General features: G+C 42.1%; 51 protein-coding genes and 2 pseudogenes. 14 read left to right on the top strand and 39 right to left on the bottom strand.

What is annotated here, in order from left to right; genetic code table 11:
• Positions 1 to 58 precede the first annotated feature (58 nt).
• The 6 genes from WKT01_RS10420 to WKT01_RS10395 form a co-directional block, all read right to left on the bottom strand.
• Positions 59 to 1,399 (bottom strand): GntP family permease, encoded by a 1,341-nt coding sequence (locus WKT01_RS10420; RefSeq protein ID WP_340312299.1) that lies wholly within the window; start codon positions 1,397 to 1,399, stop codon positions 59 to 61.
• 48 nt (positions 1,400 to 1,447) lie between these two features.
• On the bottom strand, positions 1,448 to 2,434 hold the full coding sequence (ilvC, locus tag WKT01_RS10415; protein WP_340312297.1) for a ketol-acid reductoisomerase: 987 nt from the start codon (positions 2,432 to 2,434) through the stop codon (positions 1,448 to 1,450).
• Between the two features lie 230 nt (positions 2,435 to 2,664).
• Entirely contained in the window at positions 2,665 to 3,384 is a 720-nt protein-coding gene (locus tag WKT01_RS10410) for a FadR/GntR family transcriptional regulator (RefSeq protein WP_059066383.1), read from the bottom strand.
• A gap of 141 nt (positions 3,385 to 3,525) precedes the next feature.
• Entirely contained in the window at positions 3,526 to 6,066 is a 2,541-nt protein-coding gene (locus tag WKT01_RS10405) for a family 78 glycoside hydrolase catalytic domain (RefSeq protein ID WP_340312296.1), read from the bottom strand.
• Complete coding sequence (locus WKT01_RS10400; protein ID WP_340312295.1) at positions 6,060 to 8,384, bottom strand: family 78 glycoside hydrolase catalytic domain; 2,325 nt, start codon at positions 8,382 to 8,384, stop codon at positions 6,060 to 6,062. Before WKT01_RS10400 ends, WKT01_RS10405 begins: the two co-directional genes overlap by 7 nt.
• The gene (locus WKT01_RS10395; RefSeq protein WP_117974436.1) at positions 8,381 to 9,766 is read right to left on the bottom strand and encodes an MFS transporter; all 1,386 of its coding nucleotides are present in this window, start codon (positions 9,764 to 9,766) and stop codon (positions 8,381 to 8,383) included. The genes WKT01_RS10400 and WKT01_RS10395 overlap by 4 nt, the downstream gene beginning before the upstream one ends.
• A gap of 157 nt (positions 9,767 to 9,923) precedes the next feature.
• Between WKT01_RS10395 and WKT01_RS10390 the strand changes: the two genes are divergently transcribed.
• On the top strand, positions 9,924 to 10,910 hold the full coding sequence (locus WKT01_RS10390) for an AraC family transcriptional regulator (RefSeq protein WP_117974434.1): 987 nt from the start codon (positions 9,924 to 9,926) through the stop codon (positions 10,908 to 10,910).
• A gap of 16 nt (positions 10,911 to 10,926) precedes the next feature.
• On the opposite strand, the gene WKT01_RS10385 is transcribed toward WKT01_RS10390, so the two are convergent.
• From WKT01_RS10385 to WKT01_RS10325, 13 genes are all read right to left on the bottom strand, one after another.
• Positions 10,927 to 13,476: an ABC transporter permease gene (locus WKT01_RS10385; protein ID WP_117974432.1), complete on the bottom strand. Its 2,550-nt coding sequence runs from the start codon at positions 13,474 to 13,476 to the stop codon at positions 10,927 to 10,929.
• Between the two features lie 15 nt (positions 13,477 to 13,491).
• A complete protein-coding gene (locus tag WKT01_RS10380; protein WP_117974430.1) occupies positions 13,492 to 14,172 on the bottom strand; it encodes an ABC transporter ATP-binding protein in 681 nt (226 codons plus the stop codon).
• A gap of 232 nt (positions 14,173 to 14,404) precedes the next feature.
• Positions 14,405 to 15,301, bottom strand: coding sequence for a sensor histidine kinase (locus tag WKT01_RS10375; protein WP_117974428.1), 897 nt, complete (start codon positions 15,299 to 15,301; stop codon positions 14,405 to 14,407).
• Positions 15,298 to 15,981, bottom strand: coding sequence for a response regulator transcription factor (locus WKT01_RS10370; RefSeq protein ID WP_117974557.1), 684 nt, complete (start codon positions 15,979 to 15,981; stop codon positions 15,298 to 15,300). Before WKT01_RS10370 ends, WKT01_RS10375 begins: the two co-directional genes overlap by 4 nt.
• Positions 15,982 to 16,122: 141 nt before the next feature.
• On the bottom strand, positions 16,123 to 18,228 hold the full coding sequence (locus WKT01_RS10365) for a nuclease-related domain-containing protein (protein ID WP_117974426.1): 2,106 nt from the start codon (positions 18,226 to 18,228) through the stop codon (positions 16,123 to 16,125).
• 435 nt (positions 18,229 to 18,663) lie between these two features.
• Entirely contained in the window at positions 18,664 to 19,134 is a 471-nt protein-coding gene (locus WKT01_RS10360; RefSeq protein ID WP_270395071.1) for a hypothetical protein, read from the bottom strand.
• A 254-nt stretch (positions 19,135 to 19,388) separates the two neighbouring features.
• The gene (locus WKT01_RS10355; RefSeq protein WP_270395072.1) at positions 19,389 to 19,637 is read right to left on the bottom strand and encodes a hypothetical protein; all 249 of its coding nucleotides are present in this window, start codon (positions 19,635 to 19,637) and stop codon (positions 19,389 to 19,391) included.
• On the bottom strand, positions 19,638 to 21,101 hold the full coding sequence (locus WKT01_RS10350; protein WP_117974424.1) for a hypothetical protein: 1,464 nt from the start codon (positions 21,099 to 21,101) through the stop codon (positions 19,638 to 19,640).
• A gap of 236 nt (positions 21,102 to 21,337) precedes the next feature.
• A complete protein-coding gene (locus WKT01_RS10345; protein ID WP_270395073.1) occupies positions 21,338 to 21,463 on the bottom strand; it encodes a hypothetical protein in 126 nt (41 codons plus the stop codon).
• Positions 21,464 to 21,598: 135 nt separating this feature from the next.
• The gene (locus tag WKT01_RS10340) at positions 21,599 to 22,123 is read right to left on the bottom strand and encodes a hypothetical protein (RefSeq protein WP_117974422.1); all 525 of its coding nucleotides are present in this window, start codon (positions 22,121 to 22,123) and stop codon (positions 21,599 to 21,601) included.
• A 73-nt stretch (positions 22,124 to 22,196) separates the two neighbouring features.
• Positions 22,197 to 22,568 (bottom strand): hypothetical protein, encoded by a 372-nt coding sequence (locus tag WKT01_RS10335; RefSeq protein ID WP_117974420.1) that lies wholly within the window; start codon positions 22,566 to 22,568, stop codon positions 22,197 to 22,199.
• A gap of 52 nt (positions 22,569 to 22,620) precedes the next feature.
• Positions 22,621 to 23,667, bottom strand: a complete 1,047-nt coding sequence (locus WKT01_RS10330; protein WP_117974418.1) for a virulence RhuM family protein — start codon at positions 23,665 to 23,667, stop codon at positions 22,621 to 22,623.
• 282 nt (positions 23,668 to 23,949) lie between these two features.
• Positions 23,950 to 24,288: a winged helix-turn-helix transcriptional regulator gene (locus tag WKT01_RS10325; protein ID WP_117974416.1), complete on the bottom strand. Its 339-nt coding sequence runs from the start codon at positions 24,286 to 24,288 to the stop codon at positions 23,950 to 23,952.
• Positions 24,289 to 24,409: 121 nt separating this feature from the next.
• Between WKT01_RS10325 and WKT01_RS10320 the strand changes: the two genes are divergently transcribed.
• On the top strand, positions 24,410 to 24,976 hold the full coding sequence (locus tag WKT01_RS10320) for a flavin reductase family protein (RefSeq protein WP_117974414.1): 567 nt from the start codon (positions 24,410 to 24,412) through the stop codon (positions 24,974 to 24,976).
• Between the two features lie 109 nt (positions 24,977 to 25,085).
• A pseudogene (locus WKT01_RS10315) lies at positions 25,086 to 25,828 on the top strand (transposase); the annotation flags it as partial.
• On the opposite strand, the pseudogene WKT01_RS10310 reads toward WKT01_RS10315, so the two are convergent.
• From WKT01_RS10310 to WKT01_RS10295, 4 genes and pseudogenes are all read right to left on the bottom strand, one after another.
• A pseudogene (locus WKT01_RS10310) lies at positions 25,795 to 26,235 on the bottom strand (KilA-N domain-containing protein); the annotation flags it as partial. The pseudogenes WKT01_RS10315 and WKT01_RS10310 sit on opposite strands and share 34 nt — an antisense overlap.
• 43 nt (positions 26,236 to 26,278) lie before the next feature.
• The gene (locus WKT01_RS10305) at positions 26,279 to 26,593 is read right to left on the bottom strand and encodes a hypothetical protein (RefSeq protein WP_270395074.1); all 315 of its coding nucleotides are present in this window, start codon (positions 26,591 to 26,593) and stop codon (positions 26,279 to 26,281) included.
• On the bottom strand, positions 26,594 to 26,965 hold the full coding sequence (locus tag WKT01_RS10300; protein WP_117974412.1) for a hypothetical protein: 372 nt from the start codon (positions 26,963 to 26,965) through the stop codon (positions 26,594 to 26,596). It abuts the gene before it with no gap.
• A complete protein-coding gene (locus WKT01_RS10295) occupies positions 26,958 to 27,641 on the bottom strand; it encodes an ABC transporter permease (RefSeq protein WP_340312303.1) in 684 nt (227 codons plus the stop codon). The genes WKT01_RS10300 and WKT01_RS10295 overlap by 8 nt, the downstream gene beginning before the upstream one ends.
• 1,072 nt (positions 27,642 to 28,713) lie before the next feature.
• Between WKT01_RS10295 and WKT01_RS10290 the strand changes: the two genes are divergently transcribed.
• Positions 28,714 to 29,934, top strand: coding sequence for an MFS transporter (locus tag WKT01_RS10290; RefSeq protein WP_002584949.1), 1,221 nt, complete (start codon positions 28,714 to 28,716; stop codon positions 29,932 to 29,934).
• Between the two features lie 80 nt (positions 29,935 to 30,014).
• Here the strand turns inward: WKT01_RS10290 and WKT01_RS10285 are convergent, their stop codons facing one another.
• The gene (locus tag WKT01_RS10285) at positions 30,015 to 30,815 is read right to left on the bottom strand and encodes a helix-turn-helix domain-containing protein (protein WP_002575858.1); all 801 of its coding nucleotides are present in this window, start codon (positions 30,813 to 30,815) and stop codon (positions 30,015 to 30,017) included.
• A gap of 78 nt (positions 30,816 to 30,893) precedes the next feature.
• Positions 30,894 to 31,157, bottom strand: a complete 264-nt coding sequence (locus WKT01_RS10280) for a hypothetical protein (RefSeq protein ID WP_002575859.1) — start codon at positions 31,155 to 31,157, stop codon at positions 30,894 to 30,896.
• A gap of 228 nt (positions 31,158 to 31,385) precedes the next feature.
• Here WKT01_RS10280 and WKT01_RS10275 point away from each other — a divergent pair, with 228 nt between their 5' ends.
• The 5 genes from WKT01_RS10275 (at position 31,386) to WKT01_RS10255 (ending at position 35,226) form a co-directional block, all read left to right on the top strand.
• Positions 31,386 to 31,799: a cysteine-rich VLP domain-containing protein gene (locus tag WKT01_RS10275; RefSeq protein ID WP_002575860.1), complete on the top strand. Its 414-nt coding sequence runs from the start codon at positions 31,386 to 31,388 to the stop codon at positions 31,797 to 31,799.
• 111 nt (positions 31,800 to 31,910) lie between these two features.
• Positions 31,911 to 32,306 (top strand): replication initiator protein A, encoded by a 396-nt coding sequence (locus WKT01_RS10270; RefSeq protein WP_002575861.1) that lies wholly within the window; start codon positions 31,911 to 31,913, stop codon positions 32,304 to 32,306.
• 173 nt (positions 32,307 to 32,479) lie between these two features.
• Positions 32,480 to 33,424 carry a MobV family relaxase gene (gene mobV / locus WKT01_RS10265; RefSeq protein WP_002575862.1) on the top strand — a complete coding sequence of 315 codons (945 nt, stop codon included), beginning with the start codon at positions 32,480 to 32,482 and terminating at the stop codon, positions 33,422 to 33,424.
• Between the two features lie 40 nt (positions 33,425 to 33,464).
• Positions 33,465 to 33,620, top strand: a complete 156-nt coding sequence (locus WKT01_RS10260; protein ID WP_002575863.1) for a hypothetical protein — start codon at positions 33,465 to 33,467, stop codon at positions 33,618 to 33,620.
• Positions 33,621 to 33,714: 94 nt separating this feature from the next.
• The gene (locus WKT01_RS10255) at positions 33,715 to 35,226 is read left to right on the top strand and encodes a recombinase family protein (RefSeq protein ID WP_002575864.1); all 1,512 of its coding nucleotides are present in this window, start codon (positions 33,715 to 33,717) and stop codon (positions 35,224 to 35,226) included.
• An 80-nt stretch (positions 35,227 to 35,306) separates the two neighbouring features.
• Here the strand turns inward: WKT01_RS10255 and WKT01_RS10250 are convergent, their stop codons facing one another.
• The 7 genes from WKT01_RS10250 to WKT01_RS10220 all read right to left on the bottom strand — a co-directional run bounded on the left by WKT01_RS10250 (position 35,307) and on the right by WKT01_RS10220 (position 44,081).
• The gene (locus WKT01_RS10250; RefSeq protein ID WP_270395076.1) at positions 35,307 to 35,975 is read right to left on the bottom strand and encodes an ATP-binding cassette domain-containing protein; all 669 of its coding nucleotides are present in this window, start codon (positions 35,973 to 35,975) and stop codon (positions 35,307 to 35,309) included.
• A 28-nt stretch (positions 35,976 to 36,003) separates the two neighbouring features.
• Positions 36,004 to 36,705, bottom strand: a complete 702-nt coding sequence (locus WKT01_RS10245) for an AraC family transcriptional regulator (RefSeq protein WP_117974406.1) — start codon at positions 36,703 to 36,705, stop codon at positions 36,004 to 36,006.
• 914 nt (positions 36,706 to 37,619) lie between these two features.
• The gene (locus WKT01_RS10240; protein WP_117974404.1) at positions 37,620 to 38,639 is read right to left on the bottom strand and encodes a virulence RhuM family protein; all 1,020 of its coding nucleotides are present in this window, start codon (positions 38,637 to 38,639) and stop codon (positions 37,620 to 37,622) included.
• A 235-nt stretch (positions 38,640 to 38,874) separates the two neighbouring features.
• Entirely contained in the window at positions 38,875 to 39,912 is a 1,038-nt protein-coding gene (locus tag WKT01_RS10235) for a DUF2971 domain-containing protein (protein WP_117974401.1), read from the bottom strand.
• 233 nt (positions 39,913 to 40,145) lie between these two features.
• Positions 40,146 to 41,669, bottom strand: coding sequence for a 23S rRNA (uracil(1939)-C(5))-methyltransferase RlmD (gene rlmD / locus WKT01_RS10230; protein ID WP_330671060.1), 1,524 nt, complete (start codon positions 41,667 to 41,669; stop codon positions 40,146 to 40,148).
• Between the two features lie 87 nt (positions 41,670 to 41,756).
• Positions 41,757 to 42,698, bottom strand: a complete 942-nt coding sequence (locus tag WKT01_RS10225; RefSeq protein WP_117975669.1) for a 3'-5' exoribonuclease YhaM family protein — start codon at positions 42,696 to 42,698, stop codon at positions 41,757 to 41,759.
• A 90-nt stretch (positions 42,699 to 42,788) separates the two neighbouring features.
• Positions 42,789 to 44,081 carry a S1C family serine protease gene (locus WKT01_RS10220; protein WP_117975668.1) on the bottom strand — a complete coding sequence of 431 codons (1,293 nt, stop codon included), beginning with the start codon at positions 44,079 to 44,081 and terminating at the stop codon, positions 42,789 to 42,791.
• A gap of 184 nt (positions 44,082 to 44,265) precedes the next feature.
• On the opposite strand from WKT01_RS10220, the gene WKT01_RS10215 reads away from it, so the two are divergent.
• The 4 genes from WKT01_RS10215 to WKT01_RS10200 all read left to right on the top strand — a co-directional run bounded on the left by WKT01_RS10215 (position 44,266) and on the right by WKT01_RS10200 (position 49,799).
• Positions 44,266 to 46,641, top strand: coding sequence for an endonuclease MutS2 (locus WKT01_RS10215; RefSeq protein WP_117975667.1), 2,376 nt, complete (start codon positions 44,266 to 44,268; stop codon positions 46,639 to 46,641).
• Between the two features lie 36 nt (positions 46,642 to 46,677).
• On the top strand, positions 46,678 to 47,379 hold the full coding sequence (locus WKT01_RS10210; RefSeq protein ID WP_059066364.1) for a response regulator transcription factor: 702 nt from the start codon (positions 46,678 to 46,680) through the stop codon (positions 47,377 to 47,379).
• 27 nt (positions 47,380 to 47,406) lie between these two features.
• A complete protein-coding gene (locus WKT01_RS10205) occupies positions 47,407 to 48,810 on the top strand; it encodes a sensor histidine kinase (protein ID WP_117975666.1) in 1,404 nt (467 codons plus the stop codon).
• A gap of 98 nt (positions 48,811 to 48,908) precedes the next feature.
• Positions 48,909 to 49,799 carry a dihydrodipicolinate synthase family protein gene (locus WKT01_RS10200; RefSeq protein WP_117975665.1) on the top strand — a complete coding sequence of 297 codons (891 nt, stop codon included), beginning with the start codon at positions 48,909 to 48,911 and terminating at the stop codon, positions 49,797 to 49,799.
• Positions 49,800 to 49,886: 87 nt separating this feature from the next.
• Here the strand turns inward: WKT01_RS10200 and WKT01_RS10195 are convergent, their stop codons facing one another.
• Positions 49,887 to 51,050, bottom strand: coding sequence for a substrate-binding domain-containing protein (locus WKT01_RS10195; RefSeq protein ID WP_117975664.1), 1,164 nt, complete (start codon positions 51,048 to 51,050; stop codon positions 49,887 to 49,889).
• A 230-nt stretch (positions 51,051 to 51,280) separates the two neighbouring features.
• Here WKT01_RS10195 and WKT01_RS10190 point away from each other — a divergent pair, with 230 nt between their 5' ends.
• Positions 51,281 to 51,451, top strand: coding sequence for a DUF362 domain-containing protein (locus WKT01_RS10190; RefSeq protein ID WP_009244075.1), 171 nt, complete (start codon positions 51,281 to 51,283; stop codon positions 51,449 to 51,451).
• A 134-nt stretch (positions 51,452 to 51,585) separates the two neighbouring features.
• Here WKT01_RS10190 and WKT01_RS10185 read toward each other — a convergent pair whose 3' ends face one another.
• Genes WKT01_RS10185 through WKT01_RS10160 form a run of 6 tightly spaced genes read right to left on the bottom strand, consistent with a single transcriptional unit; the run spans position 51,586 to position 57,520 of the window.
• Positions 51,586 to 51,894, bottom strand: coding sequence for a PTS lactose/cellobiose transporter subunit IIA (locus tag WKT01_RS10185; protein WP_117975663.1), 309 nt, complete (start codon positions 51,892 to 51,894; stop codon positions 51,586 to 51,588).
• A 12-nt stretch (positions 51,895 to 51,906) separates the two neighbouring features.
• Positions 51,907 to 52,227: a PTS sugar transporter subunit IIB gene (locus WKT01_RS10180; protein ID WP_117975662.1), complete on the bottom strand. Its 321-nt coding sequence runs from the start codon at positions 52,225 to 52,227 to the stop codon at positions 51,907 to 51,909.
• A 26-nt stretch (positions 52,228 to 52,253) separates the two neighbouring features.
• Entirely contained in the window at positions 52,254 to 53,807 is a 1,554-nt protein-coding gene (locus WKT01_RS10175) for a sulfatase-like hydrolase/transferase (protein ID WP_340312278.1), read from the bottom strand.
• Between the two features lie 13 nt (positions 53,808 to 53,820).
• Entirely contained in the window at positions 53,821 to 55,167 is a 1,347-nt protein-coding gene (locus WKT01_RS10170) for a 6-phospho-beta-glucosidase (protein ID WP_340312276.1), read from the bottom strand.
• Positions 55,160 to 56,179: an SIS domain-containing protein gene (locus tag WKT01_RS10165; protein ID WP_340312274.1), complete on the bottom strand. Its 1,020-nt coding sequence runs from the start codon at positions 56,177 to 56,179 to the stop codon at positions 55,160 to 55,162. Before WKT01_RS10165 ends, WKT01_RS10170 begins: the two co-directional genes overlap by 8 nt.
• Positions 56,180 to 56,209: 30 nt before the next feature.
• Positions 56,210 to 57,520 (bottom strand): PTS sugar transporter subunit IIC, encoded by a 1,311-nt coding sequence (locus WKT01_RS10160; RefSeq protein ID WP_117975658.1) that lies wholly within the window; start codon positions 57,518 to 57,520, stop codon positions 56,210 to 56,212.
• Positions 57,521 to 57,671: the final 151 nt, after the last annotated feature.

The raw sequence follows: 57,671 nt of genomic DNA, 5'->3' as shown, positions 1-57,671 counted from the left end.
CATTGCTCCACAGGTAATTACTTACCCATTTTGCAACGCTCCTGTTTTTATTCTCTGTTTAGATAGGAAGTACCAGGCAGCCAATTACTGCAAACAACATTGCAAATACCGCTACAATGGCATTTCCCAGAGTATATGTTTTCAAGCCTCCTGTAATGGTAAATCCGGAAAGATTTGTACTAACCCAAAATCCACTGTCATTTACATGTCCGCAGCTCAGCGAACCGGATAAACATGCCATCGCCATCCATACAGGATGCATTCCGACTGCTGCCGGAACAGATGCCATGATCGTCATCGCTGTAATCGATGCAACGGTTCCCGATCCAAGCGCAACTCGAAACAGTGCAGCAATAACAAATGCGATAAACAGCGCAAGAATTGGTGAGGCTGAAATATTTTTGATTGTCTGTGCCAGCATGTCAGCTAAACCTGTCGCGCTGATCACTGCCCCAAACGATCCGCCGGCTCCCGTGATCAACAATACTATACCGCAGCTCTTTAATGCTTCTGTAGACGATTTCTCTCTTTCATCTTTATTCATTGTTTTTGCCGCAACAAGATATGCACTTAATGCTCCAAGAAGAAGCGCCATGTTCTTATTGCTCAAAAATGTAATGATTGATGGGACTTCTCCCAAAGCTCCCATAACCGTTCCGATCAGAATTAAGATAACCGGTAGAATAACTGGAAGCAATGCCATAAAGAAAGACAGTTCGCCTGTTGTTTCCGCACTCTTTCGTTCTTCGTATACTTCAACGCCAGTCTCGTCTTTCTGCGCCTTCCAGAAACCTTTATCAAAAAGAGTAAACAATATCTTCATCGCGATCAATGCTGAAACTAAGCCAAGTACTGTTCCCACTATCACCATAATTCCAAGATCAAAATGTAGGATCTCTGCTGCCGCCAACGGATTCGGTGTCGGCGGTACCAGTGTATGCGCTGCTCCGGCTCCGATAACCATCGCACCAACGGTGTACGGCAGCGGTTTCCGGATCTGTCTTCCGACTGCAATCGCAAGTGGGATCAAGATTACGAAAGTCACATCATAAAATACTGGGATCGATAACAAAAATGCCGTAACTCCAAGCGCATATAATGCGTATTTTTCAGATGTCTTTGAAATCATTGTTGTGGCGATCACCTTTGCTCCGCCTGAATCAGAAAGCAGCTGCCCAAGAATCACTCCAAAACCTACGGAAAGGCCAATTCCCGTCATCAAATTTCCAAATCCAGAGCCTACTGTTGTAATGGTTTCTGTCGTTCCAAGTCCGGATGCAATTCCCATAAAAAGACTTCCAAGAACTAGCGAAATCGCAGGGTTTAATTTCAGTTTTAAAATTGTAAATAATATAATCGCAATCGATATTGCCAACCATAAAAAAATCTTCACATCCATAAGAAACCCTCCTCTGTTATTATCATATAACCAAATATCTCTCAACCATTATTTTAATCTGGCTTTCAGCCGATCTTCTGCCTTTGTAAATTCACAGTTAAAAGCATCTTCTTCCAACTTATTTAGTGTCGATAGATGATTATCGTGCTGTTCTCTATCCCATTCTTCTGCAAATTCTCCGCCTTTAATTCTGTCGTAGCGATTTTTTAAGAATTTTCTGATCTCTGTTGTGTCAACATCTTGGAAGCCGACCAGCTGTCCATATTGGCTGGTATGTGAATGGAATGGAAGCTGGCGGAAGAAGCCTACCTCTGCTGCTTTTTCCATCATAACTGCCGGCTCTTTTGACAGATACATTTCCATAAGTACTGCTTCTTCCGGATGTCCCATCTCTACCTGTAATTTGAATGCCTCGACAAATACATTGTAAATAATCGGCCACGTTCCCTGCTCTGCCATAAGATCCAAACATGTCTCATCGTCAAATGTCACTTCTATCGCACCTTTTCTTGTTGCTCCGATCGCTTTACAAAGAGCTTTTCCATATTCCAAAGCCTTTCCGGATGCATCCTGATGAACTGCAACGAATGCCGGTGATCCTTCGCCGCTTTCATATAATTCACGAACACCTTTTCCGATCATACGGGGCGCTGCCATAACAACATCTAAGCCTTCTGCAGGTTTGATACGATGAAATGTAATATTATACCCTGATGCGAAATTCAAAACATTTCCCGGCTCCAGGTTCGGCGCTATCTGTTCTTCATAAATTTCCGGTGCAACCTCATCAGGTAATAGCAAGAAAATAATGTCTGCTTTTTTAGTTGCTTCTGCAATAGAATACACCATAAAACCATCTGCATTTGCCTGATCATAAGATTCATCATGCCGACTTCCTACTATCACATTCTTTACACCTGAATCCCTCATGTTTAACGCCTGGCTGCGTCCCTGATTTCCGTACCCAATAATTGCAACTGTTTTGTCAACTACTAATCCCAGATCTGCATCCCCGTCATAATAAATATTAGCCATAGTTCCTTCTCCTTTTCTTTTTGTTATGCCACCAGTCATCTGATGACTGCTATCTGATGTCATAATACCACCAGGCATATATGAAGTCAATGTTTTTGTTGTATTTCAACTATTTTCCCAATATATATAGTTTTTTTTATACATTTTGCACAAACAAAAAAAGATTCCTAGTCTCTTATTTTTGACCTAAGAATCTTTTTCATGATTTACAAGAAATATTTTGATTTACACTACTTGCTTAATGTAGCCGTCAACGCCAGACTGCTCCATGCGTCCAATGCATCACGTATTGCCGTCTCCATTGCTTTTTTATCGCGTTGTTCCAGTGCAGCCAAAATCTGTTCATGATTATCGGTAACAATTTTCGAATAATCTCGATTTGCAATCACAAGAGACGGATGGAACAGCTCCATAATGCAGACGCCAATACTCACTACAAATGGATTGTGTGTGCTCTCATAAATTACATTATGAAATTTCATATCTTTATCCACCGTTGCTTTTCCACGATTAAAATCCGACTTAAACTGTTCGTGTATTTCTCGTAATTTTGCAATATCCTCTTCTGTGGCATTATCAATCGCCAACAAGCTTGCTGAAATCTCAATCATCTTTCTAAATTCTACCAATTGTGCCTGACGTTCTTCATTACTATTCAATATCAGCTGAAAAATCAAAGGATTCAGCATAGACGCATGTACACAAGTTCTGACACGGCTTCCATTTCCTTTACAAATCTGCACAACGCCTAATGCCTCAAGCATCTTGATCGCCTCACGCACACTTGACTTTCCCACTCCCAAAGATTCAGCCAATTCTGTCTCAGAAGGCAGAAAATCTCCAGGCTTAATGTCCCCATTAATAAGTGCTTCTTTAATTTTTTCAACGACCATTTTCGATAAGGATTGTTTCGGAACCGGCGTTAACCATGTACTATTTTTTTCTCCCATATTCCACCTCCATGGTACGATCTGGATCACACATGTTCATTATAGCTTTGAGTCCGTCTTTCGTCAATATTGTGACTTTTCCCATTTAGGCCGCTGCTTTTTTGTTTTTCCATGTTCCGGAATTGCAATTTGTATTTATACCTAACAGACAAATACATATTCACCGCTTCTGGCTTCATATTTTGTTCCATCCGGCATTTCTACTTCACACACTGTAGAAACCGGAACTTTCACATAGAGTTTAAACTTTTTATCCGCTATTTTCCAGGAAGAAACGATCGTACCATATGGCGTCTTTATACTTCCTTCCGCTTCTGTCAATCCCCCTCCCGGTTTAGGCGCTATCCGGAATTTCTGGTATCCACTGCTGACCGCCTCTATCCCGATGATCCTTTTATAAAACCAATCTCCTACTGCGCCATAGGCATAATGATTAAAGCTTACCATCCCGCTGTTTTTCTCGTCAGCACCTTCTTTTCCATCTAATCTTCCCAGATTCACACTTCCATCCGGACGAAGCGCGTCCCATCTTTCCCAGATAGTCGTTGCTCCTGTTTTCACTTCATACATCCATCCTGGACATTCTTCCTGCAGCAAAAGCTTGTATGCCTCTTCTAAATATCCATAATCCGACAACGCAAATAATATGTAGGGTGTCGCCGGAAACCCCGTCGAAAGACGATTCCCATTCTCATGTATCAAGCGAACCAGATTTTTTGCCATGTTTTTTCCTTCTTCTTCCGATACCATTCCAAAATGCAGCGGAAGGATATAACCTGTCTGAAATTCCTCCAACAGCTTTCCATTTCCATCTGTAAAAACCTTTCGATACGCCTTCTCAATCCTATGATATAAACTTCTATACCGAAATGCTTCCTCCTTTTTTTCTAGAATTTCGGCAACCTGAGAAACAATTTTGCATGAATTGGCAAAATATGCTGTCGCAGTCCACTTTCCTTTTTTCATCCACTTCCTCATATCCCCTTCCGGAGCACACCAATCCCCAAAATGAAAACCTCTTTTCCATATATATCGGGCTTCCTTTCCCAAAGACATAAACCGACACCAGAACTCTGCTGCCTTTAAGTATTTTTTCATTGTAGGATACTGCCTTTTTAAAAGTCTTTTGTCTCCTCTCGCAAGATATTCTGCCCAGGGGACCAAGACACAGCAATCCCCCCAGCAAGATACCGCGATCGTGAAGTTCATTCCCTGCTTTGGAATCACGACCGGAAAGCCCCCTCCTTTTCCCTGCTGTGCTGAAACATCCAACAGCCACTTATCGAAAAATCTACTCATATCAAACATGCATACAGCGGTTGAAGAAAATACAGCTATATCACCCGTCCATCCCAGTCTCTCATCTCTTTGCGGACAATCTGTGGGGATATCAACAAAATTTGACTTCGCACTCCAGCGGATATTTTCATAAAGCCGTACAAGCCCTGCATGAGAACATGAAAATGTTCCTGTCTCAGGCATATTGGCATGTAAGACATAGGCAGATACTTCAATATCCTCCGGATGGATTCCCCTCATGCCTACATAACGGAAGCCCATATACGTAAAATGCGGAGAATACGTCTGCTCTCCTTCTTTGCAGATATATGTGACAGTCGCCTTTGCCGTACGCAGACTTTTAACAAAAAGCTCACCCTGCATCAGTATTTCAGCATGCCGAAATACCAATGTCTGACCTTTTTTTGCTTTTTTCACCCGAATCGCAATAACACCAGCAAAATTTTGCCCAAAATCATAGATCCATTCTCCGCCTGAAGACTTAAAAACGCTAACAGGAGTTTTTACCTCTATCACTCTTACTGGTTCTCCGTACTGTGCCAAAAGTTTAGGGGCTTTTCTGACACTTGTTATATCTGCTGCTTTCCATACGATATCCTCGTCTAATACCGTAGCGTCATATGTCTCCCCATCATACCACTCCGCCATTCTGACCGGACCATCCTCCGAAACCTGCCATGTAGAATCTGTCTTTATAATGTCTCTGGTCCCATCTGTATACTCCACGTAAATTTCAGCAAGAAAGGCTTGTCTGTCGCAGGAAATATGACTGATACGCCGATGCAGCATACTTCCCGCAGCCCACCCTCCTCCTACGATCGCTTTCAAGGAATTCTCTGTTCCCAGCATCGCTGTAATATCATATATTTGATATTGTATCTGGTCTTCATAACTGGTAAATCCCGGGGCAAAATAGTCTTTTCCCACCTTTTTCCCATTCAGATATATTTCATAAATACCCAATGCCGTACAGCAGATCCATGCATGTTTTACGGTTGTTTTACATACAAACTCCTTTTTGAAACACATTGGCGCCGGTGACGTACCTTTAGCAAAGATATATCCTTTATCTGTGATCCATCTGCCGATCCATGGTTGGTCCAGACGCCCCGTCATAAAGCAGGCGCTCGCTCTTGCCTGCTCGCCGCTTCTTCCTGTTGCCGTAACACAAACTCGATAATCTGTGAACGGGCGCATTGGTCCCGTATATATATTATTCAATTGTTCTGTCGTTTCCATTTTCCAGTCTTCTGTTGAGATCACGGCTTTTTCCAGTTCTTCGCCTTGTATGTCTGACTGCAGTACAAACCGGATTTCCGGTCTGCTGTCCGTAATACACCCATTACTTTGGTGCTGTATTTGAAGTTCTGCTATTTTTAACATGCGGCATTCCTTTCATCACCTCTTTGTTTGTGCAAGCATATAAAATCATGTATTCCTCCAATAACATGCTTTTCCTCGCCATTTGGCAAAATAATTTCAGCTTTTACTTTTTCCGGAATTTCTACATGCAGATGGAATTCTTTTTCGTCTTTTTCCCATGATGATAGAATCTCCCCTCTTACACTCTGATACTTCGCACGGGCAAATGTCAGACTGCCGCCGGGCAGCGGTCTGATCCGTATGCTCCTAAACCCCGGTTCTATTGGCACAATGCCTGCGCAGCGCGAAAACAGCCAAGCCACAACTGCGCCGGGTGCATAGTGGTTATGAGAATCTACCGGACTTCCGTCCTCCGTGATTCCATACCAATTCTCCCATGTCGTTGTCGCTCCTTTTGTTACCGCAAACAGCCATCCGGGTTGTTTAGTGTTTTCCAACATTCTATATGCCGTTTCGACATATCCTCCATCAGCCAGAACAGACAAAATCTGATAGGTTGTCAAAAAGCCGGTTCCGATTCTGTACTGATTCTGCACACACATTTCATTCAACCTTATCAGTGCTTCTTCTTTTTGTTTATCTGTCAGCAGTCCCATCGCTATCGGACGTACATATCTGCACTGTCTCTTGGAACGAACCGTCCCCCTTTTCAAAAATTCTTTCTGATATGCCTCTTGTATCTCTTTCTGTAAATTATGATATTTCTTCCAATCTTCTTTTTTATCCAGCAGCTCTGCCATGTCTGCCAGCTGTTTTACCGTCTCGTAAAACCACGCCGTCGTAACTTCTGTATCCGGGAACAGCAAATCTTTGAAAAAGTCTTTATACATAGCCGTTCCCGGCTCCAGCCACTCTCCGTAATGAAATCCTGTTTCAATGATATATTTCCGATGTTTTCCTCTCTTGAAGAGGAAAAATGGATTTGTTTCAGATGCTCTTTTTATATTAAACTCCACAAATCGCTTTACTGTATCATAGACTTCTTCCAGAATCTGCTTCTCTCCGTAAAAGCGATATAAGATCCATGCCAGATTTGAAACAGCATTCGACCATCCCATGCATCCTCTTTGCCTTCCCGGCTTTCCGCCTTCCGGTACCACATAGGGCAGATTCCCATCTTTTCCCTGTTCCAGTTGATAATCCACCAGCCATTTTTTCAGGAATTTTCTCGTGTCTGACAGATAGCAGGCTGTTTCTCCAAACACCGAAATATCCGCAGTCCATCCGCTTCTCTCCCGTGTGGGACAATCTGTCGGTATATCTACAAAATTTGATTTCTGACTCCAACGTACATTTTTGACTAATTGATTGATACACTCGTTAGAACAGGAAAAATCTCCGACAAACGGAAGATCTGAATACACGGCTCTCGCCTGAAAATTTTCCCCTCTGACCTCTTCAGGCCAGTTTTCCAGACGCACATACCGAAACCCGCTGATCAAAGAAAAGGGACGGTAAACCTGTCGCCCGTCTTTTAAAATATATTCCAAACGCTGTCCTACTTCCCCACTGATAAGTGACGCCCCTTCCGCGGCCAGATTCTCCATAGTAAAATTGCCGTTTTTATCCAACACCTCTCCCATCGTCAGACAGACTGTATGTCCTGCCTTTCCGGAAACTGTAAATTGTACGTATCCCGCCATATTTTGTCCGAAATCCAACACTGTACTTCCATCCGGCGTATGCAAGACCTGCGGTGTAAACCGTTCATGGGGCAATATCTTTTCCCCATGTGCTTCTTCCAGATTTCCATGATAAGCGCTCTTTTTGACACCGTGCCATCTGCTGTCGTCATATCCGGGGCGATTCCATCCCTCTAATTCTTTCCTTGCATCATACCGCTCGATCGTTTTTATATTATTTTCCCGGATAGGCCCCGTCTGCGCAGCGCGAAAACTTTCATCCGAATATATCTCTTCTTTGGTCCCATCTTCATACATAATAGCAAGATGACAAAAAAACTGCAGTTTTGTCCCATAATTGTTTCGCTTGCTGCCTATCCCAAGGCAGCCCCGGTACCATCCGTCGCCGACTGCTGCCGCCAGTACATTTTCTCCTCTCCGAAGCCGATCCGTCACAATATATTTCTGATATTGGACTCTGTATTTATAATCCGTGTATCCCGGCAGCAGCATCTGCTCATCCAATTCTTTTCCATTGAGATATCCTTTATATACTCCTAATGCCGTTATCTCCAACTGCGCCTGTTTAACCGGTTTTTCAATCACAAAAACCTTTCTGATATAGGAGGCAGGCTGTTCCTCTTCTGTACAGATGTCTAATTCCGGCTCTATAAACTTTTCTTTCCATATTTTCATGATCTGTCATTCTTTTCCTTTCGCAATGTCTTCTGAATTTCCGGCATGATCTTATCCAGATTGCACAGACTCAGACACAATAAAATAAGCAGATTACACACAAGCGGCGAAAATGCCATTGCCGCTTTTTCCACCGCGATCGTATGAGCGCTCTGCGCCACAAGCTGCCCGTCATACGCCGCAAACGCGAGCAGCCATCCTAAAATCGCCGACCCCAGTCCGGCTCCGGCTTTATTTCCTATACTGGTAGAACTGAAAATGATGCCCTCCATCTTCATACCCGTCTTCCATTCCCCATAATCACACACTTCTGCCAAAAGCGATTGAAAACATGCAGAAAATGCAGAACCCGCAACTCCGCATATCCCCATTCCGATCAAAAGCAGCGCTGCGCTTGGTCTGGGGATATATACACTCACTAGTACTACGACAGAACCTACTACCGTAAAACAGCTTCCCACGCATAACGTCTTATATTTTCCATATTTATTGCATAAAGAAACGGCTATCGGAAGCGCAAGTATTACCGGAAGCAGCATAACCAATGTCATAAAGGTAAATACATCGATATCCCCCAATACATCCCTGCAAAAATAAATGCCAATCCCACTGATGATACCATTTCGCAAATTCACCATCAGCCCTGCACCTGTAGCAAAAAAGAAGTATTTATTTTTACTTAACCCCACAAATGCGTCTTTTACAGACATTTTAGCCTGCAGTTTGCTTTCTGCTTCACAGTTGTCATGATTTTCTGTCCTCTCCTTTAATTTCCAGAAACTGTATCCTCCTGTGAGCAGGATCACCGCTGCATAGACAAGCATGGTATTCCGGTAGCCTTCTTGTGTATAGCCAAATTGCTTCAACAACACCGAAGTAACTGTCGTTGCCAGGATACCGCCGATCATCGTTCCCGCCATCTCCGCAGCGCCCAGGATATTTCGTTTTTTCCTGTCACTTTCTACCAACGGGAGCATCGTCGCCATTGAAACGCCGCTTATTGTAACAAATACTGTCATCAGGCTGAAATATGCGATCACAAAGTAGACGACTTTGGCACCCATAGACATATTTTGCGGAACCTGAAAGAGCAGAACCAACAAAACCGCTACGCCCAGAGCCCCTACTAAAAGCCAGGGTCTTGCCTTTCCCCACCTGCTCTTTGTGTGGTCGATCACATATCCCATGATAAAATCACTGATCCCATCCGTAATACGCAAAAGCAAGATTACGGTGCCTATCAGCGCAGCAGGCAGCCCTGCGATATCTGTCAGATAGATCGTCAAAAATGTCCCTAAAATCGTACTCGCCAAAATATTTGGTATGGCTCCGGCTCCAAATGCCGCGCCCTGACTGATCTTTACTTTTTCTTCTTTTCCCATAACTATCTCCTCATACTTTATAGCATAATTTATTACCCATATCTTTTTCTTGGCCAATTTATATGATATATTCTAATTATATTCGGATATTTTTTATATTGATATAGAGTAAAAACCCATAAAATATAATTTTTCACCCATTCAAAAGGAGCCTATTATGAATTATCAGTCACTTCCGCTTATCACCATACAAGGATCTGTATCCGAAAAAAACCGCCAGGATTACTACGCCCGCAATTCTAACCATCTGACATCCGACAGACTGGCACTGCTAAAAGAATTTCAGACAGATCACTTTCACATATCAGGAACAACACAGGTGTTATCTGATTTCATCATCAGCAGCAATGCTCGCGCCAATTTAATCTATCCGATCGCCTTCCTCATCCTGACAGAAGACGCCTCTTATTACACCGACCGTTCCGGTCTGCATGCTTATGAACTTCGATATACACTGGAAGGAGAAGGATACCTTGAATATAATGGGAAAAGCTATATTTTAAAAAAAGGTGACGGCTTTTTTATCGACTGCCATAAACATCACTATTACCGTACCAACAGTACCTATTGGAAAAGTACTGTACTGCATTTCCACGGGAATCCGGTTTCTCATCTATTCAAAAAATATTTAGAAAAAGGAAGTGTCAAATTCTCCGACACCTCCTGTCCTAATTTTGAAATGATGCAGTACGAAATCCTAAAGATCACACAGAAGCTTACGCCTTACGCAGAATATAAATTATCCTGCCTGTTCAACATCTTGTTGACAGATCTTCTCGTCGGCTCAGATTCCTCCCCGACATATTCCGGACAGCCTTCTGTGATCGAAGAGATCATACTCTTTATGAAGTCCTCTTTATCTGATTTTATTACGATCGGCCAATTGACCAGACAGTTCGGTATCAGCAGCACGCACTTGACAAGAGAATTCCGCAAATATACCGGTTCCTCCCCCAAAGAATACTTGATACAATTAAGGATCAATGAAGCCAAACGTCTTCTCAAAACAACAAACAACAGTATTGATACGATCGCCTCTCAGGTCGGTTTTTCTGACACGGCGCACTTTATCCAGATGTTTAAAAAAAGAGAAGGAGAAACTCCTCTGAAATACCGGAAGTTATCCCCTTCTGATCTTGCTTGATTTAGTCTGTCTGCACCTATTCTTTGCGGATCCTGTCAACAATACTTTCCCGGCTCATCTTTTCAAACTGAACCTTGGGCACCACATAGGCAATCCCTATTAAGATCGGAATCATAAGAATACATGGCATTATTGTAAGACGCATACGGAAGAAAAATGCCGCACCGAGCGTATTCGATAAGATCCTCTCGGCGCCAAACACAACCAACACGATCGCAGTTACAAATGCGCCGCCCAGATATATACACCCTTCAGCTACCAGCATTTTGGCAATCTGTTTTTTTGTCATTCCCACGACTTCCAAAAGCGCCAGCTCTTTTTTCCTGCTTATAACAGAAGTCGCCGTTGTATTATAGAAATTCATAATGCCGATAAACGCTAAGATTGCTACAAGAAATCCGCCGATCATATAATATTTGCTGACAAACCGCTGAAAGCTCTCCTTCATATCCAATACTGAAAAAACATTGATCATATCGTTTTCTTTCAAAACATTTTCGTCAATGTATGCTTTTATCTGCCTATCCGCCCCTTTCTTTGCGTCAATGGCAGCATACATGGCTGCTTCATTTCCCGTCCGGGCGATATACTCCGCTTCCGGAACCAATACCGTAATATAGATGAGATCAGTGTATGGATAATCCAATGCATATGGCATCAAAGCTTCACCGATGACTTCATACCCCTTGCTCTGTCCATTGGCATACTCCATTTGAAAAACATCCCCAGCTTGATAATAAGAAATCGGATGTTCCGCATATTTATCCCCATAATCTACGATCACGCAGTCACCATTCTTGAAGGCATCCCAAGAGCACTTTTCCCCTCTCCATTCCAATTTGTCAAACACCGCCTCACTGATTCCGAGAAAATGTACGTTTACTGTATTAGAAACTTTTGCCTCCTCCCAGATCTGCTTTTCATAATCGGTCCAATTTTCTTCATACTTATCTGCAAATGTTTCCCAAGTTTTCAGAAGTTCCGGTTCCATCCTATGTGTTTCTTCGGAGTAATATACATATCCTGTTTTCTCACTTCCGGGACATTTATGTAAAATTTCTTTGATCTCCGGCGTGATACCATGAAAATTCGTATTAGATAAACTGCCGGTCATCTGATCCAGCTGAAAGTCGGATGCCAAAAATACTTTCCTGTAAGAATCAAAATCATACCCCTGTACCAACATGACAATGCCGTTTACGACCGCCATAGAAAGAGCAATAGAAAGCATGACGATAAATCCCTTTTTCCAGTTTCTGCACACATTTTGGACTGCCATCCCCCACCAGGATACAGAAGTATTCTTTTTTATTTTGCGCTGCATCTGCTCTCCTTCCGCCAAATGCAGGGCTTCCACAGGGGAGACTCTTTCCACCATTTTGCACGCCTGCAGACTGGAGAGATAGACCGTCAAAAGTGTCAGGATCGCCGCAGCAAGAAAGAGCAATGGATTGGCTGCTATCACTGTCTGGGACGTCTTTCCCGCCTGTGCGCTGATCGCAGCGTCCGCCGTCAGCGATGGAGCCATACAGACGCCTGCAATATACCCACAAAGCAATCCGATCGGGATCCCGACTGCCGACAGCCTCCACGCCTGCATACGAACAATTCTTTTCAGCTGTTTTCCCGTTGTCCCTACATTCTTCAGCAGTCCATAGGCACGAATGTCTGTTTTCACAGAAATATGAAAGATATTATAAATGATCAGGTATCCCGCCAGTATCACAAACAAAATCATGACGATAAGTGAAAAAAACGAAAAGGAATCCTCCTCCAAAAGATTATATGCCGGATTGACTTCCATTCCTGTCCCGGCTTTCATAAACCCAGCCGCCTTAGACAGACTTTCAGTCTTTTTTTCTATATTCCAAAGATTCTTGTACCAGACACAATATTCCTTACCGCCGTTGTAGATACCGTTTTCCAATTCTTCTTGTGTCACAGGATAGCGTTCTTCTTGGGCATAGGTTTCTGATACCCAGATGATCTGTCCTAAAACCGCCTTATCCCCCTGCCAGAAACCACATACCCTGAACGTATCTGTCTGGTATTTCTTAAGCGCAGGATTCACTTCCCAGGTGATCGTTACTTCTTCACCGATCTTCGGCGTAACACCGAGCGATTCTAATATAATACTGCTGAGAGCAATTTCATTCTCTTCTTTCGGCAGTCTCCCTGTAGTTGGCAGGCAATTAAAGCTTTCTGCCATATTTTCATCCGCATATCTGACTTCTGCCGAAAAACCAAAACGCTCATCCACTCCTGCGCCCAGGAAAATCCCTGTTCCATATCGCTCTATCTGTTCACTTCGTTCTATTGTCTGCTGCAGCCGCTTTGCCTCTTCTTCCGACAGATCCTGCGCATTGGCATGCGCCGAATTCATAAACTGTTTGATCTCCGTTGCTCTTCTGGAAAGGATCATAGAGGCGCTTCCCATAAAAAGACTTGTAAATAAAAGTGAAGTCAGCACAATTGCAATGACAGCAATGACATTTCTGGCCCGATTCATTTTCATGAAACGCTTTGTCAGCAGCCGCAGCGTCTCTGTATTCTCTACTTTTACCATTTGACCGCCCTCCTGCTATACCAATCCGCTGTCTGAGACGATTTTTCCGTCTTCGATCTGCAAAATCCGGTCTGCCATCTGGGCAATCTCCTCGTTATGGGTGATCATCACGATCGTCTGGTGAAACTGCCGGCTGGTCACTTTCAGAAGCCCTAATACATCCTGACTGGTTCTGGAATCCAGATTTCCGGTCGGCTCATCAGCCAGCAAAATGGCTGGCTTTGCCGCCAGAGCCCTCGCAATCGCTACTCTCTGCTGCTGTCCTCCGGATAAAGTGCCTGGCAGATTTTCCAATTTTGTCCGGATTCCCAGTGTATCGATGATTTCATCCACATAGTTTTTCGCAATCTTTTTCCCGTCCAGTTTCACCGGAAGAATGATATTCTCCCATACATTCAGCATCGGAACCAGATTATACTGCTGAAATACAAAACCGATATTTCTGCGCCGGAAAATGGTAAGCTCTTCATCTGTCATATGGCTTAGCTCCTGTCCATCCACGATCACCTGCCCGGATGTCGGAGTATCCAATCCGCCAATGATATGGAGCATCGTAGACTTTCCACTCCCTGATGTTCCGACGATCGCTGCAAATTCCCCTTTTTCTATTTCCAAATTCACACCATCAAGCGCTCGAACTTCCGTTTCTCCCTGCCCGTATGTTTTTTGTAACTCCACTGCTTTTACTATATACATGTCTTCCTCCTTGTTTAACAAAATGCGCAGCCCCAGAAGGTTTTTTACATGGAAACAAAGTTTCCTATGAAATGAAGAAAATCTGTATTGCGCTTTACAATACAGACTTTAGCATAATAATGTCTCCAACTGGTTTCTGAAATATCACAATATTGATACCTTATCGTGCGCAGCACGCCCGCCTGTAAGGCATGTATTACGGGGTGCCCGGAGGGACATGTCTTTTCGGTCTTTATACAGGAAGGAATACAGAAAATGTGGATCCCTTTCCTATCTCTGATTTTACTTTCACATACCCCTTTTGGTTTTGAATGATCTCTCTTGCAAGAAACAGACCGATTCCTACTCCTGGCTGTTCCGCCACTGACAAACTCCGGTAAAACCGTCCGAATATCTTTGGTATCTCTTCCTTTTCCATCCCTAAGCCATTGTCGGTCACATCGATCCTGACAAAGAAAGAATATCGCTCCACTTTAATCTGCACCATACCTTCATCTGGCGTATATTTGATCGCATTGTCCACAATATTTCCCAACGCCTCTGCCGTCCATTTCAGATCGCAGACAACAGGCAGATCTGTGTCACATATTTTTAACACGATGTTCTTTTCCTTTGCTTTTGCTGCAAACTCTTGCCGAATTGCCTCCAGTAACTGTTTCGTACTCACCGCTTTTGGATGTACTGCTATGATCCCGCTTTCCATTCGCGATAATTTTACCAGCGATCGTATCAGAAAATCTAATTTTTCAGTCTGCTCCAAAATGGTAGCAATCTCCTCTTGCTTTTCTCCATTTGACTCCGAGAGCATTTCCCCATAGATTTTCAAATTTGAAATAGGTGTCAATGTCTGATGTGCAATATCGGAAATAAGTCTCTGTATAACTTCTTTTTGTTCTTCCTGATTTTTCCTCGCCAGGAGATGTGTATCTAAATATTGTTTCATGCTGTTTTCAAGAGCGGAATATTTTTCTTCGGATATTTCTGTACGTTCCAACTCTCCATCTATGGCATGATCCAGCATCTGCTGTAATCGCCCCAAAAGCCTTTTTTCTCTCTGATAGAAAACACTGTACCAAAAGATTCCTATTAGGATAAACATTCCGACAATGCATAAAATTTCCTCAGTCATCCTTTCACCGCCCATGTATAACCAATTCCGTAGACCGTCTTGATATATGCAGGCGCTTGCGCATCTTCTTCCAATTTATCCCTGAGCCGTTTTACCGCAACTGTCAAGGCATGATCATCCACATACTCTGTATCTCCCTGCCACACTGTATCGATCAGATATTCTCGTTTCAAGATCTTTCCTCTGTTTTCACACAGCACTCGCAGCAACTTTTGTTCTGTCTTGCTAAGCTCGATCGGTTCTCCGTCTTTAAAAAATTCCATTTTATCAAAATGAAATTCAAATGCATCCAGCACTATACGATCCTTATCTATTGTTTCTTTATTTCTCAGCTGTACAGCCACTCTCGCACGCAGTACCATCAAGCTAAATGGTTTCGTGATATAGTCATTTGCTCCGGCTTCCAATCCTGTTACGATATCTACTTCCATGTTGTTTACAGTAAGCAGGATGATCGGCACTTGACTGGTTTTCCGTATTTCCCGCACAAAATCGATCCCATTTCCATCCGGCAAATTCACATCTAATAAAATCAATGTCACACTATCCTTATTTAGAATCTGTCTCGCCTCCTGCAAGGTTCTGCACTGATAAAATATATACGAATCATTCTTTAAGGCGAGACGTATTCCCTCATTTAATTTTTTGTCATCTTCAACGATCAGTAACCTTTCTTCCATGATCTGCTCTACTTTCTTTTTTAATATTACAACTAGCTCAATCGTATTTTTTGTTCCTCTGTCCGGACTTTGCCGGCAATTTAGCAAAAGCTCAAGATTCAAAGATTCAGGCTGAGAATCTTGGGCTTTTACAATCATAGATTATTTCTTAGTATTGTTATTGCTGTCCTGATAATAGATATTGTGGGTCTCGCCTTTCATATAGGCGTCAAAGCTAAAGTAGCGCTCCTCCGGACTCATCTCATCATCATAAGCAGCCTGTGCCCGACGACTTTCCTCTATGCGCTGCGCCGCTTCGTGATCTCGCCGGATGGCTTCCTGCCGCCGCTCTTCTTCAGCTTTCTGCTCCATCGTGATTTCTTCTGCAGATTTTTGATATTCCTTCTCATCATCAGCAAGCGAAATACTCTCCTCAGCCACCTGATAATCGGGCAGAGATACGCCCAGATTCATCTTATAGTTGATAGCGGTCATAATGTCAATATAATCTTGCAGATACGGGTACAACTCCTGGGTGCGCTGTGCCAGTTCCAGATGAATCGGAACCAGTTTGGTCATCCAGTTTTCTATCTTGTACTTCTTTGCCGACAAGCTCTCTGCCTGAAGAATCTCTGCAATTTCAGCAATCTGCTGTTCATTTAAGCAGATTGGATGCTTTCGGATTTCTGTCATGATTTCGGAATCTCGGATAATCACATTGTCGGAGTAGTTTCTGATTCCAACCACAGCGTTGGCGAATACGATTAAAGATTTAGCGGAAATCCAATGTTCTGACGAATTGTTCAACTTGGAGTTGATGACCCGCTCAATGCCTATAAGATGTCTTTCATTCTGTCTGCTGATAGAATCCGGCATCTGCTTCCAGCGCCCATTTTTCATCACCTTTTTCCAAAGACCGTCTTTTTCTACGGTAATATTATAGGATCCTGTAGAGCCAAGATTCTTCACTTCCAACGCGAACACACCGTGCTGACAAATCACGATGAAATCACTTTCCAGGCTCATCCCGTCTAATTCCATGCGCACATTTGCAAGAACACGCATTTTGTCCGCACCTGCGAGCTTAGCAAAATCGTTGAGCGTCTCTGCAACTTCCCTCTCGCCGTCCGCGCCGATTAAGGTACTTTTTAAGTCAGCGTTAAAACCTTTCAACCTTTCTTCATAGATTTGATTTAATCTCTCGACAGTTTTAAATGCCGGCGACTGCAGAACCGGCAAGGCTGCCGCTCTCAGATTCGGAAATTCCAGCCAGTACTTTTCCTCATACATGTATTCTCCGACGAAAATCTTTTCACCCAGAGCCGCAACAGCGTTTACATTAAATTTTAGCTGCGGCATATTATCAAGCAGGCTACGAAGGATTTTAAGGTAAGCTTCCCGCTTATCGTTGTTCACGTACAAAGTTTCTTCTCGGCTTAAAAGCAACTGGCGCAAATGGATTCCGGCTTCCTGTTCCGCCTTACAGACAGACTCATCGAAAACAGAGGAAACAAGAAAATCTCCGTACAATTTTTCTCTGTTGACTTCTTTTTCTTCCGGAATCTGTGCCGCCGGATACTGAAGTTCCCTGTCGAAAGCCTTGACGAAAGCAATTCTGTCATTTCGTCTTCTTCGCTCAATATTCCAGACTGCACTCATACCATCTGCATAATATTCTGGGGATTTCGCTTTCATAAAACAGCCGTCCTCCCCGATAGCATCATTTAAATGTGCTATATGCAGATGGTATTCGATTTCCATCATCTGATGCAGCTTCTGGGTCAGCTTGTCCTCTTTTTCCTCTCTGGCTTGCACTTGTTTTTTCTGTGTCTTTCGCTTTTTACGCTTTACCGTGTTGCCGATGAGCGCAATGACAATGGCTATGACTGCAATGACTGCAATCTTCGGTGCGATCGGATCATAAAACCACAGATAAGCATCGTAGATACCAAGCGCCCATACGCTCAAAAGGGAAGAAAGAATGTATCTGATCGGGTTTCTGTAATTGCATACATACACGATTCCCACGAAAGCCAACGCCAGCTTGGTTCCGTCCAAAAGTCGAAGAGCTTCGTCAGCAAAATTCCGCACCGGAAAGAAAGAAATCGCGGCTACAATCAGCGCAGCGATGTACGGCACCCCTCCCCAATAATTTTTTGCACTCTGCTCTTTCTCCAGATTTCTCTTTCTGATAGACTCCAGAGACCGCGGATCGCCTTTGTCCAGATTGTCTTTTAAAAAAATAATATCTTCTGCAATTTTGTTCATCGTCTGCTTCTCCTTTTGCAAATGCTATAATAAATTCATTATACTATAGGCGGAAGGGGAATACAAATTATATGGGGGATAAGAAAAGAGAAGACGCTTATGGAGGAATTGGTTACAATATTGAAAGTCATTCAATAGTGTTATCATAAGCAAGTCTGTTTTTTTGATGTGATTCAGATTGTTGTACTTGCTCATGTCATTGAGATCGCTTGCAAGTAGCGTATCCTGCGTATGGCGGACAAAAATATAAGAGAGCTACCTATCTTTAAGAGTCCCTACCCCCACCACGTTCGTAATATCCGCATTGGGGTCTGTGAGAATCATATTGGGCACAAGCCTTTGCACATCATTATCGTTTTTAAGATAGACAAAGGGATGTAATAATGGCACTTGCGTTACATCTGTGTAAGCCACCTTGTTTCTATCGTTAAATGGTTATTTTACTTTTTTATACTTAAACTTCAATGCCTCAAGGATTGCATTCATAATGTCCATGTCAAATTCCTTCTTTGAGATATCCATCGATTTAAGCATCTTCTTATTCTTTCTAAGTGCTTTCCATAAAAGCTTCTTGTCTTTATCATCTAACTCTATCTTATAGAGCAGGCTTGCCAAAGAAGCAATGAAGTCTTTATATTCTTCACAGATACTCTTCTTTGCCTTCCTATCCTTCCAGGCTATGAATTCTTCAAAATCCTCCATAGAGAATTTTGGCATTAAGCCTTTGATTGGATTGATTAATAACTGCGTTGATGAAAGCATTAAATTCACATACGAACCAAGTGCGTACTGCTGTTCTCCTGTCATCAAATTGTAATCTAATCCAAAAGTCTGAATGTTCTCAATTGCCTCATTCAACTTTCCACTCTCATCGATAATACGAGTGACACTCCCGCAATAGCCCATCCAACCGGACCCGCCAAAGCCAAGAAAGCTTCACCAGCGGCCATGCCTCCACCGCCAGCAGCAAGAGCTCCTCCTCCGAGCCAAGCCAATGCAGCATTTGTAGCTGCTGCACCACTAAGAGCTGAAATGGCTGTTCCTGTTGATGCAACACCAAATGTAGTTGCAACTCCCATCGCCACAGTAGGTCCCATCGTTACAACCGCAACACCTAAGCCGGCTCCTGCCGCACCTGCATTTTTGATAGCGGCTTCCTGTTAATTTTTCTCAATCTTCTCCGCCTGCTGTTTCCAGTTTAATCTGATCTGTTTAAGTTCTTCATATTGAAGTTTCTTATCACTAGGAACATTTCGAATCTTATCAAATAATTCCTGAATACTTGTTAATGACTCGTATAATCCACTTGTATGGCTACCAAGCTCTTCAATCGTTTTATTGGTAAGATTAATTGCAGCTTGTGCTTTATCCTGGGCCTGTTGAAGCTTAGATTTCTTTTTGCCTTTCATCTATGCGTTCCCTCCTTTGAAGTAAGAATCGATATCAGCCTTATTACGCAATATCTGATCCTTTGGAACATTTCTTTTTTCTGCCAACAATGTAGACTTTCCAAAAGCCTTGATGTACATGTTACTTTCTTTTAATTTTTGTGTGAACAAAAGCAACTCTTTATCATCATACACTTCTGCAAGGAATTTTAATCCCTCAACATAATCGGCAACAATGACCTTCTCTCGTCTTAAAACTACGACTTCTTCTTTTAGTGAATGTCGTTTTATTCCTCTGCTAGCTTCTCCATATAATGAAATAGTGAATCTTCCCACGCCGACTATATTTAATCGCATGAAAAACTCAGCAACATTCAATGTGCCGCCACCAGTAATAAATCCACGTGCTACTGCATCACCCGCATCAACAAGGCAGAATGTACCATGAGCAACGGTAAGCATACGTTTTACCGTTGCATTGCTAAATGGCTCACACGCTTTCCACAACGACGAAAACGTCCTGTCCGTTTTTTCTGTTGTAGTAAAAAATCTTATCAAACGCCTAATTGAATACATCGATCTAGCCAGGACTTCATTTACAAATACTGGTATTGCCTGCGCCGCTTGAAATCTAGCATCATATCCCTGCTTATATATTTCAAGAGCAAGTTCATTAAATGATTTATCAAATTCTCTAACTGGAATATGCAATTTTCTCTTAATAGCGATTATGTCATTTGTCCAGCTCCAGAACGGTGACGGAATACCCATACCACGTCCTTTGCTACTTGAAGATCCAGACATATCTGAAATCAGATGTCCAAACCAGTTTGCAACCCCACAGAACAGTTTGCTCGGAACATTAGCCCCCTGTAGTTCAAACTTACCATCTGCTTCCTGTAATGCTATTAATTCACCACCGGATACAAAATGAGAAGTATTTGTAAACTGATCAAGAATAGAGAAAAACAACCCCAACAGTGTTGGATTGTGACCTAGGGATTTGAAGTGATGGTTTTTTAGGCTGAGATCAAATACCCAGCTGGCCACATCACCTGCGCCTCTCTGATCATATGGAATTTTGAATTTCTTTTCTAAATGTTTTATAGCAGCAGACAACGAATTATTATTCGAATCGTCCCATCCACACATCTTTGCAAAATCCATAGTGCGATTCTCAAACCACCTGTCAGTAACGTCACCAACAGGAGACTCTCCTGGTTTTCCCACAAGGAAAATATCCATCACGCCACAGATTGCTCCACTGCATGCTGCCAAAATATAATCCGTCTTGTCACACTCTTGAGTTAATTTCTTAAGGGTACTGGTACTTTCATTCAGTTTTGAAGTAATTACTGATAATTCAACTTTAGCACTGGCAAGCACAGTCTTTATATCAGAAGCAAATTCATAACCGTCTTCGCTTATGCCAAGCTCCGACAGTATTATTGCAGCTCTAGTATTTTCTTTGTTTGAGATACCCATTTGCTTCCCTCCATTCACTTATTCTTCAGTATCTATTGAACGTACAATTTTTCTAATTTTACCTATTCTATGAAATCATCTTAAAATGCCGTAGTGCTTCCTCAATCAACTTCTCTTTCTCCGGCAGACACTGTGGCTGTTTCGCATTTTCAGACTTTGCCGTATTGTAATTCTCTCTTTCGATAATTCCGTGCTTTTGCTTTATCTGAGCAATATACAGCGAAGACACTTTTACATCATACTTTTTCCTTAATGTACTCCTTAATTTCCTGATACGTTACCTTTGCTTCCGAAGCAGTCAAATCAAGTCCATCCATATCCACGGTAATTTCGATATATGCGTCGGAAGTTTTTCTAACCAACTTGACAACCGTCTCCACATGGCTCGATACGACAGTATAAATGTCTTGGCTATTTTATCGTTTATGGAAACAAGTCCATAGCCTTTTTCGTAGTTGAGCCGTTTGTGGGAATATGTCAGTGAAACTGAAATTTATTTAGTTCTTGTTATGCTGTTTTGCTATGCTTTTTTGAGTATTATTAACATCTGCGTTCAGTCGTTCTACATTATCGTATGCCAATCCAAATTTAAAAATCTTTTTCCCTTTTTTATCATAGAATACAGTTAATTTATCATAACTGTAGGTGGGTACAATATTTCCATAATCTAATCCTGTTCTATATGTTTCACTTTTTGTTTTTGATGTTTTAATATCAGACATACGATATTCCTTATTTTTAAAACCAATATGATAAATCACTTTTCCTTTATAAACTTCAACTCGTTTTGTAGCTGAGACAATACCTATAATTCCAAAAATAAAAAGAGGTAGGGGTATAATTATAAGGAATATTGCTAAAAATGTGTAATAAACAAATTCCTGCATAAAAATACAGCTAAAAACAGTTGTGGTTATGAAAATGATACTTATAAGAATCATTAAGCAGCCCACAATCAGATTTAATATTTTTCGACCTTTTTTCATAGCGATACAGTATCTATATGCACTTAAATTTTCCATATGGTTTCCTCCATAACTTCTAAATTTTTCTTTGCGTATAACTTCTTTTCAAACTGAAACCTGCTTGGCTTTATCATAAGGCTGAGTAGATCATAAAAACGCCAAATAAAAATACGAACAAAGCAACAATCTCTATACGAAAATCAAAGCATTTGAAAACCTCATTTCCATATTTTTCATTCTTAAATACGGAAATTTCTTTTCCAATATTTCTCTTTCCCAATGACAAAAAGATACAACCATGTGCAGTATGATATTTTTTGTTTTTAATCTTCACTATATAAGCATGCTTTTTGACATTAACACCACCTACTACATAACCTGCATTTTGTTCTACAATGTCGATTATGTTCCCTTTGCATTTTTCGCCAGTAAAAACAACCCTATATTTTATGTATAGAATTAATAGTGATGTGAATATAAAAATACTCCCTAAAAGCCACATTGAGTACACTCCTATAATTAAATCTTGTTCGTGTTAAATTCTAATTTTCCGTTTATTCTTCTTTCATTTTCTCTTCCAACTCAAGCAAGTATTTGTCATAGTCGGACATAAACAATCTGTCTTGAATTACACGATATTTCTCAAATTCCGTTTCAGCATGGAGTTTGGCAATTTCAGCGGAAACCTTTCCAACATCCTGCAAAATACCATAATCAAACATTTCTATAAAACTGTTAAGTCGTTTTTCCCAATCCTCCATAGTAAGAGGAATATGTCTTAACGTCATATTTTCAGCAAAATCCAGATATGCAGTTACCATACGATTCAATTGATGCAGTTCGTTCTCGCTCAAATAGTTTTTAGCAATCGTCACATCACTTTTTTTTATCTTACCATCTGGAGCATCTGCCCATGTAGTAAGCCCCATATATTCCTTTTGATGGTCGGCACGTTCCACTATCAATTCAGCAGCCGTATGACCATGAACTGCGAAGTGCATTTTATTCTGAACAGTGGAATAAAACTTTTTGGTTGTTGCGGATGTTTTGTCATAGTCTATCGCCGTGGCATATATATCTGTGATTTTCTGATAAAACTTTCTTTCACTTGCACGAATTTCTCTGATACGTTCAAGCTGTTCATCAAAATATTTATCTGTCAAATATGTGCCTCGTTTCAGACGCTCATCATCCATAACCCAGCCTTTGATGGTGTAGTCCTTCACAATGCTATTTGCCCATTTGCGAAACTGCACTGCTCGTTCATTATTCACTTTGAAGCCAACGGCAATAATCATCTGCAGGTTGTAATGGTTTGTTTCTCTCTGGACCTGGCGATTGCCCTCCGTTTGAACTATTCGGAATTTCCGAATAGTTGCCGACTCCTCCAATTCGCTGTCAGAATATATTTTTTTGATATGCTCATTGATTGTCGGCAGAGCAACATCATAGAGCGTAGCCATTATTTTCTGTGTAAGCCATATGTTTTCATCCTCATAGCGCATCTCAATACTATCTTCCTGTTCTCCCATAGAAGCAACATAGGTAAGATATTCTGCTGCACTTGAACGAATACTTATTTCATTTTTCCTTTTCGCCATTTTAAGCACCTCCATCAAAAATGTCACCAGTGGTGTCACTTTTTTTCACATAAGTCAGTTCAATATCATATGCACGAAAGTCTTATTTACAATCCCCTGCATTTCTGCAAGGGGTCCGTTATCTGTTTATTTATTTTTTCTTGACAGCAGACATACCGTCTCCACATGGATCGAGTTAATGGGGTTAATGTCATAAGTTCGTGGAAACATATCAACCCTATCTGTTGTCGGGAAATAATCAATGTTTTATGCTTGTAACTTTGCCCGATAAACTGCAAGTTGTCACTCTGTCAGTCGGTTCTCCTCGCCCCAGATGCAAAGCTGGTCTAGCACGGTCATTAATGATTTTCCACGCTCAGACAAGGAATACTCCACCTTTGGCGGAATCTGCGGATACTCGGTGCGGACAATCAGCCTGTCGGCTTCCAACTCCTTGAGATTTGTGCTAAGGGTCTTGTCGGAAATGGTTTTCAGATACCGTTTCAGCTCGTTGAAACGCACCGTTTCAAACTCCATCAGACAGTAGAGAATGACCATCTTATGTTTACCGGAAATCAGGGACAATGTGTAGGCAAAGCCAGTATCTTCAAAATTGGCATTTTCGATGTAATTCTGTATCATATCACTTTCTCCTTGGATAGTACCTATCTTTTTTATCAGTACTTGAATTGATGTTTTGGCTTAGATATAATTATAAGTAGGATGAATCATCCTGTCAAACTAATCGCAAGGAGATGTTATCATGAGAACAAAACTGAAAATCACCGAAGGCATTTTTCCTATGCCAGTTCTGATGGTTGCGACTTATAATGAGGATGGTAGCGTAAATGTAATGAACGCTGCTTGGGGTACGATGCAAGATCGAGGTACCGTTGCGCTGAATCTTACCGAAACCCATAAGACTGTGCAGAACATCAAGGCACGGGGATCATTTACCGTCAGCATTGCCGATGCCGCCCATATGGTGGAAGCAGATTATTTCGGAGTAGAGTCCGGCAACAAAGTTGCAGACAAATTTGCCCGCAGCGGTCTGACCGCAGGCAAAGCCGAAAGCGTCGATGCACCTGTCATCAACGAGTTCCCAATTTGCCTAGAATGCAAGTTCATCGAGTATCAGAGTAACGAATATGGTTGCGGTGTCATCGGAAAGGTGGTCAATGTCACCGCTGATGAGAGCGTTATGGTAGACGGAAAAATTGATATGTCCAAGGTCAATGCCATCGCTTTTGATCCCTACACCCACGGCTATTACAAGGTTACTGAACGTGTGGGAGAAGCGTTTCACGATGGTTTAAAACTGAAAAAGTAATGTGTATAAAGAAGGGGCTGTCGCACTAAGTAATTAGTGCGCGGCCTTTTTTTGCAAAAAAATAACAGCCAGGCTTCGAAAAGTCTGGCTGTTGGTGTAAAATATAGGTATGCGAACCCCTATATTATTACACAAGAATTATACTTTGAATGAAGAAGGATATCAACTAAAACTTTCTTTAAATTTAGAAACAATCATTCCAGCAGATGATTCTGTGCGGTTGCTGAGTCAGTTTGTGGAGGCTATGGATTTAACTGACTTATATTCTACTTATGAAAGAATAAATACAGTTTCCCCAAGAACTCTTCTGAAGATTGTTTTATATTCTTATATGAATGGTGATTACTCCTCCCGTTCTATGGAACTTAACTGTAAGAGGGATATTAATTTCATGTATCTTTTAGAAGGAAAGCCAGTTCCTGATCATGCTACTTTTGCGCGTTTCCGCAATATTCATTTTGCCCCGTATGCAAAACGGATTCTCGCTGAAATGTCTAATCTTCTTCAGGAACTTGGAGAAATTTCAGGGAAAACGATTTTTATAGACGGCACAAAAATCGAAGCCTGTGCCAATAAATATACATTTGTATGGAAAAAGCAGTCACAAAAAACCAGGAGAAGTTACTGATAAAAATCGCTGCTTTCCTTGCAGAATACGAGTAGCTTTACGGTATTCAGATTGTCTATGGTGATACAGTAAAAATGAAACATGTAAAACGATTACGCAAAAAGCTATATGCCCTGAAACAGGAAGAAAACATTGAATTTGTACATGGAATTGGAAGGAGAAAATCTCCCTTACAAAAGAGTATTGAAACATTAGAAGCGTATCTGGAACGTCTGAAATCTTTCATGATATATAACTGAAATTCAGGAGAAATCCATGTTGCGAAAGACATAGCAATATCGCTATGAGCATATGTTCCGCCATAACGTCCTGCTTTTGAGACAATACCGATAGCATTCATCTGCGTAATCCACTTTGTCGGTGTCATAACAAAACGATTTAATCCATCCTCATTTTTAACCGCCTCGAATTGCACACGGTTAAAATCTGGATTATGCAATTCTTCCCAAACACCTAAAAACTCAATCGTATTTCTATTTCGCATCCAGTTTTGAATCACAAATCGCGGGTCGTCCTCATTTCGATATTTTGCAATATCCGTTAATGAAATAAATTCATTTTCAAAATTTGTGGTATAGATTCCTATGTCAATACCTTTTGCATGGATAGTCTCCTTAACAATTTTCGCCATAAGTATCCTCCTCTCCCCAGCATAAACTTAAGCAACATATCTCTTAGAACATATATCCTCCACCCAATTCATAAATCATTTGCCAATTCACCTTCGTCTTCCCACATTTCCCGATATGCTTCAATATAATCCCCAATACAACTGGGATATACATCCAAATACTTTCTACATACCCTTTTGTACAATCCCAGGATTTTTCATCACACACAAAGTCCAGTAAATAATCTAACAAATGTGACAATTCATCTTCCGACACAGTTCTGCTGCACACATCTTCAACCAATGGCAAATAAACTTCATAGGCTTTCTGATGTAATTGGACTATCTGCTCCGCAATCTGATAAATATTTTCATCCATTTAGATTACCTCAAAATACTTAAGCGCCTCCATTATCGCTTCTGCCTTTTCTTTCGGCGGACGTTTCCTCGGCTGTTTCAATTCCTCTACTGCATTAGGCGCATCATACGTTGTCAGACCTAATGACTTCTTCACTTCCGCAATATAAGCAGTATGTACCTTAACTCCATACTTCTTCTCCACATATTCCTGTATCATTTTATATGTGATTTTCGGTTTCGGCTGATACTTCTTCGCCCGCTCTGCAATCGCATCCAGCGATATCTTATCATCGCCTTCTCCAAATTCTACCTTTACGTTGATAACACTATCTGGTGATTTGTGGGACAATAGAACTACCGTCTCCGCGTGAATATATCCAGCATTATCCAACCTCCCATTTGAAATACTTTATTCCTATTCCAAAACATATAACAATAACAACCATTGCATATATATATAAGATGCCTTTATGTACAATATCCCCTGTCAAATCGTGATACAAGATGCTGTTTATATGGGACAAAGGCAACACCATTACTATTTTCTGCATAAAATTTGGCATTTTACTTATTGGAAAAGCTGAACCACACAGCAACATCATGATAGTAAAAGTTAACGAAGTTATACCATGTAAATTTTTAAGAGTCTTTATAATCGAACTTAAACAGATTCCTATCGAAAAAAACAGAATTACAGATATAAAATAGTCCACAACAAATCCTGTTAAATTCGCACTGTATAATTTATCCATTCCATAAATCATTGCAACCAATAAAAATTGTAACAATGTGGAAATCAAAGTAAGAAACGTATGTACTATAAATATAGATAAAAATATCATATATTCTTTTATATTAGATATTCTATATCTTTTATAAATATTAGTTTCTCTATTTATACCAATTACTATCGCTACTCCCATAATTGAGGAGGACATTATAGCAAGCCCTATCGTTCCTGCAATCATTTCTATAAAATAGCTGCCCCCAGAATCAACAATAAAGCTTACCACCATCATCATTAATGGAAAAAAAATTATAAATGCTGCACCCATAGGTTCACGTATAAAAATTTTAAAATCACATTAGGTCAGTTTACAAGGAACTACACGCAGACCGTGAAACGGGCTGCTGACAACAAACGGCGCTATGCTCCCGGCTGGGTGCATAGCACCTGTTTGTTGCGGGGGTTTCCAAAGGGGGCAGCGCCCCATTTGGCACACGACTTTGCGGAGCAAAGTGTAGTGTGTTATACGCTCTGTCGGCGTTGCCCTGAAAATACCGTTGCCGCCGGGGAGGGCAAGGGCATTTGACGCGGCAGGAAAGCAGGGCTTTGTTTGGGGCTGGTAAGCCGGAAACAAAGGGCTGATTTCAGCAGCAGACAGGGCGTATTATGAAAGCCCCCGTCCCTCGTCCTCCGCCCCCGGCCTATGGGACAAAAAGTCCCAAAGCTCTGGACACCGTGACCAGATGTGTGGCCACACTCCGGGAAAAGTAGCAGGACGGCAGGAAACCGTCAAGGCTGAAATGAATGGGCTGACGCCCGGCCTTGACCGTTCCCCGCCGCCCCGCTGGATGGGTGGACAAGGTGGCCAATCCCTAAAAGTGTTTGGCCGCACTCGTTCATTTTGGGGCCTTTCTTCTCCCAAAATTGAAATGGGCGGGAAAGCCCTAAAATGGCTTTCCCGCCTTGATTACCCATTAGCAAAGACGGGCGAGACTGTCAACGGCGGCGCTGAAAGCGCCGTTCATCTTGACCGTTGACTGGCTCGCCTGGCTTTGCTACTGCCCGTAAGAGATGGAAAAACAAGATGGAAAACAAGGTTAAAAATGGTTGACAAGTCTATCGGATGTGTGTTATACTGTGCGACAGTTTGAGATTGGAAGGAGGCTTACGTGTGTTAATTTGTGTACGCTAATAAGCAATAAAAAGTAGAAGTACCTTTCCACATGATGGTGGGCTTTTTTTGCGTGCGTATGCAAAGGAACACGTAGGTTTGACACGAGCAGTCTTTGAACTGTATCGTGGTGTTTTTTCGTGCTTTGTTGTTATGCAGGCGTCTGCCCTCTCTGTGGGACAACGCCTGCTTTTTATTGCAGAAACAAAGGAACAATGCAATAAAAAAGGAGGTTCGCATTATGACCCAAAACAACAATTCATGGAGAAAAACTTATTTTACACTTCTTGCCGGACAAGCAATATCCTTTATTAGCAGCGGTATTTTGCAAATGGCCATTATCTTTTATTTGGTTGCGAAAACTAATTCTGCAATCATATTGACGGCGGCAACACTGATTGGATTTTTGCCGCAAGCCTGTTTAGGCCCGTTTGCAGGTGCTTTTGTTGACCGGCACAGCCGTAAAAGCGTAATGATTGGTGCGGATTTGATAATTGCCGCCGCTGGCGGTATTCTGGCGCTGGTGGCGTTTTACATGGAATTGCCCGTATGGTCTATTATGGTTGTCCTGTTAATCCGAAGTGCGGGAACTGCTTTTCATTCTCCAGCATTCAGCGCAGCAACACCTATGATTGTGCCAAAAGAGGAACTTACAAAATGCGCTGGTTACACGCAGACCATGCAAGCAGTAAGTGCGATTATCAGTCCAGCTGCCGCAGCGTTTTTATATGCTGTTTGGCCTCTTAATGCAATTATATTGTTAGATATTGTGGGTGCAATCCTTGCCTGTGTGACTGTTGCGATTTCGTCCATACCAACGCCTGAACTATGTCCAGAAACGAAAAGACAACAGTTTTTACAGGATATGAAAGAGGGGTATGTGGTATTAAAGCAAAACAGGGGCCTCTTTGCTCTGCTCTGGATTGGTGTAATTTATATGTTCTTTTATATGCCAATCAGTACGCTTTTTCCTCTCATCTGTATGTCATACTTCAAAGGAACACCGGCCCATGCCTCTGCCGCTGAAATTGCTTTTGCGGTTGGTATGCTGCTTGGCGGAGTCATTCTGAGCATTTGGGGCGGTTTTAAGAAACGGCGGTACACCATCGGTCTTTCCGTTCTCCTGATGGGCGTTAGCAATATGCTCTCCGGGCTTTTGCCGCCAGACGCATTTCTTGTCTTTGTTGTGTGCTGTACTGTTATGGGAATTTCCGCTCCATTTTACGGTGTGCAAAATGCGATTTTTCAAGAAACGGTCAAACCAGAATATCTGGGGAGAGTTTTTTCTCTACTGACAAGCGCCGCTTCCCTCGCCATGCCGTTTGGCCTTGTCATTTCCGGGCCTCTGGCGGAGCGGCTGGGAGTTGAGAAATGGTTTGTCATTTGCGGAATTGGCATTATCATCGTTGCGCTTGCCGTATTTTTACTACCCGGTTTGAGAGAGATTGACAATACGCAATAATCAACTGCACCTTTTTCTATTACTAAACAAAATGCCTGGATGGTGGTTCTGAAAAACCAGAACCGCCGTTCAGGCATTTTTTATCTTCGTCCTCTCTGCGGTTTTGGATTCTTCAGCAAGTCGGATTTTTCCGCAATCTTTTTCAGCCACTTCCGTTCTTCTACTGACAGCTTCCTAAAATTCAGCTTGAGCCGTTTGCAGATAAACGCCAAGTACGCTTGTTCCGTGTCGCTGTCCTGGCTGACGATTTCACCAGCAGTTTCCAGCATTTCTTTTAGCGGGTTATCCTCTGGGACGCTGAAAAAATCGTCCTTGTGTGTTTCCCGCAGAGCAAGGGCAATCCCGTTTATGTCCCGTTGTATCACATAGCGGCAAAACTCGTCCTCATCAATATGGGCGGTGATAAGCTGTCTTAACTGCGTATCACTCATGCCAGGATTATGCTTTTTTATAACAGTTGCGCTCATCGTGTCCACTATGGCGTTTGCACCCTGCGCCTGTTTCAGTGCCGTTCCGTTCACATAGATTTCAAGGTCAGCCATCAGCCGGGGGAAATCCGGGTGCGCCGCCAGCTCACACAGCAGGGTATTGTCTATCCTCCCGCTTTTCAGCAGGTCAATCATTTCATCACTCAAACGCAGGTCTGCAAGATCGGCGTTTGGGTGATTTTTCATTTCAGACAGCCCCAGCAGATAATCAGCGGTCACACCGTAAAACTTCGCCAGCCGGATAAGGGCATAGTGGCTGATGTCCTTGAAGTCTTCCGTTTCGTAACTGCCCAGCGCAGACTTGGAAAGCCCGGTCTGCTCCGCAAGCTGCCCCAGCGTCAAGCCACGCTCCACACGTAGGTCTTTTAATCGCTCTTGTATGGATAAAGACATATTCACCCTCCTTGCTAGCTCAACGAAAGAGAAGCCGTTATGCTATGTACTATGCTCATAGCATAACGGCATAGGCATTTACAGTTTTATTTTACCATTTGCTACATCTTCACGAAATTTATCAACAAGCTTCGCTGTCAGCTTGGATTTACCGTAGTGTTCAAGTACAAAAGTACGATAACTTTTTCCATCTACAAGCACATCACTTTTTCTGGTCAACAACCAATTTCCGTTACCTCCTCCCTGTTCTCTAATATTCCAGTCTTTCCCATATCTTTTATAGATTTCATCTTTTTTACCTTGAACAGACATTGATTCGCTTGGAATATAAACAATTTGCATAATAGCTCCTCCTTTATTTTGTGCAAGAAGACCAGAAACCTGAATTTGTCTTTTATCTTTTTTTGATTATATCACAAATCCGAGAGCGTGGAAATAGGGAGTTTTTCAGGCTGATTTCCTACCTCTTGGATATACGGCACAGGCGGTCAAAAAGGTGTAGACTTGGGATAGTTCATCGATGGACAAGCACCTTGGAAACAGAACACGCCAAAGAAAACGGAGGGACGCATGAGCAAAAGACCCTATCAACACCTGCCGCCGCTGGAACACAGGCCGGACGGCTCCCCCTACCGCATAACCCCGCCCCAGAAGAGACGAGCCAGCGGCCTGATACGCCGGGAGTGCTGCAACTGCGAGGACGGAAACTGCCTTGCGCTGGACGATGGCGACACCTGCGCCTGTCCGCAGATGATTTCGTTCTCCGTCTGCTGCAAGTGGTTCCGCTGGGCGGTCTTGCCGCTGGACAGGACGCTGGAAGCGGAGATTTACCGGGACAGGGACTTGAAACGCTGTGCGGAGTGCGGCGGTGTGTTCGTCCCGAAGTCCAACCGGGGCAAATACTGCCCGGACTGCGCCGCCAGAGTTCACAGGCGGCAGAAAACAGAAAGTGAACGGAAAAGGAGGTCTGCTGTGGACAGTTAAGAGCGGGAAAAGCCTTGATTTGCAAGGCTCCGCAAGCCCTCAACCGGGGCGGCTGGTATCATTTATCATTCGCCCCGGAAAACGGGCCTCTAACCGTCCACAAAACACGCTATGACAAACACGATTTATATTCACCAGCCGGAAAAGGCGTTCAGTTTCACCCGGCTCCCCAATTTCCTTTTTGAAGCACCCACATTCCAGCCCTTGAGCAACGAAGCGAAGGTGCTGTATGCCTTTGTCCTGCGCCGGGCGGAGTTGTCCCGGAAGAACGGCTGGGCGGACGAGTACGGGCGGGTCTACCTGTACTACCCCATCTGCGAGGTGGTCGCTTTGCTCCGCTGCGGGCGGCAGAAAGCGGTCAACACCCTGCGGGAGTTGCAGTATGCGGGGCTGGTGGAAATCCAGAAACAGGGCTGTGGAAAACCCAACCGCATTTACCCGAAATCCTATGAAGCGGTTCCAAACACCGACTTCAAGAAATCCGGTTATGGTACGCCGGAGGGCTGAAAACCGTACTTGGCGAGTACGAAAATCAATCCTCTTGAAGTACGGAAATCTGACGGTATATAGAAATACAGAGATTAAAACCATCTATTTACATTCATTCCATTCCAATCCTATCAGAGATATTTTCGGCGGGAAAACCCGCCGGAAAGGAATGGAATGGGGAAAGGAGTTCAATGGCACAACACGCAATTTTGCGATTTGAGAAGCACAAGGGCCACCCGGCGGGGCCGCTGGAAGCCCACCATGAACGGAAAAAGGAGCAGTACGCCAGCAACCCGGACATTGACACCAGCCGGAGCAAGTACAATTTCCACATCGTCAAGCCGGATGGCCGCTACTACCATTTCATTCAGAGCCGCATCGAGCAGGCCAGATGCCGCACCCGCAAGGACAGCACTCGGTTTGTGGACACGCTGATTACCGCCAGCCCGGAGTTTTTCAAGGGCAAGTCCCCAAAGGAGATAGCGGCCTACTTCCAGAGGGCGGCGGACTTCCTCATTGACCGGGTGGGCCGGGAGAACATCGTTTCGGCTATGGTACACATGGATGAAAAAACGCCCCATCTGCACTTGGTCTTTGTGCCGCTGACAAAGGACAACCGCCTGTGCGCCAAAGAAATTATCGGCAACCGGGCCAATCTGACGAAGTGGCAGGACGATTTTCACGCCTGTATGGTGGAGCAGTACCCCGACCTGGAGCGTGGGGAAAGCGCCAGCAAGACGGGCCGGAAGCATATCCCCACCCGGCTGTTCAAACAGGCGGTCAACCTCTCCAAACAGGCGAGGGCCATTGAAGCGGTTCTCTCCGGCATTACCCCGCTGAACGCCGGAAAGAAGAAAGAGGAAGCCCTCTCCATGCTGAAAAAGTGGTTTCCGCAGATGGAGAACTTCTCCGGGCAACTGAAAAAATACAAGGTCACAATCAATGACTTGTTAGCGGAAAATGAAAAGCTGGAAGTCAGGGCAAAGGCCAGCGAAAAAGGCAAGATGAATGACACGATGGAACGGGCGAAGTTAAAAAGCGAACTGGACGATATGCGGCGGCTGGTTGACCGTATCCCGCCGGAGATTTTAGCGGAACTGAAACGGCAACAGCGGCAGCATGGAAAGGAAAGGTGATCTTATAAGTAATATCAGATACAAAAAGGAAATCGAAATCGTGACTTTTCAGGGAAAGGAAATCACACTGGAAAATCTCTCCCCGGTGTTCACGCCGGAACAGGAAGCAGCCAAACGCCGGGAACTGGAACAGCAGCTTTATGAGGTGTTCCGCAAGTACGCCGACAAGCGGGAGAGTGAGGAAGCCGGGACATAAGGTTTTCCAAACCCATCATTGATTTGCGGGGCTGCTGGCGGTATAATAGAACTGTCAGCAGCTCCGTTTCTTTTTTAAGAAAAGGAGCGACAATATGAACAATCGGATAGACGCAATCTATGCAAGACAATCGGTAGACAAAAAGGACAGCATTTCCATTGAAAGCCAGATTGAATTTTGCAAATACGAGTTGAAAGGCGGTAACTGCAAGGAATACACAGACAAAGGGTACAGCGGCAAGAACACAGACCGTCCGAAGTTTCAAGAACTGGTGCGGGACATCAAGCGGGGCTTGATTGCAAAGGTCGTGGTTTACAAGCTCGACCGTATCAGCCGTTCCATTCTGGACTTTGCCAACATGATGGAGCTGTTCCAGCAGTACAATGTGGAGTTTGTGTCCTCTACGGAAAAGTTTGATACCTCCACGCCGATGGGACGGGCCATGCTGAATATCTGTATCGTGTTCGCCCAGCTTGAACGGGAAACGATACAGAAGCGGGTAACGGACGCTTACTACTCCCGCAGTCAGCGGGGCTTTAAGATGGGCGGGAAAGCCCCTTACGGCTTCCATACGGAGCCTATCAAGATGGACGGTATCAACACAAAGAAGCTGGTGGTAAACCCGGAGGAAGCGGCCAATATCCGGCTGATGTTTGAGATGTACGCCCAGCCCACAACTTCCTACGGGGACATTACCCGGTACTTTGCCGAACAGGGGATTTTGTTCCATGGCAAAGAGCTGATACGCCCCACGCTGGCGCAGATGTTACGCAATCCTGTCTATGTGCAGGCAGACCTTGATGTGTACGAATTTTTCAAAAGTCAAGGTACAGTCATTGTCAATGACGTTGCCGATTTTACGGGCATGAACGGCTGCTATCTGTATCAAGGGCGAGATGTAAAGGCCAGCAAGAAAAACGACTTAAAAGACCAAATGCTGGTACTGGCTCCCCATGAGGGTATCGTCCCCTCCGACACCTGGCTGACCTGCCGCAAGAAGCTGATGAACAACATGAAAATCCAGTCTGCCCGGAAAGCCACCCACACATGGCTGGCAGGAAAAATCAAGTGCGGGAATTGCGGGTATGCTCTTATGAGTATCTACAATCCCTCCGGCAAACAGTATCTCCGCTGCACGAAACGGCTGGACAATAAAAGCTGTCCTGGCTGTGGGAAAATCATCACTTCGGAACTGGAAGCGGTTGTTTATCAGCAGATGGTAAAGAAGCTGGCAAGCTACAAGACGCTGACAGGAAAAAAGAAAGCGGCAAAGGCAAACCCGAAAATCACCGCCCTGCAAGTGGAACTTGCCCATGTAGACAGCGAGATTGAAAAGCTGGTGGACAGTCTGACGGGGGCAAACAATGTCCTGTTCTCCTATGTGAATGTGAAGATAGCGGAACTGGACGGGCGCAAGCAGGAACTTCTGGCAAGGATAGCGGAGTTGACTGTGGAGGCCATCAGCCCGGAACAGGTCAGCCAGATTTCCGGCTACCTCGATACCTGGGAGAATGTATCTTTTGATGACAAGCGGCGTGTGGTGGATTTGATGATCACCACCATAGCCGCCACAAGCGACAGCTTGAACATCACATGGAAAATCTGACTGGCGGCACCCCTCCCGTCAGATACCTACCCTGTGTAGTCCCTTGTAAACTGTACTTTTTATAAGTTCAAAAATTTTTTTCATCGAAACACCTCATCATTTGTCTTACACAAGGCAAATCCATTATTGCCATCTATAAAGTAGTCATAAAAATCTTCTCCAACAAACTCCCCGTCATCTTCATGGCTCACTATTATTATTGTCCTGTCTGTATCTTTTGAACATCTCAGAAACTCTCCCAATTTTGTTTTCATCTCACCATCTAAACCAATAAAAGGTTCGTCTAGGATTAAAACTTTCCAATTACTTAGTAGCGTAGTTAGCAATAATACTATATTCTTCTCTCCAGTAGATAAATTCCCATATTTTTTATTTAATAACGGCTTAATTTTAAAAAAATCCGATAATTCGTTTTCATTACCATTATATTCATTGACTACTTTAAATAAATTAATGCACTCACGTACTTTCAAGTTTTTGGGTAACGCTGTGTCTACAAAATATACTGAGAAGTACTTAAACAATTCTTTTTGTCTGATTTCATAATTTTTTGTTCCAACGTACTTTTTAATAACTCCCGAATCATATTCCAAAATTCCCAAAATGCATTTTATTAAGGTTGTTTTCCCGCATCCATTTCCGCCCAGCAATTTATATGTGCATCCACTCTCTAAATTGAGATTTATGTTTTCTAATATTTTCTTTTCTTCAATTTTTTTGTTTAATGCCGTTATCTCAATCACATTCATAAAACTAAACTCCATTTTTTAATTATTTTCATTCTAAAACCGGTTTTACCGGTACCCATAATTCAACGTTATATCCTTTATCAGTATTTGAAAACACTTCAAAATCAATATCACCAGAATACGCCAAAGATTCTTCTGGCAAAAAAGATCCAACCAAATATTCCCATGCGCCATGTATCGCACTAGGCGTATTTCCTTTTATCTCTACAACTGCATATTCATTGGCATCAACTGATATTTTCGTGAGATGTTCATATTTTTTACTATTTTCTTCTAGTAAGTATCCAAGAGTATATCGAAAATCATTATCTTCCTTATCTATGTAAAACATTCCATAAATTTTCTTATTTTTACAGAATATAGGATCACACAGTCTTAACTCATTTAGCATTTCTTCCCAAATTTCTTGTTTCATCATTTCGGGCGAAATTTTTTTCGTAAGTCCAATAAAATCCATATGATTCATATTTCTTAGTGTAATTTTATATTCCTCACCGCCTTTAGCAGTAACAGAAAATTTCATCAATGGAAATATTTTCACCTCAAGATTTCTACCTTTAATAACATCTATTGGGCTCACACCATGAAACCTTTTGAACGCGTATGAAAAAGCTTCCGGTGAACTATATCCGTACTTAAAGAAAATATCTGTTACTGAATTTTTTTTGCTTTTCAGCTCAATAGCAGCTTTACTTAATCTTCTATTCCTGATATACTCTCCAAGTGGCAAGCCCTATAATACAGAAAAAACTCTAGCAAATACTCTATATGAATATGTCGTTATATTATATATTTCATTTTCATCTATCCTTGAATCTAAATTACTTTCAATATAATCCATGGCTAGATTAAATCTTTTTAGTATATTCATTGTCATTACTAATCCCTCCTTGTTTATTTAATTTTAAACTTTTTACTCATTATCCGCCCAATAAATTTCGTACCAAATTTATTAGGTTTTTATCAATTCACACAAAAATCTCGACACATTCTGAAATCAATATTATTTTTAAGCTAAAATTTGAAATGCTAGACTTTAGATGAGTTTCCTTGCAATTTGAATCTTTGTTTTTTATGAATAATTGCGGAATCTCTTCATATTGATATCATCAAGATTATTAAATTCACATATAATAGGCACTTTTTATATAATGATTCTATTTAATGTTTGTATATCTATATACGCATTATTTTCATGCTATAGCAAGTTCTATTTTCACCATCTTGCTCTATTATCTTAATTTGACATGTCCTAATTCCTCTTGCTTCTTTGTGATGAGTACATCATGATAATTACTAGTTAGTTATTAAAAATTCTCAATTCAAAAAATCACAGATAACAGTTTCATAGTCTCAATATCTCCATAACCGCCTTTGACAATATTTCTGTAGTTTCAATATACACAAAAAGCAGTTCCATAGTTACAACCTTCTATTTTTCAGTAGTCAGAACTGTTGTCAAACGGTCAAAAAAGGGATTACAACAATCATTTCAAAATGAAACAATTTATCGAAATCCCTTGATTTCAAGCCTTTTTATACAGTTTAGTCTTTCACTCTTGACATTAAACAGACAGTCTCAATATGTGTATCATTGTCCAAACTCGTATTTTTACCAACTTCTAAAAATCTCTTTTATGAAAGTTAATTCTTACTATTTTTCTTTACTGTGCTGTGAATATTTTTAATGCTTTCCAAATATTCCTCTTCAACTGGCGACAAGTTCTGTACCTGGTATTTTCTATACTCTTCTGTTGCTTTTTCAATTGCCTGTGCATGACTAATCGTTCCGGCTCCTTGCAACACTTTTTCTCCTGTAGTTTTTAAAACATTGTCTAAGTGCTCCACATAATCCGACATATACATGGGATTGTGGCGCATAGCCTGAATCTCCGCAAAATCAAAATATCCCGATACAATATTATTTAGTATCTTTAACTCTTCATCATTAAGATAATTTTTTGCAATACTGATATCTTTCAATACAGGAAAATCACCAGAAAAACTTTTTAATCCCATAAAAGGCTGACTGGCGTCCGCACGCTCGTATATAACTTCTGCTGCCGTGTGCCCATGTGCTGCATAGTGTAATTTATTTTGTACCATTTTAAAAAACGCAATGGATTCACTACTCTTTGGATCATAATCAACACTTGTTGCATAAAGATCTAATACTTGTCGGTACATCACTTTTTCAGATGAGCGGATATCCCGAATACGATCTAATAACTCTTTCCAGTAATTACCCCCACCCAGATTTTTCAGTCGTTCATCATCCATTGTAAAACCTTTTATCATGTACTCTTTTAATCGTTCAGTAGCCCATCGACGGAAATTAGTTGCAATTTTGGATTTTACACGATAGCCCAGAGAAATAATCATATCAAGATTATAATGGATTGTATTATAGTTTTTTCCATCAGCCGCAGTTGTTCGGAATTTCCGAACAACTGCGGCTGCCTCTAACTCGCCTTCTTCAAAGATATGTTTAATATGCTCACTGATATTAGATTTACTGGTTTGGTAAAGCTCACATAATTGTGCCTGTGTAAGCCAAACAGTCTCATCTTGAAATTTAACATCAATTTTCGTCTGCCCATCTTCAGTTTGATAGATGAGGATTTCGTTCTCTACCGTATGTAAGCTGTCTCCGAATCTCTTCATTTTTCACCATCCTATCATTCCAAACCATTTATTGATATTTTCTCAAAATTTCATTTCATATTACGATTTAATAACATTTACTTTCTCTTTTAAGGTTTCAGAAAACAGTTCATATTTCATGTCTCACTAAAATAAAAACACGATAAAAATGCCTATGAAATATCTCTAGTTCCTTTTTATTAAGAATTACGACTTCATATACTGTCATGATATCTTTAACTGCTGCATTTTCCCTCTAACTGTATTTCCTAACAGGAATATTAGAATGAACAATATGTATATCTTCCATTTGATTCATCCACAATAATTCTTTGATTCCTAATTCAAATATATCACTCTCTTCTTTAATGTAAGGATTAATGACAATTCGTTTTACACTACTTTTCCTAAATTTGTAATCTACATAGGGTATCAATATATTACCACGTTTAAATTGCCCTTTTTCTACAATATCACCGAGACATTCCTTTCGTAACAGTAATTCTTCTGGAATCCTTAATACAATTCTGTATTCATTTTCACATTCAAAATATTCATTTTTAAAAAAGCATCTCATATTATTTACCGCCTCTTTAAAGGCAAATAATATATAACCTTGGTATTTTTTAATATCATCCTTTGCTTTATTATATACTTCTTGCAATCTATTAAGTAATTCGATTATACATTTTTTCTTATCTTCGTTTTTATAGATAACAAGTCCTCTATGAATTGCAATGCCATTTTCTAATTCATCACTGCTGTTTACTTCTGAACTATTGCTACCATCAAATATATTCCATGAATGATTGAATACTATGTTGACTCCTTCCCTAGATTGGGCATAATAATTCCACATACTAAGTGCATCAATATCTGTTGAAAAGGAACATGTATATGTTCTGTATGTTTTTATTTCATATTGATGAGTGATATTTGAATGCCCTATATAAGATTGTTGATATTCTTTTAATTCTTTCATCTCATCACTCTTAAGAATCAATTTCTGAAAATCAGCATTATATGAACCATTCATAATCACATTTTCTATCCACAACAAAATTTCTACAAATTCTGTTGAATCATTCAAAAATCGAACATCACTAAACCTTAAACACTCCTTATTTAAAATTGCTTTAAGCGTATCTACCGTACAATAGTGACATATTCCAGTCGCTTTGTTCGCAAAACCATCTGGCGCATACATTTCTATGATAGTCTGTTCTTTATACGGAGTATTTAAAAAATGACTCATCGCTATCCCCATACATTCCGCAATAATATTACTTAACATACAATCCCCTTTCTAAACATAATACCTTAATTATTTATACTATGCTCAAAAATTTCAACGCAGCTCGTATAGCGGCTTCTTTCTCTGGCGAATACCTCGGCTATCTGGAATTTCCCGATTTCGACAGGTTATAATTTGCCCTCTCAATAATCTCACATTTCTGCTTCACCTGTGCGATATACAAGTTACTGACTTTCAATCCCCTTTGTTTCAGAACATAATCCTTGATTTCCTCATAAGTTGCTTCTCTCCGCCACCGTCAAATCAAGTTCATCCATCTCTAATTCCACATTGATATGCTTCAACCTATTTGATTTAAGTTTTGAAAGCAACACGACACTCTCGACATGCACGGTATGTGGAAACATGTCCACAGCCCGTCCTTTCCTCAGCTCATATCCATTCTCGCACAGATACTTCAGATCTCTGGCCAATGTAGCAGAATCGCAGCTCACATACACGATCTTTTCCGGCTGCATCTTAACGATCGTCTCCAGCAGCACTGCGTCGCAGCCCTTTCTGGGAGGATCTACCACGATGACATCTGCGCTTGCTTTTTCTCCCGGATGTTCCTTTTCATACTGCATATAGTATGCAGGAAGTACTTCTTCTGCCTTTCCCACATAAAACTGCGCATTTTCTATGCCATTGCGCTCTGCATTTTTTCTTGCGTCTTCAATCGCCTGCGGAATGATCTCCACACCATAGACTTGTTTTGCCTTCTGTGCCAGGAAGAGGGAAATGGTCCCGATCCCACAGTATAGATCCCACACAGTCTCTGTGCCGGTCAGTTTTGCATATGCAAGAGCCAGTCCATACAGTTTTTCTGTCTGTACCGGATTGACCTGATAAAAGGAAAGCGGCGAGATCGCAAATTTAATATCGCCTATATAATCTGTAATATGATCTTGTCCCCAGAGTACCTCATATGTATCTCCCATGATCACATTGGTTCTTCGGGTATTCGGACTGATCGTGATACTTGTCATTTTCTTTATCGCACTTAACTTCTCTACCAAATCATCTGCATGGGGCAGGCTGCTGCCATTGATCACGAGGCAGACCATCAGTTCTTTTGTTTGAAAGCCATACCGGATCAGCACATGTCGAACCAGTCCCTGCCCAGTTTTTTCATCATAAGACGCTATTTTATACTTCTTCATGAAAGAAAGAATCGTTTCTAATATGACCTGATTCTGTGATACTCCAAGCGCGCAGTCTGTATTAGCGATGATATCATGGGTTCTTCCGGCATAGAAACCTGTGATCGGATTCCCCTCCTTATCCGTACCAAAAGGAAACTGCGCCTTGTTCCGATAGCCAAACGCCAAACCGAAAGACTTTCCGCGCTCTCCTTTTATATCTGCATTGTCATCCGCCGTTGATCCCATCCCTACAATGGGCTCCATCACTTGATCGAGCATGTCTTTTGCAAAGCCGCCTATCCGCTCCAGATTCCCCTTCACTTTCCTTTCCTTATAGGCAAGCTGGCTCTTATAATCCATTTCCTGGATCTGACATCCGCCGCATTTTCTGGCAAACGCACAGTATGGCGGAATCCTGTCCACAGACGGAGTCAGGATCTTAAGAAGCCTGGCATAGCCGTAGGACTTCTTTGCTTTCATGATCTTTGCCTCCACCTCGTCGCCGATAACTGTATCCTTAATAAATAAGGTATAGCCATTTACTCTGCCTATACCTTCTCCATTCATTCCAATATCTTCAATTGTGACTCTCACAATTTCATTTTTCTGCATATTCTTTTCTCCAAAATAGATTTCAATATCCGTCGTCATTCCATAGGTTCTTGACCGCAAACAGTTCCTACATTCCTGCAGTACAGATCATATAGATGTCTTTCTCAAATTAGATTCAAACAAGCGGTTGTACCCCAGCCAGTCCGTCCCCGTTTTCCCTTTGAATATTTCTGTCAATGTCTGCAGTTTTGCGTCCGCATTATCTGCCAAGTTCAATGCAAGCGCTTCTGCCAACGCCGGTTTTTTCGGAGAACCATATTCTAACTCTCCATGATGTGCGATCACACAATGCTTCAGTTCATTAGCAAGTCTTGTAGGGAAATTTTCAATCGAACGGATTGCTTCATCCAGCATTTCAATTCCAATCACAATGTGTCCGATCAACTGTCCTTCATCCGTATAATCATTATCCGGGAAGTCCGACAGCTCCCGCGTTTTCCCTATATCATGGCAGATTGCCGCGGTGTACAGCAGATCTCTATTTAAAATAGAGTATGCCCCTGCAAAATACTCACAAAGATGAAGCACACTTACTGTATGCTCTAAAAGTCCGCCCGCAAATCCATGATGTACAGTCTTTGCCGCAGAATGTCCTTTAAAAGCCTTTATAAACACCTGATCATGGACAAAATAATATTCCAATACTTGCTTTAAATACGTATTGGAAATTTGACGGATATACGCCAGAAGTTCCTCATACATTCTATCCACACTCTTCTCTGTCGTTGGCATGTAATCGGCAGGATTGTATTCGCCCTTTTCTGCTTTTCTGATCTGTTTGATATTCATCTGAAGATTTCCATTATAATTAATGATATCTCCATACACCTCAATGAAGTCTTTCTCATCATAATCCGCTATTCCCTGTGAATTCGGATCCCAAACTTTCCCGTCCAATGTTCCTGTTTTATCCTGCAAAAGCAGATTATCATATGGTTTCCCATTTCTCGTCTCAGCAGAACGTTTCCCTTTGCACAGATAAATATTTCTGATTGTTTCTCCCTCACATAATCCATCTATATATCTCATATTCTTTTCATATCCTCTTTCTGTCTATACTCTTCATTATGCTGTTTTTATATCTGCTTCCCGCCATTTCCCGACGTTCTATCACACGTATCATTCCTGACTTCCTATCGTCACAGTAAACTCAATATCCACATAGCCGCCTGCTCCAAGCCGGCTACCTTTCAATTTCACATTTTCTCCGGTCTTACATTCCAGAACCGCCTTTTGGTATGTGGAAGTATTCATGATAGCCGTACCATTTACATCCTGGATAATATCTCCATTCTGAATTCCCGCCTCCATAGCAGGCGAATCTACATCTACCTCCACAACATACATCCCGGTAGGCATAGACTGTTGCTTCGCTATTTCATTTGTCACCGCAGTGCCGGAAATACCGATATAAGGAACACTTTCTCCATTTACAAGCAACTCAATAGCTGCCTTTAAATCCGAAACCGCAAAAGCATTTGCCGTAGTTCCCTTTCTCTCTGCCCAGATATGGGGCGAGATCAGACCGATCACCTGCCCGGCCTGGTTAAATAAGATTCCTGTTCCGTTCTCTGCACATGCAATGTCTGTCGCCAGTATCCTGCACTCGCCATCTGAAAATACTTCTTTATAAGAATTGGAACTGATGATCCCATATCCTGTTCCGTCCGCATAACCAAATGTATTTCCAAGCGCGATCACAACGTCTCCCGGCTTGACCAGATTAGAATTACCCAAATCTGCTACTTTGATCGCCGCCCATGTATCCGCTGTGATACCTTCTCTGTTTACTCCGAAAACAGCAAGTCCGCTGTTCTTATCCTGCTTTTTCAGCGTTGCCGCATAGCTTCTGCCATCTGCAAAGGCCACGTTCCATCCCTGTGCATCCGCACAAATTGAATGATCTGCCAGGATCAAAAGCTCCTGTCCGTTATCTGCCGCGATCACCCCGGTAACATTTGTCCGTATCCCTGTGGATACACTTTCCCAATCTTCCGTATCTGAAGAAGCCGTCACAGAGACGCAGCTTTTAAATGCCTCTGCTGCTGTCGTATACATACTCTCCATGATCTCATTATAGCTGAACGCATTAAGCTCCTCCGGGGCGACATCCTGTTCCGCCGTACTTTCTGTTCCGCCATTTTCCTGCGTTTCCTCGTCCTCCGGTATGGTAACTGTTTTAGGATCTCCCTGAAAATATTTCCCCGCCAGCGGTTTAAGCGCAAAAAAACTAAAGCAGGCAAAAGCGCCAAAAATCAGTCCATATATCGCAATACGCGCTAACTGGCTCAAGATTTTTTCCCTGCTTAGAGGCTGTGGCTTGATCGTTTCCTGTAAAAAAGAAAAATGTTCTCCCTCTTTTTTCTCAGAACCTTCTTTAAGATTCTGTTTCGGGTCTTCATCATACAGCATAGACTCGGTCTCCTTCAGTCAATAGTATAACCGATTCCCCGCAATTGTTCAACTTCATTTCTCACGGTTCGCGCTATGCAAAGCGAAAAGATTTGCCTGCCCAATAACGATATGATAAGATAAGAGCAGTAAAACAAACAGGACTACGACCTCCCCTTTGACAAAGAAAGGCAGATATACCGACATGAACCAAAAAACATTACTGAAACTAGAATATGATAAGATCACAGCTTTATTGGAAGAACAGGCCTCTTCTTTTCGCGGCAGACAGCTTTGCCGGCGCCTGAAACCAATGACAGATATAGAAAAGATCAATACATGGCAGGAACAGACCGCCGCCGCGTTTACCCGCATTGTCAAGAAGGGACGCCCTTCTTTCGGCGATGCCTCCCCTGTAGAAGAATCTATGAAACGTCTGGAGATCGGCGGCGCATTGGGAAGTGGAGAACTTCTCCGCATCTGCCGTCTTCTCCTTAATACTGCACGAATCAAATCTTACGGCAGGCACGATACGCAGGAGGAATTGGCAGACTGTCTGGACAACTATTTTGAAGCACTGGAACCGCTCGCACTGCTGTCAGGCGAAATCGAGCGCTGCATTATCTCGGAAGAAGAGATCAGCGACGACGCCAGCAGCACGCTCAAGAGTATCCGTCGAAATATGGAAGTCCTCAACGGGAAAGTACACGCCACTTTAACCGGGCTCGTCAACGGAGCCCTGCGCACCTATCTGCAGGATCCCATTATCACTATGCGCGGCGACCGTTATTGTCTCCCTGTCAAGGCAGAGTACAGAGGGCAAGTACAGGGTCTTATACACGACCAGTCTTCTACCGGTTCTACTTTATTTATCGAACCAATGGCAGTGGTAAAATTAAACAATGACTTAAAAGAACTTTACGCAAAGGAACAGGAAGAGATCCAGGTCATCCTCGCACGATTAAGTGAAAACGCCGCTTCTTATATAGAAGAAATACGCACAGACTATCGAATTCTGACCGATCTGGATTTCATTTTTGCCAGAGGCTCTCTCGCCCTGTCCATGAACGCAAGCCGCCCCATTTTAAATGAGGAAGGCAGGATCCATATACGGGAAGGCCGTCATCCTCTTCTGGATACAAAAAAAGTCGTTCCCATTACTGTTTCTCTGGGGGAAGATTTCTCCCTGCTCATTATTACCGGACCGAATACAGGCGGGAAGACCGTATCTTTAAAAACTGTCGGACTTTTTACCCTGATGGGGCAGTCGGGACTTCATATCCCGGCCAGGGATCGCAGCGAACTTGCTGTCTTCCGTCAAGTCTACGCCGATATAGGAGATGAACAAAGTATTGAACAAAGTTTAAGTACCTTTTCTTCCCATATGACCAACATCGTCTCTTTCTTAAAAAAAGTAGACCGTCATTCTCTCGTTTTATTTGATGAACTAGGCGCAGGAACGGATCCGACAGAGGGTGCGGCTCTTGCCATCTCGATCCTCTCTCACCTGCACAACCAGGGGATCCGTACAATGGCAACAACGCATTACAGTGAATTAAAGGTCTATGCTCTGTCGACAGACGGCGTAGAAAATGCCTGCTGTGAATTTGATGTAGAAAGCCTGCGTCCTACCTACCGTCTCTTAATTGGAATCCCCGGCAAGAGCAATGCTTTTGCTATCTCCGGTAAACTGGGTCTTCCTGCGTATATCATCGAAGATGCTCGAAAAAGATTGAGCGAACAGGATGTTTCTTTTGAAGATCTGCTGACAGACCTGGAGACGAGCCGGCATACAATAGAGAAGGAACGCACAGAAATCGAAGCCTATAAACGGGAAATCGAATCTTTAAAGGCAAAAACATTACAGAAGCAGGAAAAATTAGAAGAACAGAAAGACCGGATTATCCGGGAAGCAAATGAGAAAGCTGCCGGCATCTTACGTGAGGCGAAAGAATTTGCAGACGAGACAATGAAAAACTTCCGCAGATTTGGAAAAGAAAATATCTCTGCCTCAGAGATGGAAAAAGAACGTGAACGGCTCCGTCAAAAAATGAAAGATACTTCTTCTGCTTCTTCCATACAGGTACAAAAACCTAAAAAGACGCACAAGCCTTCCGATTTCAAGCTCGGAGAGTCTGTAAAAATATTGAGCATGAATCTGACCGGAACAGTACTCTCTCTTCCGGATGCCCGCGGAAATGTAACCGTACAGATGGGAATACTGCGTTCAAAAGCCCATATCTCCGACTTAGAGATCATTGAAGAACCTGTATCTTATACGGCTAAAAACCTGAAACATACAAATAAGGGAAAATTGAAAATGAATAAATCCCTGTCGGTCCGTCCAGAGATCAATCTTCTTGGCAAGACAGTAGACGAAGCGGTTATGGAACTGGACAAATACTTAGATGACGCGCTTTTATCCCATTTGCATACAGTCCGCGTCGTACATGGAAAGGGGACAGGAGCTTTACGAAAGGGCATACATGAGTATCTCCGCCGGCAAAAGCATGTCAAGTCATATCGTCTCGGAGAATTCGGAGAAGGAGATGCCGGCGTCACGATTGTAGAACTAAAATAAGTATAAAAACACAAAACAAATAATAAGGAGGACGCTATGATAGGAAAACAAAAAATTCTGATAGTAGATGATGACGAAAATATTGCAGAACTGATTTCTCTCTATCTTACAAAAGAATGTTTTGATACAAAAATGGTTTACAACGGAGAAGATGCCCTGACGGCTTTTGAAACCTACCGTCCGAATCTTATCTTACTCGATCTGATGCTTCCCGGCATCGACGGATACCAGGTATGTCGAGAGATCCGGGCAAAATCTTCTACCCCGATCATCATGCTGTCCGCAAAGGGCGAAGTATTTGATAAAGTCTTAGGACTTGAGCTGGGCGCTGATGATTATATCATGAAGCCCTTTGACTCCAAGGAAATGGTAGCGCGTGTCCGCGCAGTCCTCCGCCGCTACCAACCGGTCAAAACCGAAGAACCAGAGAAAGAGAAAACAAAATGTGTAGAATATGACGGTTTAGTCATCAACCTGACAAATTATTCCGTTCTCTGCGATGGAAAACCTGTCGAAATGCCGCCGAAGGAACTGGAATTACTCTACTTTCTCGCAGCCTCTCCCAATCAGGTCTTTACGAGAGAACAGCTTTTAGACCGCATCTGGGGATATGAATATATCGGAGATACACGTACCGTAGACGTCCATATCAAGCGTCTGCGCGAAAAGATCAAGGATCATGCCTCCTGGAGTTTAAGCACTGTATGGGGGATCGGTTATAAATTTGAAGTAAAATAAACACTATATATCCAAAGGAAGTGCTCTATGAAAAGTACTCTGTACTTAAAATTTATCATTTTATATATCATATTTGGATTCTTAAGTATATTCGCAACTGCCACACTTTCTCCGCAGTTGATCAAAGACCGACTGGAAGAAAGTACCTCCCAGACATTATTTAAGGAAGCACATCTGATCTCTAACGAGTACCTGCCTTCCTATTTCGCCGGAAACATGACGTCTTGGTCCGTGCACTCACAGTTAACGGCAATGAAGCTCTATCTCGGCTCTTCTCTATGGTTCGTAGATAAAGCGGGAGTTCTGATCACTTCGTCGAATCTGGATGACAATATTGCCCCGGAGACAATAGAAGATTTTGATCCTGCTGAGATTGGAAACAACCAGTATATCATCGGGGATTATCATGGCTATTTTGATGAGGATGTTATCACCGTCATGGCGCCTGTCACACAAGGTTTTGCAACAAAAGGATATTTGCTCATACACAGTCCTGTTTCTTCTATTGACAAAACTTGCCAGGATCTGATGTTTACAATCTATATCACCCTGCTCGTCATTTACATCCTCTCCTTTATCTTCCTGCTTGGCTTTCATTTTTTCATCTTCCGTCCTCTTGCACAGGTCACGGAAGCTGCCAAACAGTATGCCCTGGGCAACCTGGATTACGAAATCCCTGTCTATACCCATGACGAAATGGGGTACCTGTCCGCTTCTCTAAACTATATGTCCTCACAGTTAAAGGACATGGAGGACTACCAGAAAAAGTTTGTCGCCAATGTGTCTCACGACTTTCGTTCTCCTCTAACCTCCATAAAGGGATATGTGGAAGCAATGACCGATGGCACCATTCCGCCCGAACTGCACGAAAAATACTTGAAGATCATTCTATTTGAAACAGAACGTTTAACAGATCTGACAAAAGATCTGCTTACTCTGAATGAGTTCGATACACAAGAACTGCTGCTGGATAAAACAGCCTTTGATATACAGGATGTCATAAAAAATACAGCCGCCTCCTTCGAAGGCGTCTGTACTGCCAAACATGTCTCTATACAACTGCTGCTTCTGCACGTTCCTCCGAAGGTATATGCAGATAAACGTAAAATACAGCAGGTTCTGTACAATCTGGTAGATAATGCCGTTAAGTTTAGTGACAACGACTCTTCTGTTGTCGTAGAAGTAACGCAGAAAAATGATAAACTTTTTATTTCCGTAAAGGACTCTGGTATCGGAATACCAAGAAAAGAATTGAATAAAATATGGGAGCGTTTCTATAAATCAGATCTCTCCCGCGGCAAGGATAAAAAAGGGACCGGACTTGGGCTGTCCATTGTCAAGGAGATCATCTCCGCCCATGACGAACACATCAATGTGATCAGTACTGAAGGGGTAGGAACCGAATTTATTTTTTCTCTGAGCAAGGCTTAGGCAAAAGGTAAAAATAACTACTTATTTCCTTAAAATCAATCACGCCAATTTTACTACTTTGATCTTGATATGAGGTCAATAGAAAGGAACAGAGAATTATGACAGACCATAAAGAAATGATTGCAGCATCCGTTACGATCTTCGATGAAAATAATCAAATCAATGATATGGAAATGCAAAAATTGTGGAAAAAAAATATAAAAGAAGGGGCAGATGGTTTCTTTATCGGCGGAAGTGTAGGCGAATGTTTCTTACTTTCTACAGAAGAACGGATCCACATGTTTGAACTAGCTGCCAATACTCTACCGGATTTTGAAACTTTTGCACACGTTGGTTCCATCAGCACAGATCACGCAATAGAAATGGCGAAAGCCGCTCTTGCCTGCGGCATAAAACAGATTGCCTCCACGCCGCCTTTTTATTTTGCATTTACTACAAAAGAACTGGCACACTACTATTATAATCTGGCAGAAGCTGCTGGACAACCTGTCCTGTATTATGATATTCCTTCCAGCACACATGTAGATCTGAATACGGATGACGCAGAAATCCGCGCTCTTTTGAAATCTGGTGCGGTCGGAATGATAAAACATACCAATCTTCAGTCCTACAGAATGAAACGTATCAAATCCATCAACCCTGCTATTAAAATCATGGGGGGTTTTGAAAGCCGGATGATCCCCATGCTGAACTATCATTGTGATGGTTTTATCGGAAGCACTTTCAATTTCATGCTGCCGCAATACAAACAGATTGTTGAATTGTACGATACACCAAGAAAAAATGAAATCTATAAAATCATTTCCGCTTCCACGGATATTCTTCAGGTACTCCTTGCTGTCGGTCTTCCCGCTTCCATCAAATATATTCTTGAGCGGCAGGGAATACGCGCCGGAAATGTCCGCCGCCCACTGCTTCCTCTGGACACTGCGGCAAAAGCAAAACTGGATGAAGTCATTGAAAAAAAATTAATCTATAACGGAGTATAACACTAAATAAAAGAACCGGCATACAGCAGCTTTCTCCTCCTGCCTGTACGCCGGTTTTCGTATTTTTATCGCGTCATCTTGTACATATTACTCATATAACATACTCTTTATCGAATCTTCTTCCATGTTTTCCTTTGTCACCCAGATATATCCCGTGTTCACAACAGCTTCATTTCCAATTTCCAATGCGCTTCTTGCTGCCGCTACAACAGAAGAATACCCAATGCCGAATGGATTCTGCACGACCAGCCCTTCTACTTCCCCGTCTTTCAGAGATTCCAGCTGTGCTTCTCCCGCATCAAACCCCATCACAACGACATCTTCTCTGGTTTCCATCTGCTTCAATGTTGTAACGATCAATTGTGTAGCCGTAACATTCGTGCCAAAATACCCTTTCACTTCCGGATATTTTTCCAGATAATACTGGATCACATCCTCATCACTCATACTATCAGCCGTGATTTCTTCCTTTTCTTTTGCTTTCTTAGCGTTCATTTCTTCTGCCGCCGTCTTTTTCATCTCTTCCAACTGGTCACAGTAGATCGTTTCCACAACCTTCACGCCCGGATGCGCGGCCTCTATCTCCGCCTTAAAACTTGCTTCCCGTTCTTTCGCCGTACTTGATACAGAATCATGGACAAACAGGATCACTTCCCCTTCATCCTCCAGTTCATCGCAAAGTTTATAGGCTCCTGTCTTAGCGGCATCAGCATTATCTGTCTTACATATGCACTGTATGCCCTGATAGGTATTACCGGAATCCAGTCCGATGATCGGGATCCCATTTTCTGTAGCCAGGTCAAACTGTACGCTGGACGCAGATTCATCAATACTCGCAATACCCAGTGCATTTGGATATCTCGACAATTCTTCATCCAGAATATTCACCTGTTCGTCAATATTTTCTACACTATCCGGAGCATTATAGGTGACCTTTATCTTCTCATCCCCGCTATACCCCAGCACCTCATTTAAATCTGCCGCCGCCTGTTCAACACCGGCGCGTACCGCTTTCCAATAGGAAGAACTGTCATCCTTCCCGATGATCGAAATATATGTGCCCGGCTCAAGTTCCAAGCCTTTTACATTTCTGTATGCCGCAGGAGAAACAGCGTTTAGATTCGCCTGATACACAGGTTCCTCCTTCTTATCTCCCGTAAAGGTATTCCCTTCATGATCCGAACCACATCCGCCTATAAGTGCTGTTATACAAACGGCAGCCGATGTAAGTATAACAAATCTTTTTTTCATTTTGCAGCCTCCAGTATTATAAACCAATCGCATATCATCCTGTCTGATACGTTCACTACCTATATACAATACATGAAAGTTTTAAAAAAAGAAAGGAAATTTTTCTTAATTTTTTATTACTTTGTATTTAATTTAGAGCATAAAACTGCTTGTATATTTATTTTAATTGTATTAGAATGAGGGTAACAGGTGCAGATACCTGTTGTAAATTTATAAAGGAGGTACATACTATGGCACACGTAATCAGTGATGAATGTGTAAGCTGTGGTTCTTGCGAAGGCGAATGTCCAGTAGGAGCTATTTCTGAAGGAGATGGCAAATATGAAATCGACGCTGATGCATGCGTAGACTGTGGAGCATGTGAAGCTGCCTGCCCAACAGGCGCTATTTCAGCAGAATAATCTTTGAAATAAATCGCAAAGTGATCACAAGCAAAAGAGACGAAGGATTCCTATCCCTCGTCTCTTCTATTACTCCGTTGTCTCCAGGTCTGCTGCCTTTTTTATATTTTGCAGAGTTCCCTCTCCCCTGCACTTTATTTTACCCGATACAAATCGATGATTTCTTTTGCCAAATCTTTAAACGCAGTCCCTGTCATCAAATGATCCTGCGCATGTATCATAAGCAGCGAAAGTTCTACCTTCTCACCGTTCGCTTCTCCCGTTAACATTTCTGTCTGTGCGTGGTGTGCCTGTAACAAAGATTCCTCCGCTTCCTTAATTTTCTCATCTGCCAGCTTGAAATCTCCTGACTTTGCAGCGCGGATTGCCTCCATTGAACAGCTTTTCCCGTTTCCCCCATACACGATCAGCTGCATAATCGTTTCTATGTTTTTTTCATCCATTTTTTCTTCCTCTTATTTCTCCAGTAAATTCACTGCAAACTCCAGGACTTTACTTCCATTCATCATCCCATAGTCCAGCATAGGTATGACTCCCACAACAATCCCCTGCGGTTCTAACTGTTGTTTAAAATCGGGTTCCATAAATCTTACCTGCGGTCCTAAAAGCACAGCATCTACAAGTTCCTTTTTTATTTCCTCCATTGCCTCTGGCGCAGGAACAGCAAAAATTTCAATGTCCATATTCTGCTCTTGCGCCGCTTTCTGCATTTTACTTACCAGCAGACTCGTACTCATTCCTGCCACACACGCTAACATGATCCTTCTCTTTCCCATCTTGCTCTCTCCTTTCCTATAAATTACTACCGCTCGTCTCTATGCTTTGGTACACAGTCCGCTGTTTCAATCAAAAATCGGAGCAGCCGTTCCTTCATTATAGCAATTTTCTTTTCAAAATGTACATTTTTTATCTCATTATACATTTCTTTAGGATCATTTTTCAAATCATAAAATTCATCACTTTCATAAAGACGATAAATATACTTAAATTCTTTATCACGGATCATAACCGCCTTTGTATGCTCTGGGATCGATTCCTGCACCGAAGTTCTCGCCCAATACAGCGCTTCTGGTTTATGCCCCCCATCTGTACAGTGACTCTCATTTTCCAGCCTGCCGCCTTCACAGAATACCGCATCCCGGATTTCTTTTTCTTTTTCCAACAGCGGTAGGAGGGAAATACCAAAATGTGATTCCGGAAGCTGTATGCCCGTTAATTCCGCTATGGTTATCGCCACATCCGTCAATTCTATCAAAGCTTCTGAAATGCGGGGTGTACATGCAATTCCTTTATGGGGTTTAATAAGCAAAGGAATATTGGTCAGCACATCTTCAAATGTATTCTGATTAATTTCCGCAATTTCATATTCTCCTGCATAATCTCCATGATCCGAAAACAACAACACATCTGTATCATCATAAATACCCTTTTCTTTTAAACATGTGATCATCCTGGAGAAATTATGATCGATATGATGCACCATAGCATAATACATATGTTTGAATTCTTTCAGTTCTTCATCTTTCCATTCATACAATCTATGGTTTTTCCGTATTCCCTCTAATATTGACGCTTTATTCTTTCTCTGTTTTTCATCCAATCTTACAGGAATCTCTATTTTATCTGCGTCGATCGCACGATAGTCCGCTTCCGTCGCAGCATAATGCGGATGGGGCAACATAAGGGCAAGATATATGCACAGCGGTCTGTCTCCTTTATATTCTTTGATAAAACGGAGGGCATCTTCTATCTGCGCATCCTCCAGTCCTGTATAACCTACAGCCAACGGATTGTCCGTCTCCATAAGGCCTTGATAAAGGGCATAGTAATTTCTTTTATTTTTTTCATATCTGGAGTTTTCTTTCTCTTTCTCTGCCGCTAAAATCTCTTCCTTCGTAAACTTTCCTAAAACAGAATGAAACTCAGCTTCCAAAGGCACTCCATCTCGGATACAATTATACTCGTGAAATGCATCTGACCGATAATCACAATATTCATTGACCGGTATTTCTTTTTTAAAAACATCATTTTTCCCGCCAAAATACACATAATATCCAGCTTTTTTTAATTCCCTCAAAATATTCTGATCCCTTGCAGACTGCAAATGGTGCATGGTCCTAAAGCCTTCTACATGAGGATATCTCCCGGACAGGAAACTACATCGACTAGGTACACACACAGGATTTTGACAAAATGCATGTGTAAAGCTTACGGCTTCTGTTCCTGCATATGTATCTAAAAAAGGGGTAGCCTTTACTTCGTTGCCAGTATGTCCTAACGCTTCCCTTCGGAAATGATCACTCACAAACAGTACTATATTCGGACGTTTTTCCGTGTTCTTTTCTCTGTTAGTCAACCCCGCTCCCCTCCTACTTCTTTTTTAATTCCAGTATTTTTTCCCGAAACTGGGGCAAATATCTCTCATTTTTCAAAAGCATCTCATCCAGGATTTTACGAGCCGTCTGTTCACTTTGCACAAGAGGATTGATCGTCATGGCTACAAGCGCTTTTCTATAATCTCCTCTGACTGCCGCTTCTGTCGTCAGGATCTCAAACGCTTTCATCTGCTGCACTAAGCCGGCAGCCTGTATAGGCAGCGTCAGTCCCGGAACCGGTATCGGTCCATCCTTAGTAATCCGGCAGCTTACTTCTACGACTACATCATCCGGCATATTCGAAATAGCCCCTTGATTCAGCGTATCTACTGTCTGAATATCTTGTTTGTCATTGTAAATAGAATCCATCAGATTACAGGCAGCATCGCTGTAATACGCCCCGCCTCTTTGCTCTAATTCCGGTGGTTTTACATCCAAGGACTCCTCTGCGTATTTACGGAACAGCTCTTTTTCTATCTCCATTACAACTCTCGCCCTGTTGCGTTGGCCCTGTGCCTCCTCCATACAATGCGCAAGCATCTGCTGCTTTTGCAGATAATATCGCAGATACCCGATTCCATAGTATCCATACCCTTTTAGGAATTCTTCTGACCAGGGGATATCTACAATATTTTTCAGGGATTCCCGTATCCCATCTCCTGTCATTTTATCAATCAGCTCTTCTCCAGCATCTTTTCCATTCACCTTGACTTCCAGAGCAAAAACCATATGATTGATACCTCCGAACTTTACGTCCAGCTGATCCTTCCCCGTCAATCCCAATATTTTTTCTATATCTTTCTGCATATTGACCGGTCCATTGCACAGGCCGATAAAGCGCTTCCAATCTGTAAATCTCTTTACAGCCTCTGCATTCATCCCGGAAGGATTGGTAAAAGAAATAATCCATGCATCCGGACATAATTCTTTGCAATCTTCGATCAATCCGAACAAAATCGGAATAGTCCGAAACGCATTGAACATACCGCCCGGTCCATTTGTCTCTTGTCCTATGACTCCATATTTCAAAGGGATCCGTTCATCGTTATCCCTTGCTTCCAGCTGCCCTGCCCGGAACTGTGTTGTTACAAAATCAGCGCCTGGCAGAGCCTTCCTTCTATCCAAAGTCCAGTATATCTTCATTGGTACGCCTGCTCTTTTTACCATTCTTTGCGCCAGTCTGCCGATAATTTCTACTTTCTCTTTTCCTTCTTCTACATCCGTCAGCCACAACTCTGTAACAGGCAGGCTCTTACAGCGATCGATCAATCCTTCTATTAATTCAGGCGTATAGCTGCTGCCGCCGCCGATTGTCACAATCTTCAGTTTCTTTTCACACATGATCTCTCACCTCATCATAAGGAACTACCTTAGATTTTAATTTTTTTTCAAATTCTATATATTTCTTCTTCATCTTTGGAATAGGATTGCCGCACTCTATGTTCATCAGCGCTACGATCGTCTGAAAGAACGGAACTATACGCAACGTCTGCAGTTCTTCCGGTATTTTCGGATTACCGGTAACCAGCACTACATGCTTACATAACATCGGAAGATATTTTTCCAGCTGTTGGCTCCTCTCCTTCACGCTTTCCGTTGAAAGTAAAAATACCACATGTTCTTCTTCTAATTCTAAAAATCCGCCATGCAGAAACTCTTCCGTTTCATATGCCGTTGCAGCGATTTGCAGCGTCTCACAAAATTTCAATGCACATTCCTGTGCTATCCCTTGTCCTGTTCCCGCACCGCATATATGGATCCGCTTCACATTTTTAAGCCATATACGGTTCTCTGCATAAAAACGTTTGCCATTCTCATAACCTTTTCCCGCACATTCTGCCATGTCCGCCAACAAAGCTGCCTCTTCCCCGGCCGCCTTCAAGGCGCCTGCCATAAGCATTAATACAGTCATGTCAAATCCGATCGTAACAAACGGTACTTCCTCTCCCTGGATCCCAAGATAAGAGATCTCTGTGCCCAAGGCTTCTTTTATATTGGGATTGTCTGTTATGATATGCAGAGAACACCTCTCTTCTTTCAATCTTTTTAAGACCTGCAATATATGGGTACTATTGCCTGACTGTGAAATCAACAGATAAGACCATTTTTTAACCGGTATATAGTAATGGCTGAACGTATACGGCGTCACTACTTCTATCTCTATATCCAATGTTTTCTGCATAAACATTTTCGCACAATTAGCAGCATTGCAGGAAGAACCGGAAGCTACAATGACCAGCTTCTCTTTTTCCTGCCTCATAAAACCGGCCAGATTCTCACACCATCCATTATCAGCCAGCTTTTCTTTTATCTTGTCAGGTGCTCCAGAAATATAGTCCATCATTGTTTTCATTTTTATGCCTCCCATACTATGCGCACATACTTACACTTCCTGCGCTTCTCCCTTTTCTTCTTTCAGCTTTGTCCTATCATACATTTTAATAAATGGTATATAGATCAGAATATCTACTATGACTAAAAGTATCCATAAAACAGCCGCCTTCCAATCTAACGTTGCCAAAAATGCCGCTATAGGCCCCGGCAGTGTCCATGGCACCGGAACAAACGCCCGCCCAATCACATTCCAGCTCATACACAAATAGGTCACCGCACTGTTTAACGTAGGTACCAAAAGAATCGGCAGCATAAGATAAGAATTCAACATTAACGGCATACCAAATGTTACCGGTTCACTTATATTAAAAATCGTTGGCAAACCTCCTATTTTTGTAATCGACCGAATATATTTTGATTTTGCGACAAGCAGGCAGGCGATCACAATCGCTAATGTTGCTCCGCAGCCCCCAAAATTAACCGCCAATATATTCCAGTTCTGGACCAATACATGCGGCAGTTCCTTACCGGCGCTCATAGCTTCTGCATTGGCTGTTAAATTAATAAGAAGGAACGGATTGATGATAGCGCCGACGATATTGCTGCCATGAAGTCCCAAAAACCAAAATGCATTGATCAAAAACGCATACAGTATAGCAGCCCATAATGTATCTGATGTTGCTACAAGCGGTGAAAAAATCTGCATGATCAAAGCCGGTATCTGCATCTTAAATACATTCTGACATATTGCGTCGATTCCCATAAATAAAACTAGATTGGCTACAAATGGGATCAGCGCTTCAAAAGGCGCAGCTACCATAGGCGGCACTGCTTCCGGCAGTTTAATATGAATATTCTTTTTCATTAGAAAATTGGTAATCTCCACGGTAACACATGCTACCAAAATCGCCGTAAACATTCCTTTTGCGTCCAGATAAGAGACGGGGATCGCATTCGTTCCGTCAAAACCTGTAACAGGCGCAGCGATCGCAAAAAATACCATCAATGCCCCTATACTTGTAGTTAATTGATTTAACTTTCTTTTCCCGGCCAGAAGATAGGCGATCGTAAATGTAAGATATACGGATAATATGCCCAGAGTAAGACTATTGGCCAAAGCTGTATACTCTGACAACGCTTCCGCTATTTTTTTCCATCCCCCCAAAATTGTCCCCATAAACGACGTCATATCCATATTCTCTGGTATAGGCGGATTGGCTATGACCAAAGCAATTCCTCCTATAATGGTAAATGGTGTCACTGTAACTATCCCGTCTTTGATTGCAGATATATGCGGCTGTGTATTAAAAAACGTTGCAATCTTTCCCAGGAAATTGTTCATCCTCTCCTGTGTATTCATCTTTTTTCTCCTTCCTTTGTGATTTATTTTATTAATTTATATCATATTTTAAAATATATTTCAATATATATCACAATTTTTATTTCATTTTTTGTGATATATCTTGATAATTGCAAAAATATCTTATAAAATTACTGTAAGAAAGATTTTG

Source organism: Mediterraneibacter sp. ICN-202921 (genome assembly GCF_037890075.1).
Classification (GTDB): domain Bacteria; phylum Bacillota; class Clostridia; order Lachnospirales; family Lachnospiraceae; genus Mediterraneibacter; species Mediterraneibacter massiliensis.
Note: the sequence above shows the minus strand (reverse complement) of the source record. Positions and strands in the feature narration are given on the sequence as shown.

Excerpts from the sequence above, each read along its gene's own strand:
- WKT01_RS10420 (WP_340312299.1), bottom strand. The coding sequence starts at position 1,399 with ATGGATGTGAAGATTTTTTTATGGTTGGCAATATCGATTGCGATTATA.
- ilvC (WP_340312297.1), bottom strand. The coding sequence starts at position 2,434 with ATGGCTAATATTTATTATGACGGGGATGCAGATCTGGGATTAGTAGTT.
- WKT01_RS10410 (WP_059066383.1), bottom strand. The coding sequence starts at position 3,384 with ATGGGAGAAAAAAATAGTACATGGTTAACGCCGGTTCCGAAACAATCC.
- WKT01_RS10405 (WP_340312296.1), bottom strand. The coding sequence starts at position 6,066 with ATGTTAAAAATAGCAGAACTTCAAATACAGCACCAAAGTAATGGGTGT.
- WKT01_RS10400 (WP_340312295.1), bottom strand. The coding sequence starts at position 8,384 with ATGAAAATATGGAAAGAAAAGTTTATAGAGCCGGAATTAGACATCTGT.
- WKT01_RS10395 (WP_117974436.1), bottom strand. The coding sequence starts at position 9,766 with ATGGGAAAAGAAGAAAAAGTAAAGATCAGTCAGGGCGCGGCATTTGGA.
- WKT01_RS10390 (WP_117974434.1), top strand. The coding sequence starts at position 9,924 with ATGAATTATCAGTCACTTCCGCTTATCACCATACAAGGATCTGTATCC.
- WKT01_RS10385 (WP_117974432.1), bottom strand. The coding sequence starts at position 13,476 with ATGGTAAAAGTAGAGAATACAGAGACGCTGCGGCTGCTGACAAAGCGT.
- WKT01_RS10380 (WP_117974430.1), bottom strand. The coding sequence starts at position 14,172 with ATGTATATAGTAAAAGCAGTGGAGTTACAAAAAACATACGGGCAGGGA.
- WKT01_RS10375 (WP_117974428.1), bottom strand. The coding sequence starts at position 15,301 with ATGACTGAGGAAATTTTATGCATTGTCGGAATGTTTATCCTAATAGGA.
- WKT01_RS10370 (WP_117974557.1), bottom strand. The coding sequence starts at position 15,981 with ATGGAAGAAAGGTTACTGATCGTTGAAGATGACAAAAAATTAAATGAG.
- WKT01_RS10365 (WP_117974426.1), bottom strand. The coding sequence starts at position 18,228 with ATGAACAAAATTGCAGAAGATATTATTTTTTTAAAAGACAATCTGGAC.
- WKT01_RS10360 (WP_270395071.1), bottom strand. The coding sequence starts at position 19,134 with ATGGGCTATTGCGGGAGTGTCACTCGTATTATCGATGAGAGTGGAAAG.
- WKT01_RS10355 (WP_270395072.1), bottom strand. The coding sequence starts at position 19,637 with ATGAAAGGCAAAAAGAAATCTAAGCTTCAACAGGCCCAGGATAAAGCA.
- WKT01_RS10350 (WP_117974424.1), bottom strand. The coding sequence starts at position 21,101 with ATGGGTATCTCAAACAAAGAAAATACTAGAGCTGCAATAATACTGTCG.
- WKT01_RS10340 (WP_117974422.1), bottom strand. The coding sequence starts at position 22,123 with ATGGAAAATTTAAGTGCATATAGATACTGTATCGCTATGAAAAAAGGT.
- WKT01_RS10335 (WP_117974420.1), bottom strand. The coding sequence starts at position 22,568 with ATGTGGCTTTTAGGGAGTATTTTTATATTCACATCACTATTAATTCTA.
- WKT01_RS10330 (WP_117974418.1), bottom strand. The coding sequence starts at position 23,667 with ATGGCGAAAAGGAAAAATGAAATAAGTATTCGTTCAAGTGCAGCAGAA.
- WKT01_RS10325 (WP_117974416.1), bottom strand. The coding sequence starts at position 24,288 with ATGATACAGAATTACATCGAAAATGCCAATTTTGAAGATACTGGCTTT.
- WKT01_RS10320 (WP_117974414.1), top strand. The coding sequence starts at position 24,410 with ATGAGAACAAAACTGAAAATCACCGAAGGCATTTTTCCTATGCCAGTT.
- WKT01_RS10305 (WP_270395074.1), bottom strand. The coding sequence starts at position 26,593 with ATGGATGAAAATATTTATCAGATTGCGGAGCAGATAGTCCAATTACAT.
- WKT01_RS10290 (WP_002584949.1), top strand. The coding sequence starts at position 28,714 with ATGACCCAAAACAACAATTCATGGAGAAAAACTTATTTTACACTTCTT.
- WKT01_RS10285 (WP_002575858.1), bottom strand. The coding sequence starts at position 30,815 with ATGTCTTTATCCATACAAGAGCGATTAAAAGACCTACGTGTGGAGCGT.
- WKT01_RS10280 (WP_002575859.1), bottom strand. The coding sequence starts at position 31,157 with ATGCAAATTGTTTATATTCCAAGCGAATCAATGTCTGTTCAAGGTAAA.
- WKT01_RS10275 (WP_002575860.1), top strand. The coding sequence starts at position 31,386 with ATGAGCAAAAGACCCTATCAACACCTGCCGCCGCTGGAACACAGGCCG.
- WKT01_RS10270 (WP_002575861.1), top strand. The coding sequence starts at position 31,911 with ATGACAAACACGATTTATATTCACCAGCCGGAAAAGGCGTTCAGTTTC.
- mobV (WP_002575862.1), top strand. The coding sequence starts at position 32,480 with ATGGCACAACACGCAATTTTGCGATTTGAGAAGCACAAGGGCCACCCG.
- WKT01_RS10255 (WP_002575864.1), top strand. The coding sequence starts at position 33,715 with ATGAACAATCGGATAGACGCAATCTATGCAAGACAATCGGTAGACAAA.
- WKT01_RS10250 (WP_270395076.1), bottom strand. The coding sequence starts at position 35,975 with ATGAATGTGATTGAGATAACGGCATTAAACAAAAAAATTGAAGAAAAG.
- WKT01_RS10240 (WP_117974404.1), bottom strand. The coding sequence starts at position 38,639 with ATGAAGAGATTCGGAGACAGCTTACATACGGTAGAGAACGAAATCCTC.
- WKT01_RS10235 (WP_117974401.1), bottom strand. The coding sequence starts at position 39,912 with ATGTTAAGTAATATTATTGCGGAATGTATGGGGATAGCGATGAGTCAT.
- rlmD (WP_330671060.1), bottom strand. The coding sequence starts at position 41,669 with ATGCAGAAAAATGAAATTGTGAGAGTCACAATTGAAGATATTGGAATG.
- WKT01_RS10225 (WP_117975669.1), bottom strand. The coding sequence starts at position 42,698 with ATGAGATATATAGATGGATTATGTGAGGGAGAAACAATCAGAAATATT.
- WKT01_RS10220 (WP_117975668.1), bottom strand. The coding sequence starts at position 44,081 with ATGCTGTATGATGAAGACCCGAAACAGAATCTTAAAGAAGGTTCTGAG.
- WKT01_RS10215 (WP_117975667.1), top strand. The coding sequence starts at position 44,266 with ATGAACCAAAAAACATTACTGAAACTAGAATATGATAAGATCACAGCT.
- WKT01_RS10210 (WP_059066364.1), top strand. The coding sequence starts at position 46,678 with ATGATAGGAAAACAAAAAATTCTGATAGTAGATGATGACGAAAATATT.
- WKT01_RS10205 (WP_117975666.1), top strand. The coding sequence starts at position 47,407 with ATGAAAAGTACTCTGTACTTAAAATTTATCATTTTATATATCATATTT.
- WKT01_RS10200 (WP_117975665.1), top strand. The coding sequence starts at position 48,909 with ATGACAGACCATAAAGAAATGATTGCAGCATCCGTTACGATCTTCGAT.
- WKT01_RS10195 (WP_117975664.1), bottom strand. The coding sequence starts at position 51,050 with ATGAAAAAAAGATTTGTTATACTTACATCGGCTGCCGTTTGTATAACA.
- WKT01_RS10190 (WP_009244075.1), top strand. The coding sequence starts at position 51,281 with ATGGCACACGTAATCAGTGATGAATGTGTAAGCTGTGGTTCTTGCGAA.
- WKT01_RS10185 (WP_117975663.1), bottom strand. The coding sequence starts at position 51,894 with ATGGATGAAAAAAACATAGAAACGATTATGCAGCTGATCGTGTATGGG.
- WKT01_RS10180 (WP_117975662.1), bottom strand. The coding sequence starts at position 52,227 with ATGGGAAAGAGAAGGATCATGTTAGCGTGTGTGGCAGGAATGAGTACG.
- WKT01_RS10170 (WP_340312276.1), bottom strand. The coding sequence starts at position 55,167 with ATGTGTGAAAAGAAACTGAAGATTGTGACAATCGGCGGCGGCAGCAGC.
- WKT01_RS10165 (WP_340312274.1), bottom strand. The coding sequence starts at position 56,179 with ATGAAAACAATGATGGACTATATTTCTGGAGCACCTGACAAGATAAAA.
- WKT01_RS10160 (WP_117975658.1), bottom strand. The coding sequence starts at position 57,520 with ATGAATACACAGGAGAGGATGAACAATTTCCTGGGAAAGATTGCAACG.